57 protein-coding genes (1 of these 57 cut by a window edge) are annotated in these 56,096 nt (G+C 53.8%); 26 read left to right on the top strand and 31 right to left on the bottom strand.

All coding sequences use genetic code 11. From position 1 onward, the window contains the following. The first annotated feature begins 248 nt into the window (after positions 1-248). Positions 249-1,271: an ATP-binding protein gene (locus KIH26_RS02545; protein ID WP_249661070.1), complete on the top strand. Its 1,023-nt coding sequence runs from the start codon at positions 249-251 to the stop codon at positions 1,269-1,271. A 297-nt stretch (positions 1,272-1,568) separates the two neighbouring features. Here KIH26_RS02545 and KIH26_RS02540 read toward each other — a convergent pair whose 3' ends face one another. Continuing rightward, positions 1,569-2,765, bottom strand: a complete 1,197-nt coding sequence (locus KIH26_RS02540) for an amino acid aminotransferase (protein WP_213442120.1) — start codon at positions 2,763-2,765, stop codon at positions 1,569-1,571. A 182-nt stretch (positions 2,766-2,947) separates the two neighbouring features. On the opposite strand from KIH26_RS02540, the gene uvrB reads away from it, so the two are divergent. Next, positions 2,948-5,038: an excinuclease ABC subunit UvrB gene (uvrB, locus tag KIH26_RS02535; RefSeq protein ID WP_213442118.1), complete on the top strand. Its 2,091-nt coding sequence runs from the start codon at positions 2,948-2,950 to the stop codon at positions 5,036-5,038. A 3-nt stretch (positions 5,039-5,041) separates the two neighbouring features. Here uvrB and KIH26_RS02530 read toward each other — a convergent pair whose 3' ends face one another. Next, the gene (locus KIH26_RS02530) at positions 5,042-5,878 is read right to left on the bottom strand and encodes an alpha/beta fold hydrolase (protein ID WP_213442116.1); all 837 of its coding nucleotides are present in this window, start codon (positions 5,876-5,878) and stop codon (positions 5,042-5,044) included. Positions 5,879-6,032: 154 nt separating this feature from the next. On the opposite strand from KIH26_RS02530, the gene KIH26_RS02525 reads away from it, so the two are divergent. Then, positions 6,033-7,010, top strand: coding sequence for a YncE family protein (locus KIH26_RS02525; RefSeq protein ID WP_213444618.1), 978 nt, complete (start codon positions 6,033-6,035; stop codon positions 7,008-7,010). Next, on the top strand, positions 6,973-7,863 hold the full coding sequence (locus KIH26_RS02520; RefSeq protein ID WP_283770133.1) for a polysaccharide deacetylase family protein: 891 nt from the start codon (positions 6,973-6,975) through the stop codon (positions 7,861-7,863). Before KIH26_RS02525 ends, KIH26_RS02520 begins: the two co-directional genes overlap by 38 nt. Positions 7,864-7,933: 70 nt before the next feature. Here the strand turns inward: KIH26_RS02520 and KIH26_RS02515 are convergent, their stop codons facing one another. Then, a complete protein-coding gene (locus tag KIH26_RS02515; RefSeq protein ID WP_213442112.1) occupies positions 7,934-8,911 on the bottom strand; it encodes a Bug family tripartite tricarboxylate transporter substrate binding protein in 978 nt (325 codons plus the stop codon). Positions 8,912-9,095: 184 nt separating this feature from the next. On the opposite strand from KIH26_RS02515, the gene KIH26_RS02510 reads away from it, so the two are divergent. Genes KIH26_RS02510 through KIH26_RS02500 form a run of 3 tightly spaced genes read left to right on the top strand, consistent with a single transcriptional unit; the run spans position 9,096 to position 12,106 of the window. Further along, entirely contained in the window at positions 9,096-9,710 is a 615-nt protein-coding gene (locus KIH26_RS02510) for a GbsR/MarR family transcriptional regulator (protein WP_213442110.1), read from the top strand. A 9-nt stretch (positions 9,711-9,719) separates the two neighbouring features. Continuing rightward, a complete protein-coding gene (locus KIH26_RS02505; protein ID WP_213442108.1) occupies positions 9,720-11,084 on the top strand; it encodes a cytochrome ubiquinol oxidase subunit I in 1,365 nt (454 codons plus the stop codon). After that, on the top strand, positions 11,081-12,106 hold the full coding sequence (locus KIH26_RS02500; protein WP_213442106.1) for a cytochrome d ubiquinol oxidase subunit II: 1,026 nt from the start codon (positions 11,081-11,083) through the stop codon (positions 12,104-12,106). Before KIH26_RS02505 ends, KIH26_RS02500 begins: the two co-directional genes overlap by 4 nt. 88 nt (positions 12,107-12,194) lie before the next feature. Here KIH26_RS02500 and KIH26_RS02495 read toward each other — a convergent pair whose 3' ends face one another. Beyond that, the gene (locus KIH26_RS02495; protein ID WP_213442104.1) at positions 12,195-13,157 is read right to left on the bottom strand and encodes a LysR family transcriptional regulator; all 963 of its coding nucleotides are present in this window, start codon (positions 13,155-13,157) and stop codon (positions 12,195-12,197) included. Between the two features lie 216 nt (positions 13,158-13,373). On the opposite strand from KIH26_RS02495, the gene KIH26_RS02490 reads away from it, so the two are divergent. From KIH26_RS02490 to KIH26_RS02470, 5 genes are all read left to right on the top strand, one after another. Further along, positions 13,374-14,075, top strand: coding sequence for a pirin family protein (locus KIH26_RS02490; RefSeq protein ID WP_213442102.1), 702 nt, complete (start codon positions 13,374-13,376; stop codon positions 14,073-14,075). An 11-nt stretch (positions 14,076-14,086) separates the two neighbouring features. Then, positions 14,087-14,965, top strand: coding sequence for a pirin family protein (locus KIH26_RS02485; RefSeq protein WP_213442099.1), 879 nt, complete (start codon positions 14,087-14,089; stop codon positions 14,963-14,965). Between the two features lie 56 nt (positions 14,966-15,021). Further along, positions 15,022-15,555, top strand: a complete 534-nt coding sequence (locus tag KIH26_RS02480) for a flavodoxin family protein (protein ID WP_213442097.1) — start codon at positions 15,022-15,024, stop codon at positions 15,553-15,555. Positions 15,556-15,642: 87 nt separating this feature from the next. Beyond that, a complete protein-coding gene (locus KIH26_RS02475) occupies positions 15,643-16,335 on the top strand; it encodes a DUF599 domain-containing protein (RefSeq protein ID WP_213442095.1) in 693 nt (230 codons plus the stop codon). Next, the gene (locus KIH26_RS02470) at positions 16,332-18,398 is read left to right on the top strand and encodes a diguanylate cyclase domain-containing protein (RefSeq protein ID WP_213442093.1); all 2,067 of its coding nucleotides are present in this window, start codon (positions 16,332-16,334) and stop codon (positions 18,396-18,398) included. Before KIH26_RS02475 ends, KIH26_RS02470 begins: the two co-directional genes overlap by 4 nt. A gap of 15 nt (positions 18,399-18,413) precedes the next feature. Here KIH26_RS02470 and KIH26_RS02465 read toward each other — a convergent pair whose 3' ends face one another. Beyond that, positions 18,414-19,727 carry an FAD-dependent oxidoreductase gene (locus tag KIH26_RS02465; protein ID WP_213442091.1) on the bottom strand — a complete coding sequence of 438 codons (1,314 nt, stop codon included), beginning with the start codon at positions 19,725-19,727 and terminating at the stop codon, positions 18,414-18,416. A gap of 163 nt (positions 19,728-19,890) precedes the next feature. Then, a complete protein-coding gene (locus tag KIH26_RS02460) occupies positions 19,891-20,577 on the bottom strand; it encodes a YggS family pyridoxal phosphate-dependent enzyme (RefSeq protein WP_213442089.1) in 687 nt (228 codons plus the stop codon). A 40-nt stretch (positions 20,578-20,617) separates the two neighbouring features. Here KIH26_RS02460 and KIH26_RS02455 point away from each other — a divergent pair, with 40 nt between their 5' ends. The 3 genes from KIH26_RS02455 to KIH26_RS02445 all read left to right on the top strand — a co-directional run bounded on the left by KIH26_RS02455 (position 20,618) and on the right by KIH26_RS02445 (position 23,856). Next, complete coding sequence (locus KIH26_RS02455) at positions 20,618-21,661, top strand: type IV pilus twitching motility protein PilT (RefSeq protein ID WP_213442087.1); 1,044 nt, start codon at positions 20,618-20,620, stop codon at positions 21,659-21,661. A 131-nt stretch (positions 21,662-21,792) separates the two neighbouring features. Beyond that, entirely contained in the window at positions 21,793-22,929 is a 1,137-nt protein-coding gene (locus KIH26_RS02450) for a PilT/PilU family type 4a pilus ATPase (protein WP_213442085.1), read from the top strand. Positions 22,930-22,950: 21 nt separating this feature from the next. After that, entirely contained in the window at positions 22,951-23,856 is a 906-nt protein-coding gene (locus KIH26_RS02445; protein ID WP_213442083.1) for an NAD(P)-dependent oxidoreductase, read from the top strand. 1 nt (position 23,857) lies between these two features. On the opposite strand, the gene KIH26_RS02440 is transcribed toward KIH26_RS02445, so the two are convergent. Genes KIH26_RS02440 through def form a run of 4 tightly spaced genes read right to left on the bottom strand, consistent with a single transcriptional unit; the run spans position 23,858 to position 26,552 of the window. Next, the gene (locus KIH26_RS02440) at positions 23,858-24,196 is read right to left on the bottom strand and encodes an AzlD domain-containing protein (RefSeq protein WP_213442081.1); all 339 of its coding nucleotides are present in this window, start codon (positions 24,194-24,196) and stop codon (positions 23,858-23,860) included. Further along, the gene (locus KIH26_RS02435; RefSeq protein ID WP_213442079.1) at positions 24,193-24,987 is read right to left on the bottom strand and encodes an AzlC family ABC transporter permease; all 795 of its coding nucleotides are present in this window, start codon (positions 24,985-24,987) and stop codon (positions 24,193-24,195) included. The genes KIH26_RS02440 and KIH26_RS02435 overlap by 4 nt, the downstream gene beginning before the upstream one ends. A gap of 10 nt (positions 24,988-24,997) precedes the next feature. Continuing rightward, entirely contained in the window at positions 24,998-25,990 is a 993-nt protein-coding gene (gene fmt / locus KIH26_RS02430) for a methionyl-tRNA formyltransferase (RefSeq protein WP_213442077.1), read from the bottom strand. Positions 25,991-26,015: 25 nt separating this feature from the next. Then, positions 26,016-26,552, bottom strand: coding sequence for a peptide deformylase (def, locus tag KIH26_RS02425; RefSeq protein ID WP_213442075.1), 537 nt, complete (start codon positions 26,550-26,552; stop codon positions 26,016-26,018). A gap of 161 nt (positions 26,553-26,713) precedes the next feature. On the opposite strand from def, the gene KIH26_RS02420 reads away from it, so the two are divergent. Next, entirely contained in the window at positions 26,714-27,913 is a 1,200-nt protein-coding gene (locus KIH26_RS02420) for a LysM peptidoglycan-binding domain-containing protein (RefSeq protein WP_213442073.1), read from the top strand. A gap of 18 nt (positions 27,914-27,931) precedes the next feature. Continuing rightward, a complete protein-coding gene (gene dprA / locus KIH26_RS02415) occupies positions 27,932-29,122 on the top strand; it encodes a DNA-processing protein DprA (protein ID WP_213442071.1) in 1,191 nt (396 codons plus the stop codon). On the opposite strand, the gene KIH26_RS02410 is transcribed toward dprA, so the two are convergent. Continuing rightward, positions 29,119-29,739: a LysE/ArgO family amino acid transporter gene (locus KIH26_RS02410; RefSeq protein ID WP_213442069.1), complete on the bottom strand. Its 621-nt coding sequence runs from the start codon at positions 29,737-29,739 to the stop codon at positions 29,119-29,121. The genes dprA and KIH26_RS02410 overlap by 4 nt on opposite strands. Positions 29,740-29,822: 83 nt before the next feature. Here KIH26_RS02410 and KIH26_RS02405 point away from each other — a divergent pair, with 83 nt between their 5' ends. After that, positions 29,823-30,749 carry a LysR family transcriptional regulator ArgP gene (locus KIH26_RS02405; RefSeq protein ID WP_213442067.1) on the top strand — a complete coding sequence of 309 codons (927 nt, stop codon included), beginning with the start codon at positions 29,823-29,825 and terminating at the stop codon, positions 30,747-30,749. A 10-nt stretch (positions 30,750-30,759) separates the two neighbouring features. Continuing rightward, a complete protein-coding gene (locus KIH26_RS02400; RefSeq protein WP_213442065.1) occupies positions 30,760-31,404 on the top strand; it encodes a DNA-3-methyladenine glycosylase I in 645 nt (214 codons plus the stop codon). 28 nt (positions 31,405-31,432) lie between these two features. On the opposite strand, the gene KIH26_RS02395 is transcribed toward KIH26_RS02400, so the two are convergent. Together KIH26_RS02395 and KIH26_RS02390 are read right to left on the bottom strand one after the other, a co-directional pair. Next, the gene (locus tag KIH26_RS02395; protein WP_213442063.1) at positions 31,433-31,777 is read right to left on the bottom strand and encodes an RnfH family protein; all 345 of its coding nucleotides are present in this window, start codon (positions 31,775-31,777) and stop codon (positions 31,433-31,435) included. Further along, entirely contained in the window at positions 31,770-32,222 is a 453-nt protein-coding gene (locus KIH26_RS02390; RefSeq protein WP_349627835.1) for a type II toxin-antitoxin system RatA family toxin, read from the bottom strand. Before KIH26_RS02390 ends, KIH26_RS02395 begins: the two co-directional genes overlap by 8 nt. Before the next feature lie 70 nt (positions 32,223-32,292). Here KIH26_RS02390 and smpB point away from each other — a divergent pair, with 70 nt between their 5' ends. Further along, a complete protein-coding gene (gene smpB, locus KIH26_RS02385; RefSeq protein WP_213442061.1) occupies positions 32,293-32,769 on the top strand; it encodes an SsrA-binding protein SmpB in 477 nt (158 codons plus the stop codon). Positions 32,770-32,836: 67 nt separating this feature from the next. Continuing rightward, a complete protein-coding gene (locus KIH26_RS02380; protein ID WP_213442058.1) occupies positions 32,837-33,856 on the top strand; it encodes an LLM class flavin-dependent oxidoreductase in 1,020 nt (339 codons plus the stop codon). On the opposite strand, the gene KIH26_RS02375 is transcribed toward KIH26_RS02380, so the two are convergent. Further along, entirely contained in the window at positions 33,839-34,753 is a 915-nt protein-coding gene (locus tag KIH26_RS02375) for a dienelactone hydrolase family protein (RefSeq protein WP_213442056.1), read from the bottom strand. The genes KIH26_RS02380 and KIH26_RS02375 overlap by 18 nt on opposite strands. A gap of 519 nt (positions 34,754-35,272) precedes the next feature. On the opposite strand from KIH26_RS02375, the gene KIH26_RS02370 reads away from it, so the two are divergent. The 4 genes from KIH26_RS02370 (at position 35,273) to KIH26_RS02355 (ending at position 38,113) form a co-directional block, all read left to right on the top strand. Continuing rightward, positions 35,273-36,265, top strand: coding sequence for an alpha/beta fold hydrolase (locus KIH26_RS02370; protein ID WP_213442054.1), 993 nt, complete (start codon positions 35,273-35,275; stop codon positions 36,263-36,265). 56 nt (positions 36,266-36,321) lie between these two features. Beyond that, positions 36,322-37,134, top strand: coding sequence for a TIGR00266 family protein (locus tag KIH26_RS02365; RefSeq protein WP_213442052.1), 813 nt, complete (start codon positions 36,322-36,324; stop codon positions 37,132-37,134). 60 nt (positions 37,135-37,194) lie between these two features. Next, the gene (locus KIH26_RS02360; RefSeq protein WP_213442050.1) at positions 37,195-37,719 is read left to right on the top strand and encodes a YqhA family protein; all 525 of its coding nucleotides are present in this window, start codon (positions 37,195-37,197) and stop codon (positions 37,717-37,719) included. Positions 37,720-37,780: 61 nt separating this feature from the next. Next, positions 37,781-38,113, top strand: a complete 333-nt coding sequence (locus tag KIH26_RS02355) for an Mpo1-like protein (RefSeq protein WP_213444613.1) — start codon at positions 37,781-37,783, stop codon at positions 38,111-38,113. Between the two features lie 28 nt (positions 38,114-38,141). Here KIH26_RS02355 and KIH26_RS02350 read toward each other — a convergent pair whose 3' ends face one another. The 14 genes from KIH26_RS02350 to KIH26_RS02285 all read right to left on the bottom strand — a co-directional run bounded on the left by KIH26_RS02350 (position 38,142) and on the right by KIH26_RS02285 (position 51,325). Continuing rightward, positions 38,142-38,972, bottom strand: a complete 831-nt coding sequence (locus tag KIH26_RS02350; RefSeq protein WP_213442049.1) for a shikimate dehydrogenase family protein — start codon at positions 38,970-38,972, stop codon at positions 38,142-38,144. Between the two features lie 76 nt (positions 38,973-39,048). Further along, the gene (aroQ, locus tag KIH26_RS02345; protein WP_213442047.1) at positions 39,049-39,486 is read right to left on the bottom strand and encodes a type II 3-dehydroquinate dehydratase; all 438 of its coding nucleotides are present in this window, start codon (positions 39,484-39,486) and stop codon (positions 39,049-39,051) included. Between the two features lie 9 nt (positions 39,487-39,495). Beyond that, complete coding sequence (locus tag KIH26_RS02340) at positions 39,496-40,539, bottom strand: Gfo/Idh/MocA family protein (protein WP_213442045.1); 1,044 nt, start codon at positions 40,537-40,539, stop codon at positions 39,496-39,498. Positions 40,540-40,650: 111 nt separating this feature from the next. Further along, entirely contained in the window at positions 40,651-41,658 is a 1,008-nt protein-coding gene (locus KIH26_RS02335) for a TRAP transporter substrate-binding protein (protein WP_213442043.1), read from the bottom strand. Positions 41,659-41,776: 118 nt separating this feature from the next. Further along, positions 41,777-43,057: a TRAP transporter large permease gene (locus KIH26_RS02330; protein WP_213442041.1), complete on the bottom strand. Its 1,281-nt coding sequence runs from the start codon at positions 43,055-43,057 to the stop codon at positions 41,777-41,779. A gap of 12 nt (positions 43,058-43,069) precedes the next feature. Continuing rightward, positions 43,070-43,600: a TRAP transporter small permease gene (locus KIH26_RS02325; RefSeq protein ID WP_213442040.1), complete on the bottom strand. Its 531-nt coding sequence runs from the start codon at positions 43,598-43,600 to the stop codon at positions 43,070-43,072. A 90-nt stretch (positions 43,601-43,690) separates the two neighbouring features. After that, entirely contained in the window at positions 43,691-44,605 is a 915-nt protein-coding gene (locus KIH26_RS02320; RefSeq protein WP_213442038.1) for a dihydrodipicolinate synthase family protein, read from the bottom strand. Between the two features lie 60 nt (positions 44,606-44,665). Continuing rightward, positions 44,666-45,562, bottom strand: coding sequence for a sugar phosphate isomerase/epimerase family protein (locus KIH26_RS02315; protein ID WP_213442036.1), 897 nt, complete (start codon positions 45,560-45,562; stop codon positions 44,666-44,668). A 4-nt stretch (positions 45,563-45,566) separates the two neighbouring features. After that, entirely contained in the window at positions 45,567-46,487 is a 921-nt protein-coding gene (locus KIH26_RS02310) for a VOC family protein (protein WP_249660915.1), read from the bottom strand. A gap of 162 nt (positions 46,488-46,649) precedes the next feature. Further along, on the bottom strand, positions 46,650-47,381 hold the full coding sequence (locus tag KIH26_RS02305; RefSeq protein WP_213442034.1) for an ABC transporter ATP-binding protein: 732 nt from the start codon (positions 47,379-47,381) through the stop codon (positions 46,650-46,652). Positions 47,382-47,383: 2 nt separating this feature from the next. Next, the gene (locus tag KIH26_RS02300) at positions 47,384-48,142 is read right to left on the bottom strand and encodes an ABC transporter ATP-binding protein (protein WP_213442033.1); all 759 of its coding nucleotides are present in this window, start codon (positions 48,140-48,142) and stop codon (positions 47,384-47,386) included. Continuing rightward, positions 48,139-49,146 (bottom strand): branched-chain amino acid ABC transporter permease, encoded by a 1,008-nt coding sequence (locus KIH26_RS02295; RefSeq protein ID WP_213442031.1) that lies wholly within the window; start codon positions 49,144-49,146, stop codon positions 48,139-48,141. Before KIH26_RS02295 ends, KIH26_RS02300 begins: the two co-directional genes overlap by 4 nt. Continuing rightward, positions 49,143-50,018 carry a branched-chain amino acid ABC transporter permease gene (locus tag KIH26_RS02290; protein WP_213442029.1) on the bottom strand — a complete coding sequence of 292 codons (876 nt, stop codon included), beginning with the start codon at positions 50,016-50,018 and terminating at the stop codon, positions 49,143-49,145. Before KIH26_RS02290 ends, KIH26_RS02295 begins: the two co-directional genes overlap by 4 nt. 80 nt (positions 50,019-50,098) lie before the next feature. Continuing rightward, the gene (locus tag KIH26_RS02285; RefSeq protein ID WP_213442027.1) at positions 50,099-51,325 is read right to left on the bottom strand and encodes an ABC transporter substrate-binding protein; all 1,227 of its coding nucleotides are present in this window, start codon (positions 51,323-51,325) and stop codon (positions 50,099-50,101) included. A gap of 182 nt (positions 51,326-51,507) precedes the next feature. Between KIH26_RS02285 and KIH26_RS02280 the strand changes: the two genes are divergently transcribed. Continuing rightward, the gene (locus tag KIH26_RS02280; protein ID WP_213442025.1) at positions 51,508-52,350 is read left to right on the top strand and encodes an IclR family transcriptional regulator domain-containing protein; all 843 of its coding nucleotides are present in this window, start codon (positions 51,508-51,510) and stop codon (positions 52,348-52,350) included. A 28-nt stretch (positions 52,351-52,378) separates the two neighbouring features. On the opposite strand, the gene KIH26_RS02275 is transcribed toward KIH26_RS02280, so the two are convergent. From KIH26_RS02275 to ahpF, 3 genes are all read right to left on the bottom strand, one after another. Further along, positions 52,379-53,542 carry an ABC transporter substrate-binding protein gene (locus KIH26_RS02275; RefSeq protein ID WP_213442023.1) on the bottom strand — a complete coding sequence of 388 codons (1,164 nt, stop codon included), beginning with the start codon at positions 53,540-53,542 and terminating at the stop codon, positions 52,379-52,381. Positions 53,543-53,685: 143 nt separating this feature from the next. Further along, positions 53,686-54,531: a shikimate dehydrogenase gene (aroE, locus tag KIH26_RS02270; protein ID WP_213442021.1), complete on the bottom strand. Its 846-nt coding sequence runs from the start codon at positions 54,529-54,531 to the stop codon at positions 53,686-53,688. A gap of 48 nt (positions 54,532-54,579) precedes the next feature. Next, positions 54,580-56,096, bottom strand: the 3' portion of a protein-coding gene (gene ahpF / locus KIH26_RS02265; protein WP_213442019.1) for an alkyl hydroperoxide reductase subunit F. 97 nt of this gene lie beyond the right edge of the window; 1,517 of the gene's 1,614 nt are visible here — the last part of the coding sequence; the start codon falls outside the window, past its right edge — the gene reads right to left on this strand; the stop codon is at positions 54,580-54,582.

Here is a 56,096-nt window from a genome sequence, read left to right as displayed (position 1 = left end):
CATCGGGCATTTGCCTCAGAAATCTTTTTGAAAACACACGCGATAGAAATCATCGTCATCCAACCCTCTCCCCGCGCGCCTTTCAAAAAATTTCTGATTCAAACGCCCAATGGTTTCCGCTGGATCAACACTGTTTAGTTAAAAAAATAGCCGCAGAATGAAAACGACTTGTGCAATAACACTAATTACATAGCACAATCTTTCAATACATCATGTTGTGTATTTCGTATCAATAGTGAGCTGTGGAAATGATCGACGAAGCGCAAATGAAAGAGCTACTAAAAGTCAAGGACGGTCACCTTTTTCGCCGAGAAGGTCAGGAGCTAGAGTTCAAAGAACAATATAGCTTTTCCGGTCTTGCTGATTACTTTAGGGATTTTGCGGCATTCTCAAATAATCGTGGTGGTTTGTTGGTTTTTGGCGTGAAAGATGCACCAAGACTACCCACCGGACTCAGCGATCAATCTCTTCAGCAATTCAATAAGATTGACCCTGAAAAAATCACGGGATATTTGTTAGATATATTTTCTGCTGATATCCGCTGGAGTCAAGCGACATTCACAATCGACGGGAAGCACTTTGGTGTTTTCCAAATCGAAGAGGCGCGAATCAAACCTATCATTGCAAAAAAAGATGAAGGCAGAGATCAAACCATCAAAAATGGTGAAATCTATTACCGATACGGTGGTAGAACTCAAAAAATTCAATACGCTGAGCTACAAAATATTATTGAACACCGTGTAGAACAAAACAATCGCCAATGGCTGGATCTTGTGACAAAAATCGGCAAAGCAGGGCCTCAGAATGCTGCGATTCTCGATACGGAAAGGTCTCTTATTGAGAAAAATGATGCAAAAGTTCTCGTGCTGGACGAAGTTCTCGCAAGTAAGATTAAGTTCATCAAAGAAGGTGAGTTTGTTGAGAAGAATGGCTCTACAACCTTGAAACTTGTCGGCGATGTAGTACCAATCGATAAAGTAGAAGTCGTTCGTATGGTTAAAGAAAACTTGACTAGGCAATACCCGTTGTCGGCAATAGAAATGGCAGATGAAGTTAAGAAAGCTCTACCGAGTTCTGCTCAGCATCATGTTTGGAATGTCGTGAGAGAAAACGACTTGAAAAGCAACCCTGACTATGCTGTTTATAACTTTAGAAATAAGAAGCACGAAGACGAATTTAATGCTTCAGGTGTTCTACCGAATGGAACGCCAAGTATTTATAACAACCGTGCAGTTGAGTTCATAGTTAGTGTGCTGAAAGCCGCGCGTTAGCCACTGGGCGAGCGTCAACAATCTTCGCAGCGGAAACCATTGGGCGTTTGAATCAGAAATTTTTTGGAAGGCGCGCGGGGAGAGGGTTGGATTGTGATGATCTCTATCGCGTGTGTTTTCAAAAAATTTGCTGAGGCAAATGCACGATGGTACGACGCAGGCGAGCGGGTGGAGCGAAACGCTCAGCACGCCAATACTACAAATTCAATAGCACTCTGCGCAGTATTTATGCCGGCAAACTGCCACTTTGGGCATAAAAAAACGCCCCGAAGGGCGTTTCGCTTTAGCGAATGAAGTTTAGAGAACCTTCGCAATACTCGCGCACACGTGATCGATGTTTTTGCTGTTGAGTGCGGCGACGCACATGCGGCCAGTGTCTGTGCCGTAGACGCCGAATTCATTGCGTAGGCGCACCATTTGGTCTTTGCTGAGGCCGCTGTAGCTGAACATGCCGATTTGCGTGGTGATGAAGCTCATGTCTTGCTTCACGCCAGCGGCTTTCAGTTTCTCAACGAAAGCACTGCGCATGGCTTTGATGCGCACGCGCATCTCGGCCAGCTCGCCTTCCCACATGGCGCGCAGCTCGGGCGTGTTGAGCACCATGGCGCAGACTGTGCCGCCGTGGGTGGGTGGGTTGGAATAGTTGGTGCGGATCATGATCTTGAGCTGGGAGAGCACGCGATCACATTCTTCTTTGCTCGCGCATGCGACGGAGAGTGCGCCCACGCGCTCTCCATACAAGCTGAAGCTCTTGGAGAAACTGGTGGAGACGAAGAAATTCAGACCTGCGGCAACGAATTTGCCGATCACTGCGCCATCTTCCGAGATGCCGTAGCCGAAGCCTTGGTAGGCCATGTCGAGGAATGCGGTGAGGTTTTTGGCTTTGACGGCGGCAATCAATTGATCCCACTGCGCGGCGGTGATGTCGTAGCCTGTGGGGTTGTGGCAGCAAGCGTGCAAGATCACGATGGTGCCAGGCTCGGCTGCGTTCATGGCGGCGAGCATGCCTTCGAAGTTCACGCCGCGCTTGGCTGCATCGTAGTAAGGATAGCTTTCCACCACGAAGCCTGCTTGTTGGAACATCGCGCGGTGATTTTCCCAGCTGGGGTCAGAGATCAGCACTTTCGCATTTGGGGAAAGCTTCTTCAAAAAGTCTGCGCCAATTTTCAAAGCGCCCGTACCGCCGATGCCTTGCACGGTGGCCACGCGGCCAGATTTCACCATGTCTGAGTCTGCGCCAAACACGAGGCCTTTCACAGCGCTGTCGTAAGCGGCGATGCCGTCAATCGGCAAGTAGCCACGGGCTTTGGGTGCAGCGGCCATTTGCTTCTCGGCTTCTTGCACGCATTTCAAAAGGGGCAGCTTGCCGTTGTCGTCGTAATAGACGCCAACGCCGAGGTTGACTTTGGCGGGGTTGGTGTCGGCATTGAATTGTTCGTTGAGACCGAGGATGGGGTCGCGCGGGGCCATTTCGACGGCAGAGAATAGGCTCATTGGATCGTCCAAAAGTTGAAGAAAAGGGCAGGACGCGAAAGACGCAAAAGTTACGCGAAAGACGCGAAAAAGACCTGCATACGGTTTTTTCGTGTTGTCAGTAGCTCTTTTTGGCTAAAGCGTTCAAAATACTTGGTTGCCCATTATTTTATCGCTGCACCGCAGCATTGCCCGGAAAAGCTATGCCAGAAGTCTTAGAAGTTATGCCTGAAGTGAAAGCCGGCGAATTCGTGAGCTATCCCGGCTCGCCGTTTGAGCTCTTTCAGCCTTATCCGCCTGCGGGCGATCAGCCGACGGCGATTGCTCAGCTGGTGGATGGCATCAATGATGGTGAGGTGTTTCAAACGCTGCTGGGCGTGACGGGTTCGGGCAAGACGTTCACCATGGCCAATGTGATTGCGCGCTCAGGGCGACCTGCGATTGTGTTTGCGCCTAACAAGACATTAGCTGCGCAACTGTATTCGGAATTCCGCGAATTCTTTCCCAAGAATGCTGTGGAATATTTCGTGAGCTATTACGACTATTACCAGCCTGAAGCTTATGTGCCGCAGCGGGATTTATTCATTGAGAAAGATTCAGCCATCAATGAGCATATTGAGCAGATGCGGCTCTCGTGCACCAAGAGCATTTTGGAGCGCCGTGACGTGATCATCGTGGCCACTGTGTCTGCGATTTACGGTATTGGCGAGCCAGAAAGCTATCACCGCATGATCATGACGCTGCGTGTGGGCGACAAGATGGGGCAGCGTGATGTGATTGCGCAGCTGATTCGCATGCAATATCAGCGCAATGAGCAAGATTTTTCTCGCGGCAAATTCCGCGTGCGAGGCGATACGATTGATGTGTTTCCCGCCGAGCATTCGGAGCTAGCGATTCGGATTGAATTGTTTGACGACGAGATTGAAACGCTTTCGCTTTTCGACCCGCTTACAGGCCGCATCCGCCAAAAGATTCCACGTTTCACCGTGTATCCAAGCAGCCATTACGTGACACCGCGCGACAAGGTGTTGATGGCGGTGGAGACGATCAAGCTGGAGCTGGACGAACGCTTGAAGCAGCTAGTTGGTGATGGCAAATTAGTAGAAGCGCAACGGCTGGAGCAGCGCACGCGCTTTGATCTGGAAATGCTCAGCGAAGTGGGCCACTGCAAGGGCATTGAGAATTACACGCGCCATCTCTCAGGCGCTCCCGAGGGCGCGCCGCCCTCCACGCTCACAGATTACATGCCCAAAGATGCACTGATGTTTTTGGATGAAAGCCATCAGATGATCGGCCAGCTCAATGCCATGTACAACGGCGACCGCGCGCGCAAGACCACGCTTGTTGAATATGGATTCCGCTTACCTAGCGCTCTCGATAATCGCCCGCTGAAATTTGAAGAATTCGAAAAGCGCATGCGTCAATGCATCTTCGTGAGCGCCACACCTGCGGCTTACGAGAAAGAGCATGCAGGCCAGGTGGTGGAGCAGGTGGTGCGGCCTACGGGCTTGGTCGATCCTGAGGTGGAAGTGCGCCCCGCCACCCATCAGGTGGACGATGTGCTGCAAGAGATTCGTATTCGTGTGGAGAAGAATGAGCGCGTGCTGATCACGACGCTCACGAAGCGCATGGCAGAGCAGCTTACTGATTATTTGTCTGACAACGGCGTGAAAGTACGCTATTTGCACAGCGATGTGGATACCGTGGAGCGTGTGGAAATTCTGCGTGATCTGCGCTTGGGTGCATTTGATGTGCTTGTGGGTATCAACTTGCTGCGCGAAGGCTTGGATATTCCTGAGGTCTCGCTGGTGGCGATTCTTGATGCAGATAAAGAAGGCTTCTTGCGCGCTGAGCGCAGCTTGATTCAAACCATTGGCCGCGCCGCGCGAAACTTGAATGGCCGAGCGATTTTGTATGCTGACAAGATCACCGATTCCATGAAAAAGGCGATGGACGAAACCGAGCGTCGCCGCAAGAAGCAAATCGAATTCAACCTCGCCAATGGCATCACGCCGCAGAGTATCGTCAAGAAAGTACGCGATCTGATCGATGGTGTGTACAGCGAAAAAGCCAGCAAAGAAATGGCCAAGCGCGATTTAGATCGCGCTCAAGTGGAAGACATGAGCGAGCGCGATGTGGGCAAACGCATTAAGCAGCTGGAGAAGCAAATGCTCGATCATGCGAAGAATCTGGAGTTCGAGAAAGCCGCTCGCGTGCGCGATCAGCTTGCCTTGCTGCGCGAGCAAGCTTTTGGCGCTACCGGAACGGACAATATCGTGCCGATCAAGGCTTGATGTTTACTGAGCAGAGAGCCAGTTCTTTACAGAGTCAATGACAGCGCCGCGTTGATCTTTGTGCGGTGAATGTCCGCATTGCTCTAGTTTTAATAGCACCTTGCGCAGACTACTCGCCGGCAAAGTGCCGATTTGGCTTGAAGAAACGCACTCTACGCCGCCTAGCGCATCCATCTGCGCCATCGTGCCATAAGGATCGTCATGGCCTTGGATTGCTAAGAGTGGGCAGGTGATTTGTTTGCAATCAGCTTCGATGTTGAAGCTGCGAAATTCTGAGCTGAGCCAGATGTCGTTCCATTGCCAGAAGGCATTATCAACATCTGCGTGATAGCGAGAGAGGCGTTGGCGCAGATCGCCTTGTTCATAAGCTACTCGCGCTTGTGTGATGGCTGAAATACTGATGTCTTCAACGAAAAGATGGGGAGCCATAACAATGCAGGCCTCTACATCGAAGCGTGATGCATGGAGCAAAGCAATCGTGCCGCCATCGGAGTGGCCAAGGAGAACAGGTCTGGTGATGCCTTCGATGCGCAGCAACTCGGGCAACACTTTCCACGCTTCATGGTGCATGTAATCGGGCTCCAAGCGGCCTGCTCCGCGCACATCGGGCACGGAATCTGAATGGCCGTAACCGCGACGTGAGTAAACGAGGCCGGCACGACCTGTGGCGAGGCAGAGCTGCTGCGGGAAATCGCGCCACATGGCTACCGAGCCTAAACCTTCATGTAGAAAGACGATGGGCGAGAGATTCGATGCATCAGGCGCAGGAATGCGCAAAACCTCCAGATTCACGCCGAAAACGCGAACTTTCTCTAACTTTGTAGCAACTGATGCAGGCATGGCTTGATTTTGCAGGTGTTTTAGGGTGAGTGATCAAAGGGCTACGGGTAAAATTGCGGGTTGATTTTGATTTGAAAGCTAAGTTTTGAAGCGTTCGCAATTTTTGGTGGCTCTGGCCAGTATTTCCCTTGGGTCTGGCTTGGCGAGCCGCGTGATGGCGCAAGCTGCCTCCGCGCCCGTTGCTGCTCCAGCCGTGGCCAAGCCGAAGCCGCCCATCTTCGTGCTCAACTCGCTCGATGCCAATATCAGCGTGATTGATCCGAATACTTGGATGGAGACGCAGCGCATCCCCACTGGCAAAGAGCCACACCATTTGTATCTCACGCCCGATGAAAAATCGGTGATCGTGGCCAATGCGGGCGGTGATTCGCTGTTGTTTCTCGATCCGCGCACAGCGCAAGTGCAGCGCACGATCAAAGGCATCTTGGATCCTTACCACCTGCGCTTCTCGCCCGATATGAAATGGTTCGTCACGGCGGCGAATCGTTTGAACCATGTGGATGTGTATCAATGGCTGCCGCAAGCGGCTGAACCATTGAAGTTGGTCAAACGCGTCTCTACCGGCAAAACGCCGAGCCATATGTGGATCGACAGCAAATCCACCACGGCCTACATCACCATGCAAGACAGCGATGAGTGGATCGCGTTAGATCTGGCCACGCAAAGCATCCGTTGGCGCTTGCCCACGGGCGACATGCCTGCAGATATCTATCTCTCGCCCGACGATAAATTTGCCTATATTGGCCTAACGGCCAGCGATGGCGTGCAGGTGTTTGATGTCTCGCGCGGCGGCGCTGAGCCAGCAAAATTAGTGAAGACGATTCCCACTGGCAAGGGCGCGCATGCCTTCCGCGCTGCGGGCGACAAGCGCCATGTGTATGTGAGCAACCGTGTGGCCAATACAGTGAGCAAGATTGATTTGCAAACGCAATCCGTGGTGAGCCAAATCAATGTGCCTGGCGGGCCCGATTGCATGGACATCTCTTCTGATGGAAAATTGCTTTATGTCACCTCGCGCTGGGCGAAAAAACTCACGGTGATTGAACTGCAAACGGGCAAGATCGCTCGCCAGGTCAACGTGGGCCGCTCACCGCATGGGGTGTGGACGCTGGATCATGCGCCTCGCGAATAAAACACTTTTTACTATCCTTTCGATAGCACTCTGCGCAGTATCTGTGCCGGCGAGTGCCCAATTAAGCTCTATATTTGGCAAGAAAAAAGAGGCGCCTCCGCCTGCGGTTGTTGTGCCGCCGCCGGCTATATGCGACAAGCCGGTGTATCTCACCTTTGACACAGGCCACATGGAAGTGGCGCAGTTCATCGCCGATACATTGAACAAACACAACGTGAAGGTCACCTTCTTCGCGGCCAATGAGAAGACCAAAGACGAGAGCACTTCTCTTGCGAAAAACTGGGGTGAGAAATTCTGGGCAGCACGTGGCAAAGAAGGTCATGAATTTGCATCTCACACCTGGGATCATCCTGTGCTCTTGGGTGATGCCAAAGGGATTGAAACGCAGTTCATCGTACAACCCACGCAGGGCGCATTCGCAGGCCGCAGCTTCACCTGGGCGCCCAAAAAATATTGCGAGCAACTCGATACTGCCAGAGAGCGGATTGAGTTTTATACCGGCAAAAAAGCCTTGCCCGTCTTCCGCGCTCCCGGTGGAAAAACAAGTGCAAAGCTCTTAGCAGAAGCCGAGAAATGCGGCTACAAGCACGTCGGCTGGTCACCCGCTGGCTTCCTAGGCGATGAGCTGCCGAGTGAGCGTGTGTCGAACGACGCACTGCTGAAAAAAGCGCTCAAAGACATCAAGCCCGGCGACATCCTCATGGCACACCTTGGCATTTGGAGCCGCAAAGATCCTTGGGCTCCCGCTGTGCTTGAGCCCCTGATCCTTGGCCTGAAAGAACAGGGCTTTTGCTTCAACACCATGCGCCAGCATCCAGCCTACAAAGACTGGATTGCTGCCAACGGTGGTTAATTTTTTAAGCGTTTTAGGCTTCTAGCCGGCGTACTATCTGCGCAAGATGCTACTAAATAAGTAGCATTGATCAATCGGCTTTGATGTTGCGCGCCCGCACAATCTTCGCCCAGCGGATCGTTTCCACTGCCAAAAACGCGCCAAATGCCTCACGCGGAATACCGCCAATTTCCACGCCTTCACTGGTAAAGCGGTCCACCACATCTCTGCGCTTGAGTACCTCGTTGGCATCTTGCGCGATGCGATCCAAGAGCTTGTCATCCATTGCACTGGGGGCGAGCATGCCAAACCAATTGATGGCTTCAAAACCTGGAATCGTCTCAGCCACCGTGGGCACATTGGGCAGCGCCTTGGAGCGCTTGCTGGCTGTGTAAGCCAGCGCTTTGAGTTTGCCGTCTTTGATGAGTGGCAATGAGGAGCTGGGGTTGTCAAACATGAACTGCACTTGGCCGCCGATCACATCGGTAAGCGCAGGCGGTGTGCCGCGATAGGGCACATGCAGCAGATTGAGTTTTTGCGTATCGGCCACCAACTCGGCCACCATATGCGCCATGCTGCCGTTGGCCGGCGAGGCGATGCTCACTGTCTTGTCGCCCTTGCCTGCTTCGATCAGATCTTTCACGCTCGCGAAAGGCTGCTTGCCACTGGTGACGAGAAACAGACCATTGCGCACGACGAGAGTGACGGGCTTGAAATCTTTGTAGGTGTCATACGGCAATTTGGCAAAGAGCGTGGGATTCACGGCGAAAGGCGATGCCGTCATCAGCAAGGTGTGGCCGTCTTTGGATTTGGCCACCATATCTGTGCCGATTTGGGTGGATGCGCCGGGCTTGTTATCCACAGTCACAGGCTGCCCCCATTTTTTGCTGAGCTCGGCGGCCAAGATGCGCGCAGCGATATCGGTTGTGCCACCTGCGGCATAGGGCACCACGATCTTGACCGATTGCGTCGGCCAAGCGGCTTGCGGCGTACTGGTTTGCGCAAGAGCTGCACCCGTGTTTGACAGCACGATGGCGGCTAGTGCGAAGGTTGAACGGCGTTTGATCATGGTGTCTCCAGTATTGAAATAACAGCTATAGAAGATAAGCAGGCGTATGCTAAGTAATTTCTGTGAAAGTTTTGTTGTGGGAACTGCATAGTGGGAACCACGTAAGTGCTTATCAGGATAGAGATTTGACGGGTTTATTCAAATTTCCTATAATTTCAGTAATTCTTGAAATTATAGGAATCACATGAACCTCACCCCCCTGGCTCAAAGTTTTGTGCTCCATTTTGGTGAAATGGGCAGCCGCTGGGGCATCAACCGCACGGTCGGCCAGATTTATGCCCTGTTGTTTGTGAGCGAGCGCCCACTAAACGCCGATGAAATCGCCGAAGCGCTGGATTTTTCGCGCTCAAACGTGAGCATGGGTTTGAAGGAGCTGGATTCTTGGCGGCTGACCAAGCTGCAGCATTTACCGGGCGATCGTCGCGAATATTTCAGCGCGCCTGATGATGTGTGGCTGATTTTTCGCACACTGGCCGATGAGCGCAAAAAGCGCGAGATTGATCCCACACTTTCCATGCTGCGCGATTCACTCCTCGTTTCGCCCACCAACCCGCAAGACGCGCACGCGCAAAAGCGCATGGCGCAAATGCATGAGCTGATTGAGCTGGTGACGACTTGGTTCACAGACATTCAGCGCCTCGATGAGCAGACCCTTCGCCAGCTGATGAAGATGGGCGCTGCAGCGCAAAAGCTGCTTGAGCTCAAAGACATGATGCTCTTCAAGAGCAAAGACAAAACACCAACGACAACAACAGCGAAAGAGACAGCAGCAGACAACACCATCCCCCCAATTTTTTAGGAGTAAGCCATGAGCGATAGCTTTGATCCCCTGATCTTGCACCGCATTCAATTTGCGGCCAATATCAGCTTTCACATCCTCTTTCCTACGATCACGATTGCGCTGGCTTGGGTCTTGGTGTTTTTCAAATGGCGCTTCGCACGCACGCAAGATGCCAAGTGGATGGATGCTTACTTTTTCTGGGTGAAAGTGTTTGCGCTTACCTTTGCACTCGGGGTGGTCAGCGGCATCACGATGAGCTTTCAGTTTGGCACGAACTGGCCGGGCTTTATGAACACCGTGGGCAATATCGCGGGGCCGCTGTTGGCTTATGAAGTCATGACGGCGTTCTTTCTGGAGGCGAGTTTCCTTGGCGTGATGCTGTTTGGTTTGCAACGCGTGGGGCATCGTTGGCACACGGTAGCGACGCTCTTGGTGGCGCTGGGCACCAGCCTCTCCGCCTTCTGGATTCTTGCGCTCAACTCGTGGATGCAAACGCCTGCGGGCTTTGAGATGCGCCCCAACGAAGCCGGGTTGATGGTGGCGCATGTGACCGATTGGTGGGCCGTGATTTTCAATCCCTCCTTCCCCTACCGCATGAGCCACATGATGATGGCCTGCTTCGTGACAGTGGCGTTTCTGCTCACAGGTATCAGCGCGTATCGCTGGCTGCGAGGTGACCGCGCTGCCAGCGTGCTCGCAACACTGCGCACGGGCGTGGTGATGGCAGCTGTGCTCGTGCCTGCGCAGATCGTGCTCGGTGATTTGCACGGCCTGAATACTTTCAAACATCAGCCTGCGAAATTAGCCGCCATGGAAGGTATCTGGGAAACACAGCGCGGCGCGCCTGCTGTGATCTTTGGTATTCCAGATGAGAAAGCACGCGAAAACAAATACGAGATCAGCATTCCCAAACTCGCCTCACTGTATTTGACGCATGAGCTTGATGGCGAAGTGAAGGGGCTGAATGATTTCAAAGGCGTGCATCCCCCGGTGGCTCCTGTCTTTTGGGGCTTTCGTGTCATGGTGGGCACTGGCATGCTGATGCTTGCGGTGGGCTGGCTCGCTGTGTGGCAGCAGCGCAAGGGTGGGCAGATCAAGCCTTGGCTGGGTCGAGTCATGGTTGGTATGACGTTCTCCGGTTGGGTGGCGACGCTCGCCGGCTGGTATGTGACGGAAATTGGCCGCCAGCCTTGGCTGGTCACTGGTGTGCTCACCACCAAACAAGCCGCTGCCAGCATTCCCACACCGATGCTCGCTGGCACGCTGGCTTTGTATATCGTGGTCTATTTGATGCTCTTGGTCTCCTATATTTCTGTGCTGTTTTATCTCGCACGTAAAGCGGGTTCAGGCGAAACCAAAGCTTCAACGCAACTGGCTGGGAGCACAGCATGAATCCACTGCTCACCTTCAACGATTGGTTGCCCGTGATCTTTTTGATCGTGATGGGCTTGGCGATGCTGGCTTATGTGGTGCTCGATGGCTATGACCTGGGTGTGGGCATCTTGCTGCGCCGCGCAAACCATGCAGACAAAGACATGATGGTGAGCAGCATCGGGCCTTTTTGGGATGCGAATGAAACTTGGCTCGTGCTCGGCGTGGGCATTTTGCTCACCTGTTTTCCAGCAGCGCATGGCATCATTTTGGGCGAGCTGTATTTGCCAGTCGCCCTCATGCTGATTGCGCTGATTCTGCGCGGCGTGGCGTTTGAATTTCGCGTGAAAGCGCCAGCGGCCTATCGCCCCTGGTGGGATCGCGCGTTTTATGCAGGCTCGCTGGGCGCGGCACTTTCTCAGGGCTGGATGCTGGGCAGCTACATCATTGGCTTTCAAAGTGGCTGGCAAGGCAACCTGTTTGCCGCGCTGATTGCGCTGTGCCTCGCCGCAGGCTATGCGCTCCTGGGTGCGACATGGCTCGTCTTCAAAACCGAAGGCAGTTTGCAGCTGCAAGCAGTGAAATGGGCGCGCGGGGCATTGCTGCTCACTGCTTTGGGCGTTCTAGCGATTTCTGTAGCGACGCCCTATATCAGCGAGCGTATCTTCACCAAATGGTTCACCCTGCCCTATCTGGTGCTCTTACTGCCCTTGCCACTGGCAACAGGCTTGCTGTTTTTCATCATTCACCGCAGCCTCGCGCGCCTGCCCACGCGCTTGGCGCAAGGCAATGCCTATGGCGATTGGGTGCCGTTTGCATCCACCGTGGGCATCTTCATCCTCGCTTTTTATGGTTTGGCTTACAGCCTCTTCCCCTACCTCGTGATCGACCAAATGACGGTTTGGCAAGCAGCAACCTCACCCGAGGCAATGAAGATCATCCTAGCCGGCGCACTCATCGTGCTGCCGATGATCATTGCTTACACCGTGGTCGTTTACCGCATCTTCTCCGGCAAGACGCGCGCAATGAGCTACGGAAATTAAATGGGGTCAGAGTCACATTAATTTTAAGCAAAAACAGCCTTTCGTCGGCGTAGAATCTGCGCAAACAGCTATCAAATAAATAGCAAAACTAATGCTTAAACAGCAAAGCCTCGCGTGTTGTAGTTTGCGCGAGTTGGGCAAGCCACCATGAGAGTGCTTTGCCCAATGTGCCGCGTGCAGGCGTGTGCCAAGCGTAATTGACTCGTGGGGTGCGGGGGATGCGCTCGGTGGTCAGCAGCACGAGCCTGCCGCTTTCTACATAAGGCTGCGCGATGCAATGCGGCACGAAACCGCAGCCCAAGCCGCGCAGCTGTGCATCCAATTTATCCGGCATATTGCTCACGGTGAGAACATCTTGGCCCGGAAGAATGCCTACAGTGACAGACTGCTTGCGGCGCGTGGAATCTGCCACGGCAACGATGCGGTGCTCTTGAATCACGGCATCTTGCAGTGGCTGCTTGGCCAGAGCTTGCGGGCAATTCGCGAGCGGATGGTGCGGCGCCACTGCAAACACAAAGGGCACATCGCCCAATGGTTTGGCTTGTATGCCCGCCTGCGCAATGCCATCGACGACCCCGCCAATAGACAGATCAGCCTGGCCATCGATCAACGCATGCCAAGTGCCGGAGAGTGTTTCGCTTTGGATGCGAAGCCGCGTAGGTGGCGGCAAGCCTTTCTCGCCGCAGGCAAAAAAGGCCTCACACAACTCCAACATGGTGCGCTTTGAAATCAGGCTGTCGACTGCAATGGTCAGCTGCGGCTCCCAGCCCGTGGCCACGCGCTGCACTCGCCGCGCCACGGCATCCAGCTCCTGCAACACATGCTCGCCGCCTTGCAATAGCTCTTCGCCTGCAGGCGTGATGCGGGCTTGCTTGGCCGAGCGATCAAAGAGCAACACATCCAGCGCATCTTCGATCTGCCGCACGCGATAAGTGACGGCACTGGGCACCAAACCCATTTCTCGGGCAGCTGCGGCCATGCTGCCTTGCGTCGCGACAGTCCGGATCAAGGCCAGGGATTCAGGGGTGATGAGATCTCGAACATTCTTCATTTTTGAATGATGACATCAAAATCGTTCGATTGCAAATGATCTCTAGCCACTTACATTACGTCAATGGTTAACCAACAATGGAACGCAAAAGACGCAAAAACCACGCAGAAGACGCAGAAATGAAAATTCAGTTTTATCTTTTTTGCGGCTTTTGCGTAGTTTTTGCGCCTTTTGCGTTCTATTCATTGAACTAATTTTTCGATAAGGCGCAGCAATATGATCACACTTCGCAAATCCCAAGAGCGTGGCTATGCAGACCATGGCTGGCTCAAGAGCTATCACTCGTTTTCCTTCGCTGGTTACTACGACGAAGCGAACATGGGCTGGGGTAACCTGCGCGTAATCAATGAAGACCGCATCGCCCCCGGCACCGGCTTTGGCACGCACGGCCACCGCGATATGGAGATCATCTCTTACGTGCTCTCGGGCAATCTCGCACACAAAGACAGCATGGGCAATATCAAAGGTATTCCGCCCGGTGATGTGCAGCGCATGAGCGCAGGCAAGGGCGTGATGCACAGCGAGTTCAATCATGCGCAAGGCCAAGAGACCCACTTCTTGCAGATTTGGATTGAGCCCAATGTGACCGGGATTTCTCCCAGCTACGAACAGAAAACTGTTGAGGCAGCAGAAAAACAAGGCGTTCTCAAACTCGTGGCCGCACCTGCTGGCGAAGGCGCAAGCATTGGCTTGCATGCCGATGCGCGCCTGTATGCTGGTCTGCTCGATGGCAGTGAGAGCGCCACGCTCGCATTGGATCCGAAGCGCAAAGCCTACGTGCATCTCGTGCGCGGGAGCTTATCGGTCAATGGCCAGCAACTTACAGGCGGTGATGCTGCAAAAATTCAAGGCGAGTCGAGCTTGACATTGAACGCTGCGAACGATGCAGAGGTCCTGGTTTTTGATTTGGCAGCTTAAAGGAGCGCAAGATGTGTGGTGCTGAACTTCGCCCTGTGCTGGCTGTGAAAGCCGTTGTAGAGATGCCCTATCACAGCTTTGATGGCATCTCTGGCGCGAGCATGCTTCGCGTGGACAACCGCTGGATTGATCCGTTTATCGGTGTGGACAGCTACACCTTGCGCTCCAATCCTTTTGGCCCACATCCGCATGCTGGCATGAGCGCGGTATCGCTCACTTTGCCTGAATCGGAAGGCGGCACGATCAACCGTGACACCATGGGCGATCACAGCCGCATCGAGCCCGGTGATTTGCATTGGTTTCAAGCCGGGCGCGGCGCGATGCATGAAGAAACGCCTGCATCACCCGGCAGTACCGAGCATGGGCTGCAAATCTTCGTGAATCTAAGCCGCGCCAACAAGGGCGCTGATCCCGTGGGCTTGCGCGTCAAGCATGCTGACATACCAATTGTGAACTTTGAAGGTGGTAACTTGCGCGTGGTCGCAGGCGAATTCGATGGCCAACACTCACCGATCACGCATGACGCACGCTGGCTCACGCGTGTGAACATGTTGGATGTGACGCTGCAAGCTGGCGCTAGTGTGGACATTCCTGTCAAGCAAGGTGATAACGCCTTTTTTGTCGTCCGTTCAGGCAGTTTTGAGCAGATGGACGGCGTAGATACTGCGCAGAGTGCTATTATTTTTGAAGCATCTGAGCAACCTGGCGAGAGTATTGCTCGCATCAAGGCTGGCAGTCAAACCCTGCGTGGCGTGTTTTTCAGCGGCACGCCGATCAAAGAGCCCATGTTTTCTGGAGGGCCATTTATGGGTAATACAGCTGAAGACATCTTCGCGTACAAACGGGCCTTTGCGCGTGGAGAGATGGGTCATCTCTCCGCTTCGCACTAGACCTTTCTCAAGCTTTCTCAATCTTCCCTCAACGCCAATTTTTAGGAGAATCCTCAATGGCAAAAGTAGCAGTTGTTTATCACTCAGGTTATGGTCACACCCAACGCGTGGCAGATTTTGTTGCCAAAGGCGCAGGCGCCGAACTCGTGGCCATCGATGCCAATGGTGACTTGACCGATGCGCAATGGGCCACGCTCGATGCCGCAGACGCGATCATCATGGGCAGCCCCACTTACATGGGCATGGCCAGCTGGCAGTTCAAAAAATTTGCTGATGCCACCAGCAAGAAGTGGTTCACCAGCGCCTGGAAAGACAAAGTGGCCGGCGGCTTCACTTGCTCTGCCAGCCCAAGTGGCGACAAGCTCTCCACCATTCAATACTTCATCACACTCTCGATGCAGCAAGGCATGATCTGGGTCGGCCAGCCAGCCATGAACGATGGCAACATCAACCGCATCGGCTCCAACAGTGGCGTCATGGCGCAATGCGGTCCGCAAGATCCGGCTGACAAGATTCCTCAAGGCGATTTGGACACCGCGCAAGCTTACGGCAAGCGCGTGGCCGAAGTTGCAACCAAATTGCGCGGTTGATCGGCTCAAGCCCAGCCCCAAGTCGGGGCTGGGTCTCCTCTGAAATTGGGATGTTATTACCCTGAGATTTGTGTAAGATCAAGTGATATGCGTATGCTGTCACTTCTTCCTTGGCCAGATTGGCTGGCTTTGGGCTGGTTTTTCTCAGTCTGGGTGTCCTATTCTTGGTTCACCAAGACGCAAGGCGAGAAGCGCAACTCTTTGATCGCTGCCACGAATCGCTATCGTGGCTATTGGATGCAAGTCGCCACCAGCCGCGATCCCCGTGTGCTAGATGGCATCATTGCGCAGAATCTCTCCTCGACTCCCGCTTTCTTTAGTTCTACCACGATCATTGTGATCGGTGGTTTGTTTGCGCTTTTGGGAAGCACAGACAAAGCAACGGAATTGGTGCGCGATATTCCTTTTGCTCAGCGCACCTCCGTGCTCATTTTTGATCTCAAAGTGCTGGTCATGATCAGCATTTTCGTTTTTTCGTTTTTTCGCTTTTCCTGGAGCATGCGGCAATACACCTTTGTGGCGCTGCTGATTGGCTCCATGCCAGACCCCAAGGAATTTGAAGCCGGTAAGTATGACCGTGAGCTGTTTTCTCAGCGAGCAGGTCGTATGCTGAGCATGGCAGCAGAAACCTTCAACGATGGCTTGCGAGGTTATTACTTTGCATTTGCAGTGATTGCTTGGTTTTTCTCACCCTTTGCTTTTGCATTGGCTACCGCAGCTGTTGTGATGATCCTCTACAGCCGCGAATACCGCTCGGATGTGCTGGAGGTATTGGGGTGATAGCCCCACTTCGATGCTTACGCTATGTTTTGCCTGCAGTGCTGGTGGTTTGGCAGGCATTCGCTCAAGCGGCTCCGCAAATCAATTGGGGCGAGATGCTGACTCAGTCGCAGAGCAGAGAAATTCGTGAAAGCCTAGAGATTGATTTACGCCAACGCTGGGAAGCCACCGTTGTCAGTGGCGTGACACAGAGTAATGAGATACCGCTAGATCCAGATCAGATCTGGGAATGGCCAGCACAGCGCTTTTCTATCGCCCCCAAAACTGATCCCTTTGCTTTGCAAGCGAATGAGCGCATGGTCACTCGCATGACGGTATTTTCCGAACGCCTGGCCAGCGATTTCAGCATCACGGTCATGATGCCCCGCTTGGATATCGTGCATGTGTCCTACCGCTACGACTACGGGCCTTGGAAGACGCTTTCCTCCGGCGATCGTATTGCGATGGATCGCTGGCCACTGGCGGATCGCCAGCCCAGCTTTATTCTCCCAGTGCCGCCCGGTCAGTTGGATGTGGTGATGCAGTTTGCGCATCGTGGAATGCTGGATGCTCCGGTGCTGCTGCAAAACAACAGCGCGTTCATGGAAGCACGCACGGGCAATATTTGGGCATCGGGTATTTTCATTGGCGTCAATTTGGTGATGGCGCTGATGGGTATTTTGATGGCACTGAATTTCCAAAAAGCGGGCTTCTTGGCTGTGACTGCCATGAGCTTCATCATGGCTATGGTGTTGATTTCTAGCAGCGGCTTAGGCGGCATGTTTGTGTATACCAGCAGTGATGAGTTCAATGATTTGAGCAAATTCATCATCAACACCACATGGGGTGCGCTTTTGCCAATTGTCGCAACGATCGCATTGGGCACGCATGCCTATTCTGCGCGATTGTGGTGGGCGAGCGTATTGATCACCATTGCCGTTTTTATTGGTGCTTTGATTTTGGCCAGTTATGATTTGCGCGACACCACCCCTATGACCATCGGCATTCTGATGGCCTTGGTCTTGGTATTTGTGCTGTTTTTATTGACCATCTCATGGTTCAAAAACTACTCGCGTAATTTGGGCATCACTTTGGGTTTGCTGCTGTACCCAGTGGGTTTGTTTTTGTTATTCATGGCCTACTCAGGCATGATCAGCTCTGATACAAGCGGCAAGATCGCCTCTGTGCTTTGCACCCTGGCCTCCCTGTTGATGATGCGTGGCCTGTTCCTGCAGCACCGCATGGGAAGGCAGGTTTTGGCCCGCGCCAACATTTCGCCGCTGCGCGATGTGCTCACGGGTCTGCTTAACCGCGAAGGCATGCAAGCACATTTGTACAAAGTACGTGAGCGGCTGCAGCAGCAGCAAACCTGCGCCGTGTTTATTTTTATTTCCGTGCTGGACACACAGGCCGCTATGGATGAACATGGCGAGCAGGGTTTTGAGATGGGCATGGTTCAGATAGCAGCAAGCCTATCCACCAGTGTCTCGGGCACAGACGGCGTGGGGCGAATCTCTGGTCATGCATTCGGTATCACCGTGATGATGCCGCCAGATCCAGCGCTGGCGATTCGCATGGCACAAAAGATCCTCTCGCGCCTGATGGTATTGGCCTCGCATGGTGCGCCCATGGCCAGTACAGCGCGTATGGCTCTGGCCTGGATGCCGCTCAACGGTTTCCGCGCCGATACCTTGGAGCGGCGCTGCCAACTCGCTTTGCAAACACTGGAGCCCAACAAAAGAATTGGTTGGGTGGGTGGCGTTGAATCGCATAAAGATGCTTCTCAATTGCTCAGAGATTCGACCATGGCCTACAGCACACCCAACGAATTCACGGATCAGATTGCACAATCCGATGCTGCGCAAACTCATGCCAGTTCTACGAATTTGTATGAGCGCATTCACCGTATAGAGCGCGAAATGCTTCATGGCATCGATACACGCTTCTTGGTGGAGGAAGCAGAGCGAATGAGCCGCACATTGAATGAAGCACAGTCTGCACAGCAGGCTGCGGGTGATTCGCAAGACAGCCAGAGTGGTTTGCAGTCCAGCTATCTGCCTACGCAGCAAATCTACAAATCTTGAACGGCTGCCGCGCCATCACAGCGCATAGGCCTGGCTGTCAATCGCTGGCTGACGCTTGCTGATCTGATCAGCCAAGAGACGCGCACTGCCGCACGATAACGCCCAACCGCTGGAGCCATGACCCAGGTTAAGCCATACCGCAGAGCCCATGGCTACGCGGCTGATCACTGGCGGCCGATTGGCCAACATCGGCCGCGCGCCCTGCCATTCCTGCACACCTTGACTCATCACCGCAGCGCCAGGAAACCAATCGTGCAGCACCTTGTAGAGCGTTTTGAGGGCTGCGCGGTTCATCTCGCCCGCTCGCCCGCCCACCTGAGCGCTACCAGCCACACGCACGCGCTGCCCCAAGCGGGTGATGCTCACCTTGTAGCGCTCATCCATCAGCCCAGAGCGTGGTGCATTCAGTGGCTCTTTCACATGCGCACTCACCGAATAGCCGTACACCGGGCGCAGCGGCAGATGCACACCCAGCTTGGCGACCAACGATGCCGCTTGCACACCAGTGCACAGCACCACGGCATCAAAGTTGATCTCCCGCCCCGCCTCGGATGCCGGGTGCGTATTGGGCAGTAAAGAGGAAAGCTGTGATTGCGGCTGAATATCCGCTACTAAAAGAGTAGCGCTTTGCGCAGCATGTGTGCCGGCGATCTGCAGTTTTTGCACAGAAGTGTTGAATTCAAACTGCACACCCAGTCGGCGGCACTCATCTTTGAGAAGCAATGCAAATTGGCGGCAATTGGCGACCTCATCTTGCGCCAAATGAATGGCGCCCGCAAAGCGCGTATCGGTATTGATCGCAGGCTCAATCTCGCGGGCGCCTGCTTCGTCTAGCTCGGAAAAAGGCACACCCAAATCGCGCAGCACCTGCAAACTGGGCTGTACCAGCGCGCGATCTTTCTCTGTGCGCAGCGCAATCAAATAACCTTCGGCGCGATCGTATTCCAAACCATGGCGTTCGGTGATGGCATGCAATTGGCTCCTGCTGTAAAACGCCATTTGCTGCAGAGCCGAACGATGGCTTTGGTAAGCCGGTAAATTGCACGCGCGCCAAAAGCGCCACAGCCAAGCAATATCAGCGCCGCTCAGAGGAAAATTCAAGCGAAACGCCGCATGCGAACTGGCCATCTGCCTGAGCACCTTCCAAGGCATGCCAGGTGCTGCCCAAGGCGTCACATAACCTGGCGAAAGCACACCAGCATTTGAAAAGCTGCTCTCTTCCGCTGCGGCTCCCCGTTTCTCAAACACCGTGACTTCATGGCCATCACGCGCTAACTCATACGCGGTGGTGATGCCAATGATGCCAGCGCCAACAACTGCAATTTTCATGTGTATCCAACAGATTTCAATGTTTTACAAAGCAAAACCGCCTTGTTGCCGGCAAAGAATGTGCGCGGATAGCTATCAAAAACATAGTGTCATGATTGTAAATGGAAAGGCTCTGTGCACAGCCACAGAACCCATTTTTTGAAACGGCTCTGCGCCATAAAATTCAGACCCGAGTGCCGAAAATCGCCGTTCCTACCCGCACCATCGTGCTGCCCTCTTTCACCGCAGCGCGCAAATCTGCGCTCATGCCCATGGAGAGTGTGTCCAGGCCAGGAATTTGCTCTTTTATAGAGTCAAATAGCTGTTTTGCGCTCATCAGTACTGCGCAAGCAGCTATAAAATCAGGAGCAGGCTCGGGTATCACCATGAGCCCCCGCAGCTGCAGGTTTTGCAACTGGCAGATATCTCGCGCCAATTGCACCGCCTCTGAAGGCAGGCAACCCGATTTGTTGGGCCCGCCATCAATGTTCACCTGCAAACACACTTGCAAAGCTGGCAAGCCAACTGGGCGCTGCTCGGAAAGGCGCTGCGCAATCTTCAAGCGATCGACGCTGTGCACCCAATGGAAGTGCTCGGCCACCAGGCGCGTCTTGTTACTTTGAATCGGCCCAATCATGTGCCACTCAATATCAGGCAGATCCACCAAAGCCAGTGTTTTCTCCACACCCTCTTGAATATAGTTTTCACCGAACGAGCGCTGTCCAGCCGCATAGGCCTCGCGCACCGCCTGATGTGGGAAAGTTTTGCTGACTGCCAGCAGGCGAACGCTCTGTGGTTTGCGACCAAATTCCTCGCAGGCTGCGTGAATCTGCGCATTGACGCTGGCCAAATTGTCTGAAATCATGCTCATAATGTATCTATAACTTCATCTAGCCAAATTTTGCACCATCATGGATATCACTCAGCTGCTGGCATTCAGCGTTAAAAACAAAGCTTCTGACCTTCACTTGTCCGCTGGCCTGCCCCCCATGATCCGAGTGCATGGCGATGTGCGCCGCATCAATGTGGATGCACTGGATCACAAAACCGTTCACAGCATGGTGTATGACATCATGAACGATTCGCAGCGCAAGCAGTATGAAGAATTTTTGGAATGTGACTTTTCTTTTGAGATCGAAGGCTTGGCGCGTTTCCGTGTGAATGCCTTCAACCAAAATCGCGGCGCGGCTGCGGTGTTTCGTACCATCCCCTCCAAAATTCTGACGCTCGAGCAACTCAATGCGCCCAAGATTTTTGGCGATTTGGCCTTGAAGCCACGTGGCATGGTACTGGTCACAGGCCCGACAGGCTCCGGCAAATCCACCACACTGGCTGCAATGGTAAATTACCTGAACGAAACCGAATACGGTCACATCCTCACCGTGGAAGACCCGATCGAGTTCGTGCACGAATCCAAAAAATGCTTGGTGAACCAGCGTGAAGTCGGCCCCATGACGCTCTCGTTCGCCGCTGCTCTGAAATCCGCTTTGCGCGAAGACCCAGACTGTATTCTGGTGGGTGAGATGCGCGATTTGGAAACAATTCGCTTAGCGATGACGGCAGCTGAAACAGGTCACTTGGTCTTCGGCACGCTGCACACCAGTAGCGCCGCAAAAACCATTGACCGTATCATCGACGTCTTCCCCGCTGATGAAAAAGAAATGGTGCGCGCCATGCTCTCCGAATCTTTGCAAGCTGTGATCTCGCAAACCCTGTGCAAAACCAAAGACGGCACAGGCCGCGTGGCCGCTCACGAGATCATGCTGGGCACATCTGCCATCCGCAATTTGATCCGCGAGGCCAAAGTAGCGCAGATGTATTCTGCGATCCAAACAGGTAACAGCGTGGGTATGCAAACCCTGGATCAGAATTTGACCGATCTCGTAAAACGTAATCTCATCTCTCCGGCAGAAGCGCGCAGTAAAGCGAAGATTCCGGAGAATTTTGTGGGGTAAACGTACCCCCTGAAGTGACCTAGCGGTCGCTTCCCCCCAGGGGGCGCCGTTAGTAGCCTGACAAAGCCAGATCTACAGCGGCTGCTTGAAAATGTATCAGTAAGGCAAGTTAACAGATAAGGAGTCGTTCCATGGAACGCGACCAAGCTTCGAAATTCATCAATGATCTTTTGAGATTGATGGTAGGCCGCAATGGCTCGGATTTGTTTTTGACTGGCGACTTTCCACCCGCTGTGAAGGTAGATGGAAAAATCGCCAAAGTCTCGCCTCAACCCCTCACGGCTGCGCACACGCTGGCGCTGGCGCGTTCGATCATGAACGACAAACAAGCCGCTGAGTTTGAGCGAACCAAGGAATGCAATTTCGCCATTTCTCCGCCAGGCGTGGGTCGCTTTCGTGTGAACGCTTTCATTCAGCAGGGCAAGGTGGGGATGGTGCTGCGCGTGATTCCGCAAACCCTGCCAACGATTCAATCCCTGGGTCTGCCATCTGTGCTGTCTGAATTGGTCATGACCAAGCGCGGCCTGATGATTCTGGTTGGCGCAACTGGCTCTGGAAAATCCACCACTTTGGCTGCGATGATTGATCACCGTAATGAAAACTCTTACGGCCATATCATCACGATTGAAGATCCTGTGGAGTTTGTGCATCCACACAAAAATTGTGTGGTGACGCAGCGCGAAGTGGGTTTGGATACTGACTCATGGGATGCCGCTTTGAAGAACACCCTGCGCCAAGCGCCTGATGTGATTTTGATGGGCGAGATTCGTGATCGTGAGACCATGGAGCACGCCGTAGCCTTCGCCGAAACCGGCCACCTCTGTATGGCCACGCTTCACGCCAACAGCGCCAACCAAGCGCTGGATCGCATCATCAACTTCTTCCCAGAAGAGCGCCGCGCGCAGTTGTTGATGGATTTGTCGCTGAACTTGAAAGGCTTGGTCTCTCAACGCCTCGTGCCCAAACAAGACGGCAAAGGCCGCTTCGCAGCGGTAGAGATTTTGATTAATACGCCTTTGATTTCTGATTTGATTTTCAAAGGCGATGTGGCCGAGATCAAAGAGATCATGAAGAAGAGCCGCAACCTGGGCATGCAAACCTTCGACCAAGCGCTGTTTGATGGCTTTGAAACCAATCAAATCACCTTTGAAGATGCACTGCGCAATGCCGATTCCGTGAACGATCTTCGCCTTCAAATCAAGCTCAATTCGCAGCGTGCTAAGACCTCGGATTTGGCCGCTGGCACTGAAATGTTTGCCATTGTTTAATTTTTTATTTCCTGATCCGACATGTCTTCCATCAACGCAAAAACTTACGAACCTAGCGCTTCACACAAAGTGGCTTTCCTCGGCCTCGGTGTGATGGGCTATCCCATGGCAGGACATTTGATAAAAGCCGGTCATCAAGTGACGGTGTATAACCGCAATGCTACGAAAAGCGAAGCATTCTGCGCAGAATTCACGCCGGCAAAACGTGGTTTAACACCTAAAGAAGCGGTAGCTGGTGCAGACATCGTGTATTGCTGCGTGGGCAATGATGATGATTTGCGCAGCGTGGTGCTTGGCGCAGATGGGGCATTTGCAGGCATGAAAGCAGGCGCCATATTTGTTGATCACACCACGGCTTCTGCTAATGTGGCGCGCGAGCTGTATGCAGAGGCCAAAGCGAAGGGCTTGCATTTCGTAGACGCGCCAGTCTCGGGCGGCCAAGCAGGCGCGCAGAACGGCATGCTCACCGTGATGTGTGGCGGCGATCAGGCTGCGTTTGATGCGGCCAAGCCTGCAGCCATGGCTTTCTCCAAAGCCTTCACGCGCATGGGCGAGGCGGGTGCTGGGCAGCTCACCAAGATGGTCAATCAGATCGCGATCGCGGGCTTGGTGCAAGGCTTGTCTGAAGCCATTGCCTTCGGTAGCAAAGCCGGGCTGGACGTGAACCTCGTGCTCGATGTGATCGGCAAAGGCGCAGCGCAAAGCTGGCAAATGGACAACCGCGGCAAGACCATGGTGGCCGATAAATTTGATTTCGGCTTTGCTGTGGATTGGATGCGCAAAGACCTCGGTCTCGTGCTCGATGAAGCGAAACGCAACGGCGCACGCTTGCCCGTGACGGCCTTGGTCGATCAGTTCTACGCCGATGTGCAGCAGCTCGGTGGTCAGCGCTGGGATACTTCTAGCTTGATCAAGCGCTTGAAGTAGATCACCAACCCAGCATCATGCGCATCGGCAGATAAACAGCCATGCCGCCGATGATGCAAGCCAGCGTATCGCGCCGCCAGTAGAAAATTGCTGCGCCAGCTAAAGCGCCATAGATGCGCGCATCTTGCAGCGTAGCAATCAGTTGACCTTGTGTCATCACGATTTCTGGAATGATCACTGCAGACAATGCGGCGATAGGCGCGTATTGCAAGCCACGCTGCGCCCAATTCGGCAGATGGAAATCTTTTTTGCTGATGAAAAAGAATGAGCGCGTGATCACAGTGACTGCGGCCAAACCGAAGATGACGATGAGCGTCCAGAAATCAGTGCCATCCCTCATGATTTGGCTTCCCTTGTTGGGCGAAAGCGCTCTAGGCTCAGGCACACGACCACGGCCACGCCGATAGCGACCAAGATGTTCAGACGCAGTGGCAATGCAAAAGCCACCACCCCGGCTGCGCCAGCAATCAGCGCAGAGACGACGCGTAATTGGCTTGTGGCGAGCGAGCAGGCGATTCCCACGAGCGCCAAGATGCCAGCAAAGCCCAATCCCCAAGCCTGCGGAATCAAATTGGCCAGCAGGACGCCAGCTACGCAGAACGCGACCCATGAGAACCAATTGACCAAGCTGTTGCCCAGCAGAAAGGCTTGCTGCTGATGGCGTTCTTTTTGTGCATTTTCTAGATCGTTTGGGCCGTTTGCCGTCATAGGATCTGCGCGAGATGCTTCTCTTTTTATAGCATCACCTGTCGGATGCGGATAGCGCTTGGTAAACAGAACATAGGTTAAATCCGCCGTGAGATAGCCGCCCAACATCCTGCGCCACAACGGCAGATGCATCATGTAGGGTCGCAGGTGCAGGCTGAAGACAACGAAACGCAAGTTGACGCAAAAGCCGGTGGCCAAGATCACCCACATGGGTGCGCCCGCGATGATAAGAGGCATCGCAGCCAGCTGTGAACTACCGGCAAACACCAGCAAAGCCATCGCCAGACTCTCGGTCAGTGAGAGGCCAGATTTCATCATGGCCACGCCCGTCATCAAGCCCCATGAGGCAATGCCTGGCGCGACGGGGAGCATGGCGCGTGCGCCTTCGCGGAATTCGGGGTACTGCCAGAAATGTCGTGGCATCTGTGCGGGCTCAGTCACCCTTTGCGCTTTCAAACTTGTCCCCCACTTGAATTGGGAAGCCGCGCAAGAAGTCTTGTGCAGCAAGCCGCTTACCACCCGAGCGCTGCAGCTCGGTGATACGCACAGCCGTGCCCGCGCCACAAGCCACCACAATAGCATTCGAATTTATAAGCAAAACAGTGCCTTCGCCGGCATAGGTACTGCGCAAAGTGCTATCAATTTCAGAGCTCCCAACATCGATGTGCTGCGCCGCGCAGAGCTTGATCAGCTCGCCGCGCAACACAGCGCTGCAGCCTGGCGATGGCGCGAAAGCGCGGATGCGGCGCTCGATCTGCTCAGCGCTTTGCTGCCAGTTCACCGCGCTCTCCGCTTTGTCGATCTTGTGCGCATAGGTGATGCCTGCCATCGGTTGCGCTGTGCGGTGTAGCGGCATGGTTTGAAGCGCTTGCACAATCAAGCGGCCACCGAGCGCTGCAAGCTTGTCATGCAAGCTTGGTGTGCTGTCTTGTGGTGAAATGGGCAGCTTCTCAACCAGCAGCATATCGCCGGTATCCAGCCCTGCATCCATCTGCATGATGGTGATGCCCGTCTCGCTATCGCCGGCTTCAATGGCGCGGTGAATGGGCGCTGCGCCGCGCCAGCGCGGGAGCAAGCTGGCGTGAATATTGAGGCAGCCCAAGCGCGGCGTATCTAAAACCCATTGCGGCAAGATCAGCCCATAGGCAGCTACGATCATCACATCCGCTTGTGTGGCTTGCATCTGCGCTTGAGCGGCAAGCGCTTCCTCAGGATACTTGCCATCGAGTCGCAAACTACGTGGCTGCGCAACGGGGATGCCATGATCCAAAGCGAATTGCTTGACTGCGGATGCCTGCAATTTCATGCCACGCCCTGCTGGGCGATCTGGCTGCGTGAGCACCAAGGCGATCTCATGACCAGCACGATGCAAGGCTTGCAGCGCCACACGCGCAAACTCGGGCGTGCCCGCGAAAATCATCTTCATCTGTGATTGCCCAGACGGATTTGAATCAACGTTTGCCTGCAAGGGCTTCGCGCTCAGCCTTGGCCATTTTTCCTTTGATGCGCGTGCGCTTCAGTGGCGAGAGATATTCCACAAACACCTTGCCCATCAAATGATCCATCTCGTGCTGAATGCAGACCGCTAGCAAGCCATCGGCCTCGATCTCGCGCGATGCGCCTTTTTCATCAAGCGCGCGAATACGGATCGAGCTGCTGCGCTCTACACCGTCATACACGCCGGGCACAGAAAGGCAACCTTCATCGCCTTTGGTTTTCTCGGGGCTTGCCCATAGCACTTCTGGATTGATCAGTACCAAGGGCGCATTGCGCTCCTCGCTCACGTCAATCACGATCAGGCGCTCATGTACATCCACTTGTGTGGCGGCCAAGCCGATACCTTGCGCGTCGTACATCGTGGCCAGCATGTCAGCGACGAGCTGCTCTGTGCGTGCATCGACACCCGAGCCAAGCGCCACTGGTTCAGCCACTTTGTGCAGGCGTGGATCGGGGTAAGTCAAAATGGGGAGAATCTGGGCAGATGTCATGGAGAAGGCCAAAAAGTGCTGCGAATGCTGTAAATGACGTATTTTCGCAATATTTCAGCCCTTCCGCCGCCCACGAAAAGACAAAAAATCTAAGAAATCTTGCCAAATCAATAGGTTAAGATCAAAATTGACAGTAATTTCTAGCTTGATACGGGGTGAAAATGCGCACGAAGCATCACAACACAACTTCTATTTTGGCAGCTGCATTGCTTGGCGCTGCGTTTGGCCTTGCCCCAGCAACCGCTCAAAACATCACCACGCCTGCACAAAAGGCAACGGCTCAGCGCGTGGCTCAAGCCGGCGTCGCGCTTGACGAGCTCGCGGCCAACGCACCTGAGAGCTACACCGTTAAAGGTGGCGACACGCTTTGGGCGATTTCTGGCCTCTTTCTCAAGCAACCCTGGCGCTGGCCCGAGCTGTGGGGCATGAATATCAACGAGATTCGTAACCCGCACCTGATCTATCCTGGCCAAGTGCTGACTCTGGACAAGAGCAGCGGCCGTGCCGTACTGCGCGCCGGTACTGCAAGTGGCGGTTTGCAAACTGTGAAAGTATCGCCTCGCACGCGCTACAGCAGCCTGGCCGATGCCGCTATTCCTACGCTCGCCTCCAACCTGATCGAGCCTTTCTTGGCCGAGCCTATCTTGGTAGATGAAGCAGCGCACTCTAACGCACCTCGCTTCATCAGCTCAGACAACGAACGCGTACTCTTCGCCAAGGGCGATCGCGTCTATGCCCGCGCCGCCTTGCCCAATGATTTGGCAACCGAGAAAGACTCGCCGGCCAATTACCGCGTTTATCGCAATGCTGTGCCCTTGAAAGACCCGACAACTGGGCAAATTTTGGCTTATGAAGCGCAGTATCTCGGCTCTGCAGAGTTGGTCCGTGGTCAAAGCGTGCGCGATGTCACAGGCAAAGATGGCAAGCCAGCCAAGGAAATCGTGCCCGCGACCTTTGATATTGTTGGCAACAAAGAAGAAATGCGCGCTGGTGATCGCTTGGTTCCCGAGCCCAAGCGCGATTTCCCAACTTATGTGCCACGTGCTCCAAGCAAAGTGATCGATGGTGTGCGCGTGATGTCCATGTATGGCAACACGGTGGCTCGTGCCGGACAAAATTCGATTGTCAGCCTCAACAAAGGCGCTGCTGATGGCTTGGAAGTGGGCCATGTGTTGGCCATCATCAAAGACGGCCGCACCATCAATGACAACACCGTAACACCTCGCCAAGAAGTCAAACTGCCTGACGAGCGCAATGGTCTGGCCATGGTGTTCCGCACGTTTGATAAAGTCTCCTACGCGCTGATTTTGCAGATCAATGACGGCGTGAAAGTAGGCGACCGCTTGATCAATCCTCGCTGATTGTTTCGCTGAATTTGCATGACGCGCGAGGAGCTCGCCCAGTGGTTGCGCTTGAGCGCAGCCGATGGTATTGGTTCACTCACCGCCACCAAGCTGTTGCAGCGCTTTGGTCTGCCAGAGCAGATTTTTTCCCAAAGTGCGGATACTCTGAGCGCAGGCATCACAGCCAAGCAAGTCAAAGCGCTTCTCGATCCGGGCCAGGAATTGCCTGCGCTGATCGAAGCCACATGGAACTGGTTATCTGACACCAGTGCTGCATGGCGCACTGTAGTGAGCCTGGCCGACAGCGATTACCCCAAAGCGCTGCTGCAACTGCCTGATCCGCCCATTTTGCTTTACGTGACAGGCTCACATGCGGTTTACGCGCATCTCGCTGCCAAAGAAACTGCAGACGACATCGCCATCGTTGGCAGCCGCAACGCCACGCCACAAGGCCTTGCTAACGCACGCAACTTTGCCAAAGCTTTCGCACAATCGGGCATGCATGTTGTGAGCGGCTTGGCGCTGGGCATCGATGGTGCAGCACATGAGGGCGCGCTCGATGCGCAGCAAGATTTCGGCAGCGCGGCAGGCAGCACGGTTGCCGTGGTGGGCACAGGTCTGGATCGCGTGTATCCCAAGCGCCATCACGAGCTCGCACACCGCATCGTGCAGCACGGCTTGATCGTTTCAGAATTCCCCATCGGTACGCCGCCCTTGGCAGAAAACTTCCCGCGCCGCAACCGCATCATCGCCGCGCTCACGCAAGGCACGCTGGTGGTGGAAGCGGCTATCCAATCAGGCTCACTCATCACAGCGCGGCAAGCCCTCGATCTGGGCAAAGAGGTTTTCGCCATTCCTGGCTCGATCCACAATCCGCAATCCAAAGGCTGCCATCACTTGATCAAACAAGGCGCAAAATTGGTAGAAAGCGCGCAAGATGTGCTGGAAGAATTACCGATCCAGCCTACTGCACAGCTCGCAAATACTATGATTTCAGGAGCACTCTGCGCAGATCCTATGCCGGCAAACGGCATAAAAGGCCTTGAAAATACACAAAACAATCCACTCTTTGAGGCCATGGGGCATGACCCCATCAGCTTAGACAGCTTGATCGACCGCACCGGCATCCCGGCAGCGCAATTGCAAGTGCAGCTGCTTGAGTTGGAGCTGCTTGGCGATGTGGCCAGGCTACCGGGCGGCTTGTTTCAACGGATGGCGCAAGCTTAAGTTTTGAACAAACCCACGGCCAGCCAAGCCGCTGTGCCCCACATCGTGATCACCACCAACACATCAATCGCGCGCCACACAGCTGGATGAGCGAGCTGCTTGGCCATCGCTGCTGCACCCAAGCCCAGCGTGATAAACCAAATCGCTGAACCAGCCGCTGCGCCCATGCCAAACAACCAATTGCTCGGCGCGCCATACGCCAACGACGCCGTGCCAATGATCACCGCCGTATCAATCCACGCATGCGGATTGAGCCAAGAAAATGCCAACGCGCTCGACAACGCGACGCCTGCGCTTTTTGGTGCGGCTTTCTGAGCGGCCTTTAAGCCCTCGTGTGCTGGCAGGCGTGCGCGCTTGGCGGCCTGCCAGCCGTAGTTGATCAAAAACAAAATGGCTGCGCCCACCAAGCCTGTGTTGATCGCCGGCGAGAGATTGCCGAGCTTGGCTAAGCCAAACACGCCGATGCAGATCAACAGCAAATCCGTGATGGCGCAAGCCGCAATCGTGATGCCCACATGCGAGCGCAGCAAGCCCATGCGCAACACATGGGCGTTTTGCGGGCCAATGGCCACAATCAAGGACAGGCTGAGCAACATGCCAGAGAAAAAAATATTCATGGGATGGATTGTGATGCGTCAACCCTCTGAATCAAATGCAATTAACTATTTATCAATTCGGTTAAAAATGTTTTAATTCATGAATGGCACTGGACCCCAAACAACTCGAAGCCTTCGCTGCAACCGTACAAACCGGCAGCATGGCTTTGGCCGCCAAGCAAATGCACATCACCTTGGCGGCAATCAGCATCCGCATCAAAGCGCTCGAGGCTCAGCTTGGCCAGCGCTTGCTCATTCGCGGCAAAACCGCGCAGGCCACCCGAGCCGGCCAAGTGCTGCTGGCGCACATTAGCCGCACACGCTTGCTTGAAGCCGATTTGACCGAGCGTTTGGCATCACCGAGTGATGAATCTCAGTGGCTCGCTTTGCCCGTCGCCGTGAATGCGGATTCACTGGCATCGTGGTTTTTATTAGGTGTACAAGAGACGCTTCGAACGCATCGCCTTCTGCTGCACAGCGTGGTCGATGACCAAGAGCACACCTTGCAGTGGCTGCAAAACGGCGATGTGCTCGGCTGCGTCACTGATTTACCCAAACCCTTGCGCGGCTGCACAGCACAGCCCTTGGGCACGATGCGCTACCACTGTTTGGGGAATCCAGCGATTGCGAAGCTGCTGCGCTCACTCAAAAAGAAAACCCACGCTCCCGCTCTTTTGCAAATCCCTGCGCTTTGCTTTAACCGCAAAGACCAACTGCAAGAGCGCTTCTTGATGGAAGCTTTTGGTTTGCATGAGGCTAACTACCCGCGCCACTATTTTCCCGCTGGCGATGCTTATCACTTGGCCATGCTGGAAGGCCTCGGCTGGGGCTTGCAGGCCGATGTGCAAATGCGTTTGCAGTGGCGCGGCAATATTGAATCTGGCCGGCTCATCGATCTGTTTCCGGGGCAATACATCGATGTGCCTTTGTATTGGCATTCCTGGAGCCAAGAGTCTGCACAAGCTGCGCGCTTGACTGCGGCGGTGATCGAAGCCGCACGTTTGCATCTGCTCCCAAGCCAAACTCCTTAAACTCTTCTCCATGCCACTCTCACTCATTCATCACCCCGACGGCAAACACCGATGCTCCTGGTGTGGGCAAGGGGATGCTTTTGCGGACTACATCCACTACCACGATCACGAATGGGGTATGCCTGTGATCGATGAGCGCAGGCTGTTTGAAAAAATCACGCTCGAAGGTTTTCAGGCGGGTTTGAGCTGGATCACGATTTTGCGCAAACGTGATCGCTTCCGCGAAGTCTTCCAGCAATTCAATTTTGAAAAAGTTGCTCGCTTCACAGAGAAAGACGTCGAGCGCCTGGTTCAAGACGCTGGCATCATCCGCCATCGCGGCAAGATCGAATCCGCGATCAACAACGCGCAAAAAGTCTGTGATCTGATCGATACCCAAGGCTCAGGCGCTTTGGCGAAACTCATTTGGTCACATGAGCCCTCAGCCAAACAACGCCCCACAAAAATCACGCCTGCGGTTGCGAGCACACTCGGCCAAACCGAGCAATCTCAAGCCTTGAGCAAAACCTTACGCAAAATGGGCTTCAATTTCGTCGGCCCCACCACCATGTATGCCCTCATGCAATCCATGGGCGTGGTCAACGACCATTTGGAGGGCTGCAGCCACCGTGCTCAGGTCGAAAGCGCTCGCCAATCGCTCAAGCGACCTGCCTAAACGATCTCAGTCGCTGGGGGCAAGCTGTTCAATAGCCTGCTTTTGCGCCCGGTCTGCGCTTAGCAAACAAGCCTGCAGACTTGGCACCCTGCTTTTTGAAGCGCTCGCGGCGCGCCACTTTGGGGTCAACACGTAAAGGGCGATAGATTTCCAAGCGCTCTTCGTGGCGCAAGCTGTGATGAATCGTGACTTTGCGCCCCCACACGCCAAAACTGGCCTCACTGGGTAGATGAGCAAAGCGTGGGTCTTGGGCAGCTAGCGCCCGTGCATCGCTCAAACGCGTGCCTGAAGGCACATTCAATATGAGCTCATGCACCACACGTGGCGCAGGCGAATACACCAAAAGCACGCTGATTTGCCGTGGCTCAGCCATACACGCTTTCGGCCCGCTGCACAAAAGCATCCACCAAACTTGAAGCAATCCATTCAAACACCGGGCCCACGAGTGCGGCCATGGCGGTATTGTCAAAATCGTAGCTCAGCGCCAGCTCGATCTTGCAGGACGACAAGGCAATATCGCCCACAGGGGAGAAGCGCCACACGCCGTCGAGTTGTGAAAACGGCCCTTTGACCAGCTGCAAGCGATCCTCCAGCGTGCCGTCTTCATAGCGAACATGCGTATTGCGGGTAGAAAAGCTCTGCTTGAGCCCCTTGAAGTTGAGGCTGATCTCGGCCGTTTGCCCATCAGCGTGCTTTTGCAGCACCTGGGCTTGATCGCACCAAGGCAAAAATTGGGGGTAGCTGGCCACATCCGAGACCAGATCAAACATCTGCTGGGCGCTGTACCAAATCAACACGGATTTTTGGATGGAATTCACAAAGAGACGCGCGCCAATACAATCATACCTCTATTGTAATTTCTAGCGACATCCGCATTTAAAGAGCCTCATGGCCAAACCTAAGTCTGATCCCCCTGGTCGTATTGCCGAAAACAAAAAAGCCTCATTCAACTACTTCTTCGAGGAGCGGTATGAGTGCGGCATGGTGCTGGAAGGCTGGGAAGTCAAAGCTGTGCGCAATGGCAAAGTACAGCTAACAGACGGCTACGTGATCATCAAAAACGGCGAGCTTTTCGTCATGGGCTGCCAGATCAACCCTTTGAAGACCGCCTCCACCCATGTGCACCCTGATGCCGTGCGTAGCCGCAAGCTGCTGATGCACAAAGACGAAATCCGCCGCTTGGTGGGCAAAGTGGAGCAAAAAGGCTACACCCTGGTGGCGATCAATTTGCATTGGAAAAGCGGCCGCGTGAAATGCGAAATTGCACTGGCCAAAGGCAAAGGCGAACACGACAAACGCAACACTGTTGCAGAGCGCGAAGGCAAACGTGAGGTCGAGCGGGCGATGAAGGTGAATAATCGCTAACCTGTCTATGCTATATTTTTAATAGCACCTCGCGCAGATTCTACGCCGGCAATATGCTTAAAAGACCATGAAAACTCTATCCCAAACTGCTGTTTCCATGCTCGATCTCGTGGCCGTGCGCGAAGGTGGCACAACGGCGCAGGCTTTACAGATTGCGCTGCAAACCGCTCAACATGCAGAGCGGCTGGGCTTCTCGCGCTACTGGCTGGCTGAGCATCACAACATGGCCGGTGTGGCCAGTTCGTCCACTGCCGTACTCGTCGGCCACATCGCAGGCGGCACGACAACGATTCGCGTGGGCTCCGGCGGCATCATGTTGCCCAACCATGCGCCGCTCGTCGTGGCAGAAGCCTTCGGTACATTGGCTGAGCTCTACCCTGGCCGCATAGATCTGGGCTTGGGCAGAGCGCCCGGAACAGACCAATACACCATGCGCGCCCTGCGCCGCCACAACCTAGAGTCCGCTGATGATTTCCCGCGCGAGGTGGCCGAGCTGATGAGCTATCTCGCGCCCGCCCAAGAAGGCCAGCGCATCACGGCCAACCCTGGCGCGGGCACGCAAGTGCCGATCTGGCTGCTGGGCTCTAGCCTCTTCTCCGCTCAGCTCGCTGCGCAAATGGGCTTACCCTATGCCTTTGCCTCACATTTCGCGCCCGCGATGCTGCTGCAGGCTTTGGACATTTATCGCCGAACATTCAAGCCTTCTGCGCAGCTTGCCAAACCCTACGCCATCATCGGCGTGCCCTTGATCGCTGCGCCCACCGATGAAGAAGCGCAGTATCTGGCCAGCAGCGTCTATCAGCGCGTCTATGGCATCTTGACAGGGCGGCGAGGCTTGTTGCCAGTGCCAGACGCAGGCTTCATGTCGCGCATTGATCCGCAAGGCCGTGCAGCGATTCACGATTTTTTAGCTGCAGGTGTGATCGGTTCACCTGAAACCGTGCGCAGTGGTTTAGAGGATTTGCTGGATCAAACCCAAGCTGATGAGATCATGTTTGTCTGCGACGTACATGATCCTGCGCTCCGACTCAGATCCTTGGATATTGCAGCTCAGGCCATTCGCGAGCGATCAGCTGAGTTGTCTTAAATGCTGCCCAAAGAAACCCATCGTGCGCTCCCATGCTAGTTTGGCTGCGGCAGCATCAAAACGTGGTGTCGTGTCGTTGTTGAAGCCATGTTGGGTGTTCGGGTAAATATGCGCGACGTGATTCACGTTTGCGGCCTTTAATGCGGCCTCATAAGCAGGCCACGCAGCATTGATTCGCTCGTCAATCCCAGCGAAATGAATTTGCAGCGGCGCTTTGACTTTGGCGGCTTCTTCAGCTGCCGGGTGATTGCCATAGAAAGGCACGCCAGCGGCCAAATCGGGCAGGCGGGTGGAGAGAAAATGCACCATGCCGCCGCCATAGCAAAAGCCAACGGCACCCACTTTGCCAGTCACATCGCTTCTCGCCTTGAGCGCGGCATAGCTGGCGAGGAAGTCTGTGCGAATTTTGGCTTGGTCTAGTTTGGCGAACTCAGCGCGGGCCTTGTCTTCATCGCCGGGGTAGCCACCGAGAGCGGTGAGCGCATCAGGCGCGAAGGCAATATACCCATCGAGTGCAATACGGCGGGTGATATCTTCAATGTGAGGATTGAGGCCCCGGTTTTCATGGATCACGAGCACAGCGGGGAGCTTGCCCGTTGCGTTGGCCGGCTTGGCCACATAGGCTTTGATACTGCCTGAACCATCGGGTGAAGAAACGGTGACGGTTTCAGTTTTGAGTCGCGAATCATCTTTGGGCACGATTTGCGCTGCGGCGAAATTGGGTTGTAAGGACGCCAGAATGGCAGCGGCGGTCACACCACCTTTGGCAAACTTCTCAGCGCGTTGCAAAAAACCACGTCGGTCCATATCGCCATGCACATAAGCATCGAACAGGATCAAGAGTTCTTGGTCAAAATCTGCTGCTGTGAGGCGCGAGCCGGGAGTGATGGGTGTCATGGCTTTCTCCTAGGTTCAACTGTGTTTAGAAGGGGTTTTGATTGAAAGAGATTCAAGCATCACGCGAAAGTTCATATTGCGTATGGCGGCAAACCCTGATCTATGCTGATTTCACACCACACACAAGCATCTTTTCGATCCAGTTCGTTTACGATTTGCATAAGTTTTTGCAACAGCAAGCTCATTTGAAATCGTCACAGATATCTGTCAAGCTATGCATTGAATCACTCCATTTGCTTTTGCCAGTATCGCTCTTTTCTCCAACCAGGTTATCCAATGAGCTCCATTCGCCAGATTGTTTCACTAGTATTTTGTTTATTCCTTTCAGGCCATAGCCTGAGCCAAAGTAGCAACGCAACGCCCCAGTTTCCGGCCTTTGCAGACTTACCCAAGAGTTCTCAACCAGCTCTTGGCATCTGGAGCACAGAATCCGTCGCTAGCAAAACGACTTGGCGTCAATGGGAACAACGTACCCGTCGCTGGGCTGACGTGCGGATCGGCAGTTCGATGGGGGTGCCCATGGATGCATCGAATCAAACACCAGTGAAATTGCACTGGCGCAAATACATCCACCGCACCGAGAGCCGTGGTGGTGTCGTCATCAGCGTGGGCTTCACCGAAGGTCTGACGATGTACCAAGAAGTGATTCACGACTTGGTGGCCAACGGTTACTCCGTGTATGTGCAAGATCACCGTGGTCAAGGCTTTTCCACACGGCTTGCGCCCGGAACAATTGGGCATATCCATCATTTCGAGAATTTCATCCTCGATCTCGATGCATTTATCCAGCAGGTTCACAAAGAGCGGGGTGCCAAAGCCAAGCCACTCTACGGCTTTGCACACTCGATGGGGGGCGCCATCATGGCAGGTGCGATTGAGCGTCAAGGCGCGGCCAGTCCCCTGCGAGCTGTGTCTCTTTTTACCCCCATGTTTGAGCCTGTCACCGCATCAGATCTCACCAGCTTCTTTGGTCGGACTCTGCAGGCCTGGTGCCATCGCGGCGCATCGGCTGTGCAATTGCCTGAAGGCATTGCCACCCGCCGCGCAGGTGGATCAGAGTTTGAAGCGCAACGCGATGCATTCTTGCAATCCAAAGATCAGAGTAAAAATGATCTTTCTACAAGTGTGCCGCGCCTGCGCCAGCATATGAAATCTCGTGAAGCTGTCTGCCAGGCCAAGCCACACTGCGGGCATACGGACGCACGCGTTTCTGGGCCTAGCTTGCAATGGGGTCTGCAAGCCTGTAATGCCTCAGCAGAAATTCGTGGCATCGCGGCGAGACAAGTCGCAGTTCCTGTGCTGGTGTTCAGTGGCGGGCAAGATACGATCGTACGCAACGAGGCGCAAGCTGAGTTTTGCGCACAAGTGAACACTGCCATGGCGGGCCGCTGCACTGGCTGGCGCATTCCTGAGTCTCGCCATGCCTTGCATCTTGAAAAAGATGCTTGGCGCAACTTGGCTCTCGACACGACGCTGAAATATTTCGATGCTGCGGCAAAATCAAAAAACTGAATTCCCGCGCTGAAACCGCACTCATGATTGACACATTTTTATAGAGGACCGATGACATGGCAATGGACGTGATTGACTACGATATTCGCGGCGCAGAAATGCAGTTTGTAGAGATTGAGCTCGACCCCGGAGAGGCTGCGATTGGCGAGGCTGGCTCCATGATGTTCATGGACGCAGGCATCAGCATGGATACGGTGTTTGGCGACGGTGGAGCGCAAACGGGCGGTATTTTTGGCAAGCTGCTGGGTGCTGGTAAGCGGCTGGTGACAGGTGAATCGCTGTTCACCACGGTCTATACCAACCAAGCGCAAGGCAAGCAGCGCGTGGCCTTTGCTGCACCCTACCCCGGTAAAATTTTGCCAATGAATTTGCAAGAACTCGGCGGAACATTGATCTGCCAGAAAGACGCTTTCTTGGCTGCCGCGCGCGGAGTGAGTTTGGATATCGCATTTCAGAAAAAAATCGGCGTGGGCTTTTTCGGCGGAGAAGGCTTCATCATGCAAAAACTGGAAGGCGAAGGCTTGGCTTTTGTACACGCGGGCGGCACAGTCGTGAAGCGTGATCTCGCACCGGGGCAGACGCTGATGGTCGATACCGGCTGCGTGGTCGCTTACACACCGAATACAAATTTTGAAATTCAGTATGTAGGTAAGATCAAGACGGCGCTGTTTGGCGGCGAGGGTTTGTTTTTTGCCAAGCTCTCAGGTGGGCAAAGCGGCGGCACGGTTTGGCTACAAAGCCTGCCTTTCTCGCGCCTGGCCAGCCGCGTATTTGCCTCAGCGCCTCAGCAAGGTGGCAGCAGCGAAGAAGGCTCGCTTTTAAGCGCTGGTGGCTTGCTAGGTGGTATTCTGGGCGGCAACAACAGATAAGGTCAACAGCCCAGTTGGTTTGGTGCAGTGACTGCATTTGTATTTTTATCAAGGAAGATCATGGAAAAACTCTTATCCAGCGTTGGCTCGCTGCTCTATGGCATGCGAATCATCATGTTGTTTTTCTATGTGGGCTTGGTGGCGATCATTTTCGGCATCTTGGGTAAATTTTTGCTTGAAACCTACAAACTCATGCAAACCTTGATCTTTGGCGATTTGGAAAAAATTGGCCTGATCATCAAGGTACTGGAACTGGTAGACATGACGATGGTGGCGCAGCTGGTGTGGGTGGTGGCCTTGGCTGGTGTGTCGCTCTTCGTCACCACGGGGCATTTCGATAAAAAAGACATGAAAAAACCGGATTGGCTCGATCATGTCAACACATACAACCTGAAACTTAAGTTGGCTTTTGCCATCATCTCCATATCTGGCGTGCATGCTTTAAAAACCTACCTCAGCGGTGATTTGACTTTGGAGAACATACAAGTTGTCACGATGGTGGCCGTCATTCATTTCACTTTTGTCTTGTCAGCGATTGGTATATCCTTCGCAGAGCGGCTCACGCGCGACAAACATAGCGAATGAGCGAGTAGCATGGTTCCCATCGATATCTGAGGAGACAATTTTGAGCAGCTTTCACAGCACGATCGACACCACGGTACCGCGCTCGCCTGACTTAAAAGCAGTGCAGAGCTTCGCTGAGTTTTATCCTTTCTACCTCACCGAACACAAAGACCGCACTTGCCGCCGCCTGCATTTCGTCGGCTCCTCTTTATCGCTGGGTTGTTTGATGATGCTACTCATCACTGGAAATGCGCTGTGGCTGCTCGCCGGTCTGCTCTGTGGCTACGGCTTCGCATGGATTGGCCATTTCGGCTTTGAGCACAACAAGCCTGCCAGTTTCAAGCGCCCACTCTATTCCTTCATGGGAGATTGGGTGATGTACAAAGATATCTTGATCGGGCGAATCAAGCTCTGAATTAAATGGGATCAGAACCCCATTAATTTCAAGCCAGAGACACTTCGCGCAGATGCTCCGCCGTGGTGCTTGGTAAACCAAAAAACTCAAGATACGCGGGAATTTGCTCATAGAGCATGTCTGTGCCGACTTGCGTTCGACAACCGCGCGCGCGCGCTGCAGCTAAGAAGGCCGTGATTTCTTGCGCCATCACCACCTCGCCGACAAAGGTGTTGGCATCTAAGCGGCTCACATCCAGTGGCAAGGGATCGCCCTTCTTCATACCCAGCGGTGTGGCATTGACCACCAGATCAAATCCAGCAGGATCATTGCTGCCAACACAAACCCTCACATGAGGAAAATTCGCGCGAATACGATCAGCAAGTGCATCACAGCTCGTAGCGTCAACGTCATACAAAGTCATCGCTTTCAAACCTGCGTGGGCCAGCGACGCCACAATCGCACTGCCTACGCCGCCTGCTCCCACAATGAGTGCACGCTTGCCCTCTACAACAAAGTCTTTGCGCTGCACGCCGCGCACAAAACCTTCGCCATCAAACATATCGCCATAGAGCTTGCCGTCTGAACCGCGCTTGACTGCATTGCATGCACCAGCTACACGTGCCGCGGGTGAAATAACGTCCAGCAAATCCATCACGCTGACTTTGTGAGGCATGGTGATCAATGCACCACGCACATTTTCCAGATGGAACACATTGCGCAGAAACTCAGGGAAGTGCTCTGGTTTACATCCCATTGGCGTGACCATGGCGTTGATCCCCGCTTGCTCAAAATACGGGTTGTAAATGAGCGGCGCTTTGAAGCTGTAGGTCGGCCAGCCAATGTGGGCGATGATTTCGATATTGCCGTCGATACGCATTTTGAATCTAAATTAAGGGTGTTTTAGGCATATAGCCGGCATAAATACTGCGCAGAGTGCTATTAAATAAGTAGCGTTAAGCCTTCGCTGCAGATACTGCTGCACGGATCCCCAGCAAGTAGCTCTCTACGCCAAAGCCGGCAATCTGTCCTTTGGCAATCGCAGCGATCACAGAATGGTGGCGGAACTCTTCGCGCGCGTGGATATTGCTCATATGTACTTCAATGATGGGGCACTTGAGAATTGCCAACGCATCGCGTAGGCCAATGCTGTAGTGCGTCCATGCGCCAGCGTTGATCACCACAGCAGCCGTGCCATCGCCATGCGCGGTATGAATGCGCTGAGCCATTTCTCCTTCAATATTGGTCTGAAAACAGCTCACCTCGTGGCCGAGCTCTTTGCCTAGAGCGACACAAGCTGCGTTGATGTCATCCAGCGTGGCTGTGCCATAGGTGGCTGCATCGCGCTTGCCAAACATATTGAGATTGATGCCATTGAGAACGAGAATTTTCATGATGTTTCCCTAAAGTGTGATGGTGGTGCCTGATTGTGCCGCTAGAGAGATAGCTTCTGTCACGCGAAGATTCTGTAAACCATCATGAGCACTTACCAGCGGCTGGGCTTGCCCGCGCACAACTGCGCCGAAATGCTCCATTTGCAGTTTGATCGGATCATCGCGTTGCACACTTGCTTGGCCAATCTCAAATGGCTTCCACCAAGAACAGCCTTCATCGCTTGCATAAGTCTTCATGCGCATCGTAGGCACAGAAAGTGTGCCCCGCGTGCCGCTCACGGTGTAGCAATCTTCATCGCTATAGCTCGGGTAGGCTTTGTTTTCCTGAGAGGTTTGTTCCCAGCTCTTCGCGCTGGCTGCAGTGTCACTCAGCATGAATGTGCCGAGAGCGCCGCTCTCAAACTGCAGAGTGATTGCCACGGTATCTTCCACCGCAAATCGGCGAACTGCATGGCTTTTAAAAGCTTGAACAGCGGAAATTTCGCCGCAGAGCATGCGCAAATTGTGCACCTCATGAATCATGTTGAGCAAAATCGGGCCGCCGCCCAGCTCGCGCCGCCATGGGCTCTCTGCAAAATAATGATCTGGCTTGAAAAATGTTGCACTGCCTTGCAGAGCAACGATACGCCCTAGCTGTCCGCTTTGCACCACTTCACACGCCTTGGCCATGATCGGGCTGTGGGCGCGATGATGACCCATCAGTATCTGGCCTTGCATTTTTTCGCAGGCTTGCAAGAGGCTCAAGCCCTCTTTCACCGTCGGTGCAATCGGCTTTTCCAGCAGCATCGGAAGCTTGGCTTCCAAGCATTGCATCGCATGCGGCACATGAAATTGATTAGGCGTAGCGAGCACGATGCCATCTGGGCGATCTTGCGCAAGCAGCTCTTCAATCGAACTGTAGTAAGGCACGCCTGCCTTAGCTGCAGCCTGCGCGCCAGCTTCTGTCGGATCAACCACGGCGCTCAAGCAAAGCGTGCGGCTCGAAAGCAACGCAGCCATATGCACTTGGCCGATATAGCCTGCGCCGGCAACAGCAATTTTGCTTCGATTCATGGGGAGTTCACATCTTCAGCCTGTGGACTGGACTCGCATTCATAAGCACACATGCAAGCCCAGTGCGCAGGCTCGCGGCATAGTTGCCTGCGAGCGTAGCGTTCAAAGCAATCAGCGCTTCGCTGCAGCAGAAGCCGCAATGAATTCGTTGACCACATCTGCGCCTACAGTAGCGGCATGCTTGGCAATCACAGGCTTCATTTTTTCAACAAACTTGGCTGTCTCGGTAGGAGGGAACTCTGTCACGAGCATGCCAGCAGTTTTCAGATCAGCCAAATCCTTGGCCAATGCATCGCGGTTGGTTTTGCGTTGGAATACACCAGCCTCAGCAGCAGCATCGTTGAAGAGTTTTTTCTCATCTGCGTTTAAGGAGTCCCAAAGCTTCTTGCTCACCATCACAGATTGTGGGTTGTACACGTGTTTCGTCAAAGCCAAATGCTTTTGCACTTCTGCAAACTTGTTGCCTTTAATAGTGGGGATGGGGTTCTCTTGGCCATCCACCGCCTTGTTCTCCAAAGCGCCGTAGAGCTCAGGGAAAGGAAGCGGTGTTGGGTTAGCATCCAAAGCTTTGACCCAATCCAAATTGATGGCATTGGGGATCACTCGCAGTTTCAGGCCAGCGATGTCTTCCACTTTATTGAGCGGCTTTTTGCTGTTGGTCATGTTGCGGAAGCCCAGCTCCCAGTAAGCGATGCCGACGATGCCTTTTTCTTCCAAGCGGGTATGCATTTTCTTGCCGAAGGGGCCATCCACAATTTTGTCAGCCACGGCTTCGCTCTCAAACATGAAAGGGAAATCGTAAATGGCGAAAGCTGGCACTTGAGAGGCCAAGATACCGCTATTCATCACAGCCATTTCAATCGTGCCACCCTGCACGCCGCTCACATGGAATTGGTCGTTGCCCAATTGCGCTGCGGGGAATACGTTGACCTTGATCTTGCCGCCAGATTTGGCTTCGACGATGGACTTGAAACGCTCCATGCCTTGCACTATGGAATGCCCAGCCGCATTTTGCGTGCCAAATTTGATCGTGCGCTCAGAATAATTTTGAGCAGATGCCACGCCAGCAGCTACGAGAGCGACGGCAGCGATCACGCTTTTAACAAACAGACGTTTCATAAGAGTCTCCAAGAAATGACACAACACGCGATTGGAAAAACTGGGCATATGGCGTGTCTTCATATGCTTTGTTAGGACTAAAGCGACTTAATCAGTATCCAGATATCAGGACAAATACTTAGCCAGCCAAAAATTTTGCTGGCCAGATCACGATTTGCGGAAACAGCACCATCAAGAACAACAAGATGAATTGCGCAATCATGAAAGGCAGTACGCCGCGAGTGACCTTATCCATACTGATTTTTCCCACACCTGCGACGGTGTTGAGCACCGTGCCAACTGGTGGCGTGATCAGGCCGATCGCGTTGTTGATGATGAACATCACGCCAAAATACACCGGGTCAATCCCAGCAGCCTTGATGAGCGGCATCAGAACGGGCGTGAGAATCAAAATCGTCGGCGTCATGTCCATTGCCGTACCGACAATGATCACGATCACCATGATGCAGAACATGAGCAGGCGCGGGCTATCGAGCAAGGGCTGCAGCAAAGCAGTAAGCTGGGCGGGCAATTGCGCGACGGTGATCATCCAAGCCGAAACCATGGCTGCGGCCACCAGAAACATCACCACTGCGCTGGTTTTCGCGGCTTGAATAAAAATCGGCAGCAACTGTTTGATCTTGATTTCGCCATACACAAAAATCGAAATCAACAGCGCATACACCGCAGCCACCACGGCCGACTCTGTCGGCGTGAACACGCCGAATTTCAAGCCACCTACCACGATCAAGGGCAAACCTAGCGCGAGCAAAGTTTCGCGGAAAGCCTTGGCCACCTCGGCACGCGTGGCGCGCGGCGAGGGTGTGACTTTTTCTTTGCGCACCAGAATCCACCACGTAATCCACAGCGATACGCCCAGCAAGATACCGGGAACGATGCCTGCGAGGAACAACTTGGAAATCGAAATATTTGCAGCCACACCAAAAATGATGAAAGCAATTGAAGGCGGAATAATCGGCGCTATGATGCTGGCAGAAGCAATCAAGCCCGCAGAGCGCGCAGGATCGTGACCCGCGCGAACCATCATAGGTAATAGCAAAGCTGAAAGCGCGGCAGCATCGGCCACCGCTGAACCCGAGAGCGCAGCCATGATGCAGGCCGCCACGATGGCCACATAACCTAAGCCACCAGGGATATGGCCTACAAGCGCGAGAGCAAAATTCACAATGCGGCGAGACAAGCCACCCGCGTTCATGATCTCACCAGCAAGCATAAAGAAAGGCACAGCGAGCAGTGGAAAGCTGTTCGCCCCCTCAATCACGTTTTGCGCAAGGATTTGCGAATCCCACATACCCAGTTGCCACATCAGGGCAGCGCCAGTGAGTAAGAGCGAGAAAGCAATGGGCATACCTAGCGCCATGGCGCCGAGCAAAGCGAGGAGGAAAAGTGCAATCGTCATTTTGCGACTCGCTTATTTATGATCGCCATGCGGCACATCTTCGGATTCACGTACGGCCATCAAATCAGCCTCACTCATTTGGCCTGTGACCAAACTATAAAAATCCCGCGCAATGATCAAGCCACCGAGCACGGCAAACATCAAGCCCACCGAGAAGAAGATGCCCATGGAGATTTCCATTGCGGCGCTGCTTGAGCTCGCATTGATCTTGGTTTGCTCCCATGCACCTTTGAATAGTACGCCGCACAAAGCGAGCATCAGCAACAAACTCAGGCCCAAACACAACTTCTTGCCTTGCACACCCAGCCGAGCGATCAGCATATCGGTACCCAAATGGCCTTTTTCTTTGAGCGCAACGACAGCGCCCATGAACGTCACCCAAACAAAGAGCCAACGTGAGAGCTCTTCGCTGATGGTGATACCTGAGTTGAACCCATAGCGCAACACGACATTGCCAAACACCATGAGCACCATGAGTGCAAGAAACAGCGCCATCGCATATTCGAGCAGCTTGCAATATGTATTGATGAGTTTATTCAGCATGGCTCCTATTATGTACCAATCAGTACATTTATCGCAGTTTAGGGCACAAGGGTTTTTACGTAGCCATACTTGTCGGTTGAAATACAGCTGTTAGTGCAGCTTGCGATAGCCTTGGCGCACAGCATTTTCCTGCTGTGCGCTCAATGCAGTGAGCGGCGTACGAACACGAAGCCATGCATCGTCACCCGTCAGTTCTGCGAGCATCGCTTTGTAAGCGCTCACAAATGGCATTCCAGGCTGCAAAGAAAGCAAGCCCAATAAATCTCGCATCAGTTTGTCATCTGCTGCACTCACATGCGCGGGCTCATCCATCATGCGGCGCATCAGCTTGGGTGCGATATTCGCTAAACCACAAATTGAGCCAGCGCCACCCACAAGCTGAGTAGGCATCACATCGGGCTCACAGCCGACGAGCACAGCAAGTTTCGGAAATGTTTGCGCCAGCATTTTGGAATGCGCCACATCAGCGCTGCTGTCTTTGATGCTCACCACTTGCTGAGGGTGCTTTTGCATGAGTTGCGCAATCGCGCTCACACTCCAACCTACACCCGAAAGACCAGGGAAGTGATAAAGAATGATAGGCAAGCAATGACCTGCATGGGCACATACCTCGTCGATAACTTCGCCGATGTAATTCACCAAGCCTGCGTCATGCTGGCCGTTGTAATAGAAGGGCGGCATCAAGAGACCTGCTTTGGCTTTGATCTTCACAGCGTGCACACCCAAAGCAACCGCATCATCGCGCGCGAGCGCTGTGAGATTGATAACAAGCTGATCGCCCATCACTCCCGCAGCGACAAACGCATCGGCAGCAGCCATGCGCTGCTGCACAGTGAACGATGTGCCTTCGCCTGTTGTGCCAAACAGCGTTAAACCGTCACTCCCGCTGCTGAGCAAGTGTTGCCCATGCGCAATCATGCGCGGTATATCGATACTTCCGTCAGTATGGATTGGGGTCAAAAGCGCTGGCCAGAGACCAGCGATGGCATGTTGCGGTATTGTCATAGTTCTCTCTTTCGAAGCATTTTAAGCCTATCGCCGGCATAGATACTGCGCTAAGTGCTATCAAATAAGTAGCTTTGCAATCTTCAATCGCATGCTGCCTGGCAGTGGTGTGGAGCGTCGCAATACATCCTCAGCCAACCACTGTGCGCTTTTCTTTGCGCGCTCGCAGACGAGCTCTAGCGGCAAGTTCACATAATCGTCATTGAACACTTCGAAGCTGTAGTCACCACGGTAGCCTATCCTCTCGAGCCGCAGCACAATATCCACCAAAGCATCGCTATGCACGCCTTCGCCTGGAAAAACACGGAATGTGCGCGCTGTGGTCATGCGCTCTTCAAAGCTCTTCGTCTCTTCCCACATGAAATCGGCGAGCTGTACGAGGAAGATTTTGGAAGCATCGAGGTAATCAATCTCTTCGGGCGAAGTCTTCGCAGCGAGCACGTGATAAGAATCCACGCAAATGCCTAGGTTAGGCGCATCAGCTCTGCAGACCACATCCCAGCTCTGCGGCAGCTCATTGACCGTGCGCCCCCAGCTCAGAGCTTCATAGGCGATCTTGATGCCATAGGGCACGGCGAGCATAGCTAGCTTGCGCAAATCGGCTGCAATCTTGTCGAGATCCTGCGTGGCATGCGCTGAGACGGATGAGCAGGCGAGCAAGACCTTCGCACCCAAGCTATGCGCCATTTGCAGCATGCTTTTGGCGATGTCGATCTTGTATTCGTGCAAATGGCCTGACAAGCCTTCAAAATCGCGCAGCACTTGAAAGCCTGTGGCACGCAAGCCGCTCGCATTGCAGGCAGCCACAGCTGCTTGCAAACCACCCGGATGCCCTACCAAATCATTGGCCTTGAGCATCACCTGATCAAAGCCCGCCGCTTTCATCGCAGCAAGTTTGGCCTCAATCGGCCCAGCCAAGCTGATCGTATCCATACCGAATTCGCGAATGAGTTTCATGATCTCACCCCGCGCTATGAACCAGCTCAAACACCACACCGCCCAAATACGTCTTCGTGATCGCGCCGCGTTGCTCAGTGTGCGCCGCCTTGGTTTCGACAAACTCAATGCCCAATTTGCGCAGAGCATTCACTGCCAGCAACACATCTGGCACACCAAGACCGATGCGCTGCAAACGCTCTTCGCCATCGAGCACATTCACATCTGGCTCCACCATCTGCAGCATGAAGCCTGCTCCCGCGGAGAGCGCTGGGCTCTTCATCAGCGTGCCCTTGGGCATGATGCCAAAGCGCTCTTCATCGGGGATCAGATCAAAGCCAAACAGCTCTTTGTAAAACGCAATCCAATCATTGCTGCGTTCCGCGCCGATGTATTGCACCACGCCAAAGAAATGCAGGCCGGCGGTGGCGGGCGGCGCTTGATCCACGTCTGGAATCGGCACGAAATCCACGCTGTAGATACTGAATTCACGATACCGATCCACAAAATAAATCCGGCTTCCTCCCGCGCCATGAATCGCCGGGATATTCAGCTCCATCACCTGCGCATGTGTAGGCACTTCCCACGCGCCACGCTCGCGCGCATAGGCATAAGCCGCTCGCGCATCGCGCACACGAAGCGCAATTGCGGCAATCGCTGGCGTTTCCCGCCCATGTGTTGCGCCGCGTACTTCATCAGGATGCGCGTTCACGACGATGTTCAAGCCACCTTGCCGATACAGCAACACCTCGCGCGAACGATGCCGAGCCACAGGCTTGAAACCCATCATCTCCAACACTTGCCCAAGCGCTTGCGGCTTGGAAGTGGCGTATTCAATGAACTCAATCCCATCCAAACCAATCGGGTTGGCCGCATCCGAAAACGAATGCTGCAAAGGCTCGCGCCCATCTACACGCTCTGGCGCTTTCATCAACAGGTCGCTCATGATTTTCTCCGGGTATTCATCTCTTACATCGCTCGAATAATAGAACGCAAAAAGCGCAAAAGGAACGCAACAGACGCAGAAAAAGAAAAATGCCTATTCATGCTTTTGCACCTTTTGCGTTTTTTTGCCGCTTTTGCGTTCTATTTTTTGATCTGCAACTATCTATACGGAAGCTACGTGCCCGCCCAGAAACAACCTCTCAATATCTGGATCAGCCAACAACTCCGAAGCCTTGCGATGCAGCACACATCGGCCAGACTCCAGCGCTATCGCCTCATCTGAAATCTTCAAAGCACTTTTCACGTTTTGCTCAACCATCACAATCGTTGTGCCCTGCTCTGCCAACTGGCGCAAGAGTTTGAATACATCTTGAACAACAATGGGCGAAAGGCCAATCGATGGCTCATCAATCAGCAACACTTTCGGGCGCAGCAACAAAGCACGAGCGATTTCTAATTGCTTTTGCTCGCCACCGCTCAATGCACTCGCCTGCGAATGGATACGCTCTTGTACACGCGGGAAGTGCTTCAAGACTTCTGGGATACGCTCATGGGTGAGCTTGGTGCCCAGCGTGATGCCGCCAAGCTCTAGGTTTTGATACACCGAGAGCTGCGGAAACAGGTTGCGCCCTTGTGGCACGAAGGCCAGGCCTTTGCCGAGCAGATCTTTCTGTGTTGCGCCAGAAATGTCCTCACCTTCAAAGAGCACACGGCCCTCGCGCGGTTTGAGCAGGCCAAAAAGCGTTTTAAGCACGGTGGATTTCCCCGCACCATTGGGGCCAATGAGCAAAGTGATGGCTGCACGGCGAATCTTCAAATCCAGATGATTCAAGATCATCAAATCCTTGTAGCCTGCGAGCACTTTGTCGAATTGAATAGCAATATCTTGGCTCATGATCATGCTCCCAGATAAGCATCAAGCACGGCTTTGTTACCGCGAATTTCAGCAGGTGTGCCGATAGCGAGCACCTTGCCTTCTACCATCACCATGATACGGTGACACAGACTCATCACGAAATCCATATTGTGTTCAATCACCACGAAGCTGCTCTTCTTGCCGCCCCAGCCTGTTTCATTCAGCTGTTTGAGCAAAGAAGAAATGCCACCCACCAGAGATGGATTCACCCCTGCGCAAGGCTCATCAAGCAAGACCAAATCCGGCTCGCGCATGAAGGCCATGGCGATATCTACCAGTTTTTGCTGACCATAGCTCAGTGTGCCCGCCTTCAAATCCGCCACATGACGAATGCGAAACTGATCAATCAGTGCATCGGCTTTATCGCCCAGCCCTGAATCAGAAGGCGCAAACATGCGGCTGAGTTTGCTGCCTTGATGCTCTTGCGCGGCAACGATCAAGTTATCGCGCACACTCATCTTGCCAAACACCTGCAGTGTTTGAAACGTGCGCCCCACGCCGAGGCGCGAGAGCTCCAGCGGCCCCGCTTTCGTGACATCTTGGCCTTTGAATTCGATGCTGCCAGAATCAGGCTTGATCTGACCGAGCATGGAGTTGAACAGCGTCGTCTTACCTGAGCCATTGGGCCCGATCACGCCGAAAATCTCACCTGGCATCACTTCAAAACTCACCCCACCCACGGCTTGGATTGCGCCGTAGGCTTTCTTCATATCGGAAACTTTTAAAACAGGAGAGCTCATTTTTTTTCTCCCATTTTGATAGCATTCTGCGCAGAAGGTACGCCGGCTTGAAGCACATTTCGCTTAGAAAATAGCTTCTCTGGCAAGCTCATCAGGCCATCGGGCAGCCACACCAACATCGCAATCACCATCACGCCAAACACAGGCAGATACCAATTGGCCAAGGCAGGCGCGACATCACGAATCCACTCCGGCAAGATCAAGCCCACCAGTGCGCCCACGAGCGGCCCTAGGAATGCGCCTGCGCCGCCTACGACTACCATCAAATACATGGTGATCGATGCGCCGACTGTGAAGGAGGCTGGATCAATGTAATCTGTGAGCGACGCATACAGAGCGCCCGCCAACCCTGCATACGCAGCGCCAATCGCAAAGCTCAGCAGCGTGTAGGCTCGTGTGTCAATACCTAAGCTCTCCGCGCGAATTGGGTTATCACGCAAGGCTTGAAAAGCTTTGCCCCAAGGCGAACGCAGCAAACCCCACAGCAATGCAATAGCTATTGCTGAAACAGAGAGCACAAAGTAGTAATACGCCAAATGCCCTTTAAGTGAGATGCCAAAAACAGTTGGCCTCGCAATACCGTTAAAGCCAAACGTACCACCCGTGAGCCATTCTTCATTGCGGAAGACGAGCCACATCGCCGTGTTAAAACCCAGCGTAGCAAAGGCCAAATAGATCGTTTGCACCCGCAGCGCCGGAAAGCCCACGATGATTCCCATGATGAAGCAGGCCAGCATGGCTATCGGCAAGCCAAGCCACCATGAGAGCCCCGCTTTCATAGCAATAGCCACGCCATACGCGCCGATGCCGAAGAAAGCGGCATGCCCGAGAGACTTTTGCCCCGCATAGCCCACCGTGAGATTCAAGCCCATGGTTGCGACCACGAAGACGAGCCAGAGGCTGAAGAGATACACACCATAATTTTTCAAGAACGGTGGAACAGCTATCAAAATAATAGCTACTAGCGCAATGAATACGCCGGCGAACTTCTGATTATTGTTCATACCTTACGCTCCTCTTTCCGGCCCAGCAAGCCTTGAGGTCTGAACAAAATCACGGCCATGAACACCACCAGTGCCACGGCATCTTTGTAGGCGGGCGAGATATAAGCAGCGGCGAGATTTTCACTCACGCCAACAATCAAACCACCGAGTAAGGCGCCACGGGAATTGTTAAAGCCGCCGATGATAGCTGCGAAGAAGGCTTTCGTGCCGAGGAAATCACCCATATCGAACTTGGCGAGATACGTGGGTGTGACCAAGATCGCCGCCGCGCAAGCCAGCGCCGCATTGATTGCAAAAGTATAAAAAATCATGCGTGGCACATTGATGCCCAGCACCGCTGCGCTTTCCGTGTTTTGCGCCACCGCCTGCATCGCACGGCCAGTGATCGTTCCCGACAGGAAAGCCTGAGTGGCAAACACGATGATCAGCGCAGCCATCAGGGTGCCCACATCGCCCAGCGAAACAGTCACACCTGCGATTTGAAACAAGGTATCGCCGAAGATGCTGGGGAACGGATGCGCCTCCGCACTGTAGCCAGCGCGCATGCTGTTTTTCATCACGATAGACAGACCAATCGTAGCCACCACGATCTGCATCATGCCGTGCTTGAAGAGCGGATCTACCACCGTGCGCTTGAAAGCCCATCCGAGCACCACAGTGGCAACTATGACCGTAAGCAAAAACGCAATCGGCAGAGGCGCACCCCAAGCCATGAAGGCCAGCATGCCAAATCCAGGCAGCATGACGAATTCGCCCTGCGCAAAATTGATCGTGCCCGCGGCTTGCCAAAGCAGTGTGAAACCAAGCGCCACCAGCGCATAAATACAGCCTGTGGCCATGCCGCTGAAGACCAGTTGTAGGAAATCAATCACTCGATCACCTCCCTGTCGTATGTGTTGTCAGAATTTTTCATATGCTGCCGATCAGTGTTTCGAGTGTTGGATTGCCTGTCTTATGGCTTTACTTTTTTAGCTGCTGCTTGGTTACTCAGAGCAGTTGGCACAGGCGAAGTAACTACCGTCTTCGTATTCAAAGGAGGCAGGAGATTGATCACCTCTTGCTTTCCATTTTTTACCTGAACCAAGAAACTCATGCGATCTAAATCACCTTTGTCATCAAATTCGGTGTACATCAATGCCCCAGGATATTTGTCTGTGTTGATCTTCAGGCCTTGCATGGCTTTGGCGACGGCTTCACGATCTATCTTCCCCGCACGCTCAATGGCCGCTTGCATACTGTAAACGCCAGAATAACCTTTCATGCCGTTGTGATCAGAAACGTATTTGTACTCTTTTTCAAATTTCGCTTTGAACGCCCTGATCGCTGGTACGGGGGCATCTACCGTGAGACCAACGTGCGCAACGGCACCGTTGGCGGCCTCGCCCGCCAAATCAATGACCTTCTGCCCGGTGAGCGTCGTCTCACCAATGATGGGCTTGTTCCAGCCTTGTTTGCGCAATTCACGCAAGATTCGCGCTGATTCATCCTCATTCAGATAAACAAACAGCGCATCTGCATTGCTTTGTTTGGCTCTGAGCACTGCCGCAGAGAAATCCGCTTGCCCAGCATCGGTAGAAATCTCAGCCGTGATTTTTGTATCGGTTGTGGCCAAGGCTTTCTTGATCATGTCCAAACCGCCTTTGCCAAAATCGTTATTCACATAAGCAATCGCCAGGCTTTTGACTTTCACCTCTTGGCTGATGTAGCGAGCAACTTTGGGCATCGCGGTAGCTTGTGTGAAACTGGTGCGGAAAATGTAGGGATTACCTTGCATTGTGATGTTGGCTGCTTCACCACCCGTCCAGTTAGGGATCTTGGCTTTCTCGCTTTCCTTCATGCTGACGATGATCGAGCCTGAAAACACGGGGCCAAAAATAGCAAACACATCTTGATCAATGGCTTTTTTCGTCATCGCCAGAGCAACACCGGGATTGGTCGTTGTATCGTTGACGCTGAGCTCGAGCTTTCTGCCCAAAATGCCGCCCGCAGCATTGATTTCCTTCACGGCCATTTCGACGCCGTTTTTGAAATTCGTACCTGCGGTTGCACCTGCACCTGATAACTCAACGATGGCAGCCAACTTGATCGTGCTTTGTGCGCTTACTGGCAATGAAAATCCCAAAGCAGCAGCAACCGAGGCGACGCCGACGAGGGAATGGAAGCGAAGTGAAGATGACATGTTTGTCTCCTAAAGTGATGAAACGAATGAGTCCAGGCACTTGCTGGTCATGTGATTATTCGATCCGCATCACTCTCGAAGTTGGTTATTTGCGCGATTATCGATACAATTATTTCAATCAACGATCTAAAATAGGGTTTGCAATGAAATGCATATCAAGCTACCAGTCATAGCAATTATTTATGGCTAAGAAAACACCTCTTTCCAGCTCCGAAGAAGCAACTCTCACTGTCAACGAGGCGCAAACGACGCAGCTGCCATTGCTTCGGAGAGACTGGATCGCCGGGCTAGAGAAAGGGTTGGAGTTACTGCGATGCTTTGATGAAGAACATTCGCGCGTCAGCGCCAGCGAAATGGCAGATCTCACTGGCATGACGCGCACGGCTGTGCGGCGATATTTGCTGACCTTGGCACATTTGGGATATCTGGCCACGGACGGCAAGCTCTTCTGGCTCACGCCACGTGTTTTGCAGTTTTCGCAGGCGTATCTCGCCTCATCGCGCTTGGTGCGTGTTGCACAACCCTTTTTGCAGCGGATAGCGCAAGGCACGGGAGAGAATGCATTCCTCTCAGTCATGGAGGGCGACTCGGTGGTGTACATCGCACGCCAAGGTAGCAGTGCAGCTAGCCTGCGCCCGCAAAACATTGGCTACATGCTGGGTATGCTCGTTCCCGCTCATGTCACGGCTGCAGGAACGCTGCTCTTGGCCCTGCGCGCGCCGCAAGCTTTGGACGCCTGGCTTGCGAAAATCAAATTGAAAACCTTGACAGCTCATAGCATCACCGACAAGGCTAAGCTACGCAAGCATCTGCTCAACAGCCGATTGCAGGACTGGGCCATTTCGGAGCAGCAACTGGAGCTGCACTTTCGTGGCGTAGCCGTACCTGTGCGCGACATCAAAGGCGATGTGATCGCTGCTTTGAGTGTGACGATGTACATAGGCAACGAAGCGGCAGATCAGGCCAGTGCACGCGTGCTGGGTGTGATGCAAGAAGCGGCCAGTGGCATGCGCAATCTCGTTTGAGCTGCACTCGCCACCGAAGAATCACTGATCACTTCTTGGCCGACAAAGGAGGCAACACAGAAATAACCTCTTGGCGGCCATTCTTGACCTGCACCAAATAGCTCTCGCGATCCACATCGCCTTTGTCATCAAAGCGGCCGCTCATCAACACGCCGGGATGTTTCTTCACATCCAGCTCCAAGCCCTTCATCGCAGCGGCCACTGCCTTGCGATCCAACTTGCCAGCTTTCTCAATCGCGGCTTTCATGGTGTACACGCCGATGTAGCCTTTAGGACCGTTATGATCCGGCAGGTATTTGTAGTCTTGGTAAAACTTGGCCTTGAACTTCAACATCTCAGGGCTGGGCGCATCAATCGTGAGGCCAACGTGTGCAATCGCACCAGTTGCGGCGTCACCTGCGAGCTCAATCACTTTTTGGCCGGTGAGTGTGGTCTCACCAATCACAGGCTTGTTAAAGCCTTGTTTGCGCAGCTCGCGCAAGAGGCGGGCAGATTCGTCTTCATTCACATAGGCAAACAAAGCATCCGAGCCGCTATTTTTTGCTTTGAGCACCGCGGCAGAAAAATCTACTTGGCCAGCGTCGGTAGAAATTTCGTCAACGATCTTGGTGGAACCACCGGCCAGTGTTTTCTTGATCATGTCCAAGCCACCCTTGCCGAAGTCGTTGTTCACATAAATGATCGAGAGATTTTTCACCTTGGCTTGATCGCTGATATAACGGCCGATTTTTGGCATCGCCGTGGCTTGCGTGAAGCTGGTACGGAAGATGTAGGGATTGCCTTGCATCGTGATGCCCGCTGCTTCGCCGCCTGTCCAGTTGGGCACTTCTGCTTTTTGGCTTTCTTTCATGCTCACGATGATGGAGCCGGAAAACACAGGGCCAAATATGGCGAATACATCGTTGTCAATCGCTTTCTTTGTTAAAGCGAGCGCCACGCCGGGATTGGTGGTGGTGTCATTGATCGACAGCTCCAGCTTCTTGCCCATGATGCCGCCAGCTGCATTGATTTCTTTCACAGCCAGCTCGACGCCGTTTTTAAAGTTGGTGCCCGCAGTTGCGCCGCCACCAGAGAGCTCCACGATTGCAGCTAGCTTGAGGGTATTTTGAGAAAAAGCAGTGTTTGCGCTTACCAATGCTGCGCAAGCAGCTATGGAAGTGATAGCAATTTTGAAAGTGGAACGGCGTTGCATGGCAAAACTCCAAAGGTTGGAAGGTAAAAACGTACCAGATCGTACATTAATACACCCCCTCGCAGAGTGAGGTTTTTCACCTATCGCGCCCTGTCAACCCAAGCCGTGGCTCTTCGCCTCGACCATCACCCTTGAGCTGACCATCAGGAAAAATCAATGGGAACCGTGAGTTGATGGATCGCCTGAACGGTACTTGGGCGCACGCCGCGCCACCACTCAAATGCCAGCGCTGCCTGCTCTACCAGCATGCCCACACCATCGACCATGCGGCGAGCACCGGCCGCTTGGGCAAGCAGCAAAAAGGGTGTGGCACCTTTGCCATAAGCCATTTCGTAAGCCAGGCCATCGACAGAAAACGCAGCATGCGGCACAGCAGGTGCATCACCAAAGAGGCTGGCTGATGTGCCGTTAACAATCACATCAAACGGCTCTCGCAAATCTTCATAGCTGCTGGCTTGCACATTCGCAGCCGATTGCGTGCGCAGCATATCCACCAATTCTTGCGCCTTGGCAACCGTGCGATTCGCCACCACGAGCAAAGCCGGCTCGCAACGTGCAAAAGGCAATAAGGCCCCGCGCACTGCGCCACCAGCGCCGAGCAGCAAAACGCGTTTGCCTTTCATGGGCGTTTTGTGATTTCGCTCAATGTCGTTGACCAGCCCAATGCCGTCAAAATTCTGTGCGTGGACTTCAGCGCCCTCAAACTTGAGCGCATTCACAGCGCCTGCTAATTTTGCAGACTCTGAAAGATGTGTGGCATAGGCAAAAGCTTCCAGCTTGAATGGCGCGGTCACATTCATGCCGCGCATGCCAACTGCGCGCAGCTCGTCCAATTGTTTTGCGAAATCGCCGATCCGTCCTTCGACCTTGGTGTATTCCATCTGCTGGTCAGTCGCCGCTGCAAACAGGCCATGAATGATGGGTGATTTGGATTGAACGATGGGGTTGCCGATCACGGCATAGCGATCTACAGCGGAAGAGGGATTCATAGGCATAGTTTAGAGGCGAAATACGCCTCTAAACGACACACATTCCGCTCAGGCTGCGACGGCTTCTTGCTCACGCTCGGTGGCTTGAGCTGCTGGCGCTGGAGTGCGAATCAGATGGTCAAACGCGCTCAGCGCTGCTTTTGCGCCCTCACTGGCAGCAATCACGATTTGCTTGTAAGGCACCGTGGTGCAGTCACCGGCTCCGAAGATACCGGCCACATTGGTGTGATTCTTCGCATCCACCATGATCTCGCCAAACTTGGTGCGCTCAATCGTGGTGCCCAAAAATTCAGTGTTAGGCACGAGGCCGATTTGGATGAACACGCCTTCCAGCGGCACGGTGTGCTCTTCGTTCGTCGCACGGTCTTTGTATTTCAGGCCGTTGACCTTGCCATCCGCACCCGTGATTTCCAGCGTCTGTGAATTCGTGTGGATCGTCACATTCGGCAAGCTCTTGAGCTTGTGGATGAGCACCGCATCAGCCTTCATCTCGGGCATGAATTCAAACACGGTGACATGCTTGACCAGACCCGCCAAATCAATCGCCGCTTCGACACCAGAATTGCCGCCGCCGATCACAGCCACATCTTTGCCTTTGAAGAGCGGGCCATCGCAATGCGGGCAATAAGCCACGCCTTTGTTTTTGTATTCCTGCTCGCCCGGCACATTGATGTTTCTCCAGCGTGCGCCGGTGGCGATGATGAGGCTGCGGGTCTGCAAAGTGCCACCGGCATCGGTTTTGAGGGTGATGTACCCACCCTCCTCGTGAGCGGGGATCACGCTCGCAGCGCGATGGCCGTTCATGAAATCTACGTCGTAGGTTTTCACATGCTGCTCGAGTGCAGCAGCGTATTTGGGCCCATCCGTCTCGGGCACGCCGATGTAGTTTTCAATCGCCATGGTGTCGTTGACCTGGCCGCCAAAACGCTCAGCCAGCAGGCCCGTGCGGATGCCTTTGCGCGCGGCGTACACGGCTGCCGCCGCGCCTGCGGGGCCACCACCGAGGATGAGCACTTCATAAGGAGCGCGGGCAGAGAGCTTGGCGGCTTCGCGCTTTGCTGCGCCCGTATCGAGCTTAGCGACCAGCTCTTCCAGGGATGCGCGGCCTGAATGGAACATCTCACCTTGCAGATGTACAGCGGGCACGGCCATGATGCCTTTGTCTTCCACTTCTTTTTGGTTCAAGCCACCGTCGATGATGGTCACATCAAACGCTGGGTTGTTGATTGCCATGAGTGACAAAGCTTGCACGACGTCTGGGCAGTTGTGGCATGAGAGGCTCATGAACACATCGAATTTCTGGGGTTGATCAAACTGCAGCGCTTTGATCTGCGTGATCGTGTCTTCTTCCACCTTGGGTGGATGACCGCCTGTCCAAAGCAACGCGAGCACGAGCGAGGTGAATTCATGGCCGAGAGGGATGGCTGCAAAGCGCAGCTTCATCGGCGCGCCACTCTTGCGTTGCAAGGCAAAAGAAGGCGTGCGCGCGTCATTGCCATCAGTGCGCAAAGTGATCTTGTCGCAGAGTTTGGCTACCGTTTCCAAGAGCTCGCGCATCTCTTGCG

Source organism: Variovorax sp. PCZ-1 (assembly GCF_018413605.1).
Lineage (GTDB): Bacteria > Pseudomonadota > Gammaproteobacteria > Burkholderiales > Burkholderiaceae_C > JANMDU01.
The sequence above is the reverse complement of the archived record's forward strand: the minus strand, read 5'-3'. Positions and strand labels throughout refer to the sequence as shown.

Excerpts from the sequence above, each read along its gene's own strand:
- KIH26_RS02475 (WP_213442095.1), top strand. The coding sequence starts at position 15,643 with ATGCGTATGCTGTCACTTCTTCCTTGGCCAGATTGGCTGGCTTTGGGC.
- KIH26_RS02410 (WP_213442069.1), bottom strand. The coding sequence starts at position 29,739 with ATGAATATTTTTTTCTCTGGCATGTTGCTCAGCCTGTCCTTGATTGTG.
- KIH26_RS02495 (WP_213442104.1), bottom strand. The coding sequence starts at position 13,157 with ATGAAGAATGTTCGAGATCTCATCACCCCTGAATCCCTGGCCTTGATC.
- KIH26_RS02325 (WP_213442040.1), bottom strand. The coding sequence starts at position 43,600 with ATGCTGAATAAACTCATCAATACATATTGCAAGCTGCTCGAATATGCG.
- KIH26_RS02360 (WP_213442050.1), top strand. The coding sequence starts at position 37,195 with ATGGAAAAACTCTTATCCAGCGTTGGCTCGCTGCTCTATGGCATGCGA.
- KIH26_RS02540 (WP_213442120.1), bottom strand. The coding sequence starts at position 2,765 with ATGAGCCTATTCTCTGCCGTCGAAATGGCCCCGCGCGACCCCATCCTC.
- KIH26_RS02500 (WP_213442106.1), top strand. The coding sequence starts at position 11,081 with ATGAATCCACTGCTCACCTTCAACGATTGGTTGCCCGTGATCTTTTTG.
- KIH26_RS02400 (WP_213442065.1), top strand. The coding sequence starts at position 30,760 with ATGCCACTCTCACTCATTCATCACCCCGACGGCAAACACCGATGCTCC.
- KIH26_RS02330 (WP_213442041.1), bottom strand. The coding sequence starts at position 43,057 with ATGACGATTGCACTTTTCCTCCTCGCTTTGCTCGGCGCCATGGCGCTA.
- aroQ (WP_213442047.1), bottom strand. The coding sequence starts at position 39,486 with ATGAAAATTCTCGTTCTCAATGGCATCAATCTCAATATGTTTGGCAAG.
- KIH26_RS02485 (WP_213442099.1), top strand. The coding sequence starts at position 14,087 with ATGTGTGGTGCTGAACTTCGCCCTGTGCTGGCTGTGAAAGCCGTTGTA.
- uvrB (WP_213442118.1), top strand. The coding sequence starts at position 2,948 with ATGCCAGAAGTCTTAGAAGTTATGCCTGAAGTGAAAGCCGGCGAATTC.
- KIH26_RS02450 (WP_213442085.1), top strand. The coding sequence starts at position 21,793 with ATGGAACGCGACCAAGCTTCGAAATTCATCAATGATCTTTTGAGATTG.
- aroE (WP_213442021.1), bottom strand. The coding sequence starts at position 54,531 with ATGAATCCCTCTTCCGCTGTAGATCGCTATGCCGTGATCGGCAACCCC.
- KIH26_RS02490 (WP_213442102.1), top strand. The coding sequence starts at position 13,374 with ATGATCACACTTCGCAAATCCCAAGAGCGTGGCTATGCAGACCATGGC.
- fmt (WP_213442077.1), bottom strand. The coding sequence starts at position 25,990 with ATGAAGATGATTTTCGCGGGCACGCCCGAGTTTGCGCGTGTGGCGCTG.
- KIH26_RS02405 (WP_213442067.1), top strand. The coding sequence starts at position 29,823 with ATGGCACTGGACCCCAAACAACTCGAAGCCTTCGCTGCAACCGTACAA.
- KIH26_RS02365 (WP_213442052.1), top strand. The coding sequence starts at position 36,322 with ATGGCAATGGACGTGATTGACTACGATATTCGCGGCGCAGAAATGCAG.
- KIH26_RS02370 (WP_213442054.1), top strand. The coding sequence starts at position 35,273 with ATGGATGCATCGAATCAAACACCAGTGAAATTGCACTGGCGCAAATAC.
- KIH26_RS02520 (WP_283770133.1), top strand. The coding sequence starts at position 6,973 with ATGGGGTGTGGACGCTGGATCATGCGCCTCGCGAATAAAACACTTTTT.
- KIH26_RS02275 (WP_213442023.1), bottom strand. The coding sequence starts at position 53,542 with ATGCAACGCCGTTCCACTTTCAAAATTGCTATCACTTCCATAGCTGCT.
- KIH26_RS02505 (WP_213442108.1), top strand. The coding sequence starts at position 9,720 with ATGAGCGATAGCTTTGATCCCCTGATCTTGCACCGCATTCAATTTGCG.
- KIH26_RS02440 (WP_213442081.1), bottom strand. The coding sequence starts at position 24,196 with ATGAGGGATGGCACTGATTTCTGGACGCTCATCGTCATCTTCGGTTTG.
- KIH26_RS02380 (WP_213442058.1), top strand. The coding sequence starts at position 32,837 with ATGAAAACTCTATCCCAAACTGCTGTTTCCATGCTCGATCTCGTGGCC.
- KIH26_RS02315 (WP_213442036.1), bottom strand. The coding sequence starts at position 45,562 with ATGAAACTCATTCGCGAATTCGGTATGGATACGATCAGCTTGGCTGGG.
- KIH26_RS02280 (WP_213442025.1), top strand. The coding sequence starts at position 51,508 with ATGGCTAAGAAAACACCTCTTTCCAGCTCCGAAGAAGCAACTCTCACT.
- KIH26_RS02530 (WP_213442116.1), bottom strand. The coding sequence starts at position 5,878 with ATGCCTGCATCAGTTGCTACAAAGTTAGAGAAAGTTCGCGTTTTCGGC.
- smpB (WP_213442061.1), top strand. The coding sequence starts at position 32,293 with ATGGCCAAACCTAAGTCTGATCCCCCTGGTCGTATTGCCGAAAACAAA.
- KIH26_RS02435 (WP_213442079.1), bottom strand. The coding sequence starts at position 24,987 with ATGCCACGACATTTCTGGCAGTACCCCGAATTCCGCGAAGGCGCACGC.
- KIH26_RS02455 (WP_213442087.1), top strand. The coding sequence starts at position 20,618 with ATGGATATCACTCAGCTGCTGGCATTCAGCGTTAAAAACAAAGCTTCT.
- KIH26_RS02395 (WP_213442063.1), bottom strand. The coding sequence starts at position 31,777 with ATGGCTGAGCCACGGCAAATCAGCGTGCTTTTGGTGTATTCGCCTGCG.
- KIH26_RS02480 (WP_213442097.1), top strand. The coding sequence starts at position 15,022 with ATGGCAAAAGTAGCAGTTGTTTATCACTCAGGTTATGGTCACACCCAA.
- def (WP_213442075.1), bottom strand. The coding sequence starts at position 26,552 with ATGACATCTGCCCAGATTCTCCCCATTTTGACTTACCCCGATCCACGC.
- KIH26_RS02545 (WP_249661070.1), top strand. The coding sequence starts at position 249 with ATGATCGACGAAGCGCAAATGAAAGAGCTACTAAAAGTCAAGGACGGT.
- KIH26_RS02320 (WP_213442038.1), bottom strand. The coding sequence starts at position 44,605 with ATGACAATACCGCAACATGCCATCGCTGGTCTCTGGCCAGCGCTTTTG.
- KIH26_RS02510 (WP_213442110.1), top strand. The coding sequence starts at position 9,096 with ATGAACCTCACCCCCCTGGCTCAAAGTTTTGTGCTCCATTTTGGTGAA.
- KIH26_RS02350 (WP_213442049.1), bottom strand. The coding sequence starts at position 38,972 with ATGCGTATCGACGGCAATATCGAAATCATCGCCCACATTGGCTGGCCG.
- KIH26_RS02445 (WP_213442083.1), top strand. The coding sequence starts at position 22,951 with ATGTCTTCCATCAACGCAAAAACTTACGAACCTAGCGCTTCACACAAA.
- KIH26_RS02335 (WP_213442043.1), bottom strand. The coding sequence starts at position 41,658 with ATGAAACGTCTGTTTGTTAAAAGCGTGATCGCTGCCGTCGCTCTCGTA.
- KIH26_RS02300 (WP_213442033.1), bottom strand. The coding sequence starts at position 48,142 with ATGAGCTCTCCTGTTTTAAAAGTTTCCGATATGAAGAAAGCCTACGGC.
- KIH26_RS02310 (WP_249660915.1), bottom strand. The coding sequence starts at position 46,487 with ATGAGCGACCTGTTGATGAAAGCGCCAGAGCGTGTAGATGGGCGCGAG.
- KIH26_RS02375 (WP_213442056.1), bottom strand. The coding sequence starts at position 34,753 with ATGACACCCATCACTCCCGGCTCGCGCCTCACAGCAGCAGATTTTGAC.
- KIH26_RS02340 (WP_213442045.1), bottom strand. The coding sequence starts at position 40,539 with ATGAATCGAAGCAAAATTGCTGTTGCCGGCGCAGGCTATATCGGCCAA.
- KIH26_RS02515 (WP_213442112.1), bottom strand. The coding sequence starts at position 8,911 with ATGATCAAACGCCGTTCAACCTTCGCACTAGCCGCCATCGTGCTGTCA.
- KIH26_RS02305 (WP_213442034.1), bottom strand. The coding sequence starts at position 47,381 with ATGAGCCAAGATATTGCTATTCAATTCGACAAAGTGCTCGCAGGCTAC.
- KIH26_RS02295 (WP_213442031.1), bottom strand. The coding sequence starts at position 49,146 with ATGAACAATAATCAGAAGTTCGCCGGCGTATTCATTGCGCTAGTAGCT.
- KIH26_RS02460 (WP_213442089.1), bottom strand. The coding sequence starts at position 20,577 with ATGAGCATGATTTCAGACAATTTGGCCAGCGTCAATGCGCAGATTCAC.
- KIH26_RS02525 (WP_213444618.1), top strand. The coding sequence starts at position 6,033 with ATGGCGCAAGCTGCCTCCGCGCCCGTTGCTGCTCCAGCCGTGGCCAAG.
- KIH26_RS02285 (WP_213442027.1), bottom strand. The coding sequence starts at position 51,325 with ATGTCATCTTCACTTCGCTTCCATTCCCTCGTCGGCGTCGCCTCGGTT.
- KIH26_RS02420 (WP_213442073.1), top strand. The coding sequence starts at position 26,714 with ATGCGCACGAAGCATCACAACACAACTTCTATTTTGGCAGCTGCATTG.
- KIH26_RS02465 (WP_213442091.1), bottom strand. The coding sequence starts at position 19,727 with ATGAAAATTGCAGTTGTTGGCGCTGGCATCATTGGCATCACCACCGCG.
- dprA (WP_213442071.1), top strand. The coding sequence starts at position 27,932 with ATGACGCGCGAGGAGCTCGCCCAGTGGTTGCGCTTGAGCGCAGCCGAT.